48 protein-coding genes (2 of these 48 running past the window's edge) are annotated in these 57,671 nt (G+C 53.9%); 30 read left to right on the forward strand and 18 right to left on the reverse strand.

What is annotated here, in order from left to right:
- Positions 1-1,636, reverse strand: the 5' portion of a protein-coding gene (gene secA / locus NST84_RS09300) for a preprotein translocase subunit SecA (RefSeq protein WP_342565309.1). Its footprint begins 737 nt before the window's first position; the window shows 1,636 of its 2,373 coding nt (coding positions 1-1,636); it begins with the start codon at positions 1,634-1,636; its stop codon lies off the left edge, out of view.
- A gap of 12 nt (positions 1,637-1,648) precedes the next feature.
- Complete coding sequence (secD, locus tag NST84_RS09305) at positions 1,649-3,889, reverse strand: protein translocase subunit SecD (protein WP_342565310.1); 2,241 nt, start codon at positions 3,887-3,889, stop codon at positions 1,649-1,651.
- A gap of 129 nt (positions 3,890-4,018) precedes the next feature.
- Between secD and NST84_RS09310 the strand changes: the two genes are divergently transcribed.
- Positions 4,019-4,726 (forward strand): glycosyltransferase, encoded by a 708-nt coding sequence (locus NST84_RS09310; RefSeq protein ID WP_342565311.1) that lies wholly within the window; start codon positions 4,019-4,021, stop codon positions 4,724-4,726.
- Between the two features lie 78 nt (positions 4,727-4,804).
- Here the strand turns inward: NST84_RS09310 and NST84_RS09315 are convergent, their stop codons facing one another.
- Positions 4,805-6,169 (reverse strand): tetratricopeptide repeat protein, encoded by a 1,365-nt coding sequence (locus tag NST84_RS09315; RefSeq protein WP_342565312.1) that lies wholly within the window; start codon positions 6,167-6,169, stop codon positions 4,805-4,807.
- Between the two features lie 396 nt (positions 6,170-6,565).
- On the opposite strand from NST84_RS09315, the gene NST84_RS09320 reads away from it, so the two are divergent.
- The 4 genes from NST84_RS09320 to NST84_RS09335 all read left to right on the forward strand — a co-directional run bounded on the left by NST84_RS09320 (position 6,566) and on the right by NST84_RS09335 (position 10,395).
- Positions 6,566-7,504, forward strand: a complete 939-nt coding sequence (locus NST84_RS09320; RefSeq protein WP_342565313.1) for an aldo/keto reductase family protein — start codon at positions 6,566-6,568, stop codon at positions 7,502-7,504.
- An 18-nt stretch (positions 7,505-7,522) separates the two neighbouring features.
- Positions 7,523-8,545, forward strand: a complete 1,023-nt coding sequence (locus NST84_RS09325) for an SDR family oxidoreductase (protein ID WP_342565314.1) — start codon at positions 7,523-7,525, stop codon at positions 8,543-8,545.
- Positions 8,546-8,623: 78 nt separating this feature from the next.
- A complete protein-coding gene (locus NST84_RS09330; protein ID WP_342565315.1) occupies positions 8,624-9,283 on the forward strand; it encodes a class I SAM-dependent methyltransferase in 660 nt (219 codons plus the stop codon).
- A 77-nt stretch (positions 9,284-9,360) separates the two neighbouring features.
- A complete protein-coding gene (locus NST84_RS09335; RefSeq protein ID WP_342565316.1) occupies positions 9,361-10,395 on the forward strand; it encodes a CapA family protein in 1,035 nt (344 codons plus the stop codon).
- Between the two features lie 456 nt (positions 10,396-10,851).
- Here NST84_RS09335 and NST84_RS09340 read toward each other — a convergent pair whose 3' ends face one another.
- Together NST84_RS09340 and NST84_RS09345 are read right to left on the reverse strand one after the other, a co-directional pair.
- Positions 10,852-11,685 (reverse strand): carbohydrate ABC transporter permease, encoded by an 834-nt coding sequence (locus tag NST84_RS09340; RefSeq protein ID WP_342565317.1) that lies wholly within the window; start codon positions 11,683-11,685, stop codon positions 10,852-10,854.
- On the reverse strand, positions 11,685-12,575 hold the full coding sequence (locus NST84_RS09345) for a sugar ABC transporter permease (RefSeq protein ID WP_342565318.1): 891 nt from the start codon (positions 12,573-12,575) through the stop codon (positions 11,685-11,687). Before NST84_RS09345 ends, NST84_RS09340 begins: the two co-directional genes overlap by 1 nt.
- Positions 12,576-12,871: 296 nt before the next feature.
- On the opposite strand from NST84_RS09345, the gene NST84_RS09350 reads away from it, so the two are divergent.
- The 9 genes from NST84_RS09350 to NST84_RS09390 all read left to right on the forward strand — a co-directional run bounded on the left by NST84_RS09350 (position 12,872) and on the right by NST84_RS09390 (position 24,993).
- Positions 12,872-14,617 carry a histidine kinase gene (locus tag NST84_RS09350; protein WP_342565319.1) on the forward strand — a complete coding sequence of 582 codons (1,746 nt, stop codon included), beginning with the start codon at positions 12,872-12,874 and terminating at the stop codon, positions 14,615-14,617.
- 4 nt (positions 14,618-14,621) lie between these two features.
- Positions 14,622-16,268, forward strand: coding sequence for a helix-turn-helix domain-containing protein (locus NST84_RS09355; protein ID WP_342565320.1), 1,647 nt, complete (start codon positions 14,622-14,624; stop codon positions 16,266-16,268).
- 123 nt (positions 16,269-16,391) lie between these two features.
- Positions 16,392-17,720 (forward strand): sugar ABC transporter substrate-binding protein, encoded by a 1,329-nt coding sequence (locus tag NST84_RS09360; RefSeq protein ID WP_342565321.1) that lies wholly within the window; start codon positions 16,392-16,394, stop codon positions 17,718-17,720.
- Between the two features lie 144 nt (positions 17,721-17,864).
- Positions 17,865-19,961 carry a glycoside hydrolase family 36 protein gene (locus NST84_RS09365; RefSeq protein WP_342565322.1) on the forward strand — a complete coding sequence of 699 codons (2,097 nt, stop codon included), beginning with the start codon at positions 17,865-17,867 and terminating at the stop codon, positions 19,959-19,961.
- A 353-nt stretch (positions 19,962-20,314) separates the two neighbouring features.
- Complete coding sequence (locus NST84_RS09370; RefSeq protein ID WP_342566383.1) at positions 20,315-20,572, forward strand: AbrB/MazE/SpoVT family DNA-binding domain-containing protein; 258 nt, start codon at positions 20,315-20,317, stop codon at positions 20,570-20,572.
- A 205-nt stretch (positions 20,573-20,777) separates the two neighbouring features.
- Positions 20,778-21,455: an HAD family hydrolase gene (locus NST84_RS09375; protein ID WP_342565323.1), complete on the forward strand. Its 678-nt coding sequence runs from the start codon at positions 20,778-20,780 to the stop codon at positions 21,453-21,455.
- A gap of 332 nt (positions 21,456-21,787) precedes the next feature.
- Positions 21,788-22,501, forward strand: coding sequence for a glycosyltransferase family 2 protein (locus NST84_RS09380; RefSeq protein WP_342565324.1), 714 nt, complete (start codon positions 21,788-21,790; stop codon positions 22,499-22,501).
- Between the two features lie 103 nt (positions 22,502-22,604).
- A complete protein-coding gene (locus NST84_RS09385; protein WP_342565325.1) occupies positions 22,605-24,485 on the forward strand; it encodes an LTA synthase family protein in 1,881 nt (626 codons plus the stop codon).
- Positions 24,486-24,717: 232 nt separating this feature from the next.
- On the forward strand, positions 24,718-24,993 hold the full coding sequence (locus tag NST84_RS09390; RefSeq protein ID WP_342565326.1) for a hypothetical protein: 276 nt from the start codon (positions 24,718-24,720) through the stop codon (positions 24,991-24,993).
- Here NST84_RS09390 and NST84_RS09395 read toward each other — a convergent pair.
- Positions 24,990-25,457, reverse strand: a complete 468-nt coding sequence (locus tag NST84_RS09395; RefSeq protein WP_342565327.1) for a MarR family transcriptional regulator — start codon at positions 25,455-25,457, stop codon at positions 24,990-24,992. The two genes, NST84_RS09390 and NST84_RS09395, sit on opposite strands and share 4 nt — an antisense overlap.
- 212 nt (positions 25,458-25,669) lie before the next feature.
- On the opposite strand from NST84_RS09395, the gene NST84_RS09400 reads away from it, so the two are divergent.
- From NST84_RS09400 to NST84_RS09430, 7 genes are all read left to right on the forward strand, one after another.
- On the forward strand, positions 25,670-26,845 hold the full coding sequence (locus NST84_RS09400) for an ROK family transcriptional regulator (RefSeq protein WP_342565328.1): 1,176 nt from the start codon (positions 25,670-25,672) through the stop codon (positions 26,843-26,845).
- 42 nt (positions 26,846-26,887) lie between these two features.
- The gene (locus NST84_RS09405; protein ID WP_342565329.1) at positions 26,888-27,859 is read left to right on the forward strand and encodes an ROK family protein; all 972 of its coding nucleotides are present in this window, start codon (positions 26,888-26,890) and stop codon (positions 27,857-27,859) included.
- 93 nt (positions 27,860-27,952) lie between these two features.
- The gene (locus tag NST84_RS09410; protein WP_342565330.1) at positions 27,953-30,187 is read left to right on the forward strand and encodes a helix-turn-helix domain-containing protein; all 2,235 of its coding nucleotides are present in this window, start codon (positions 27,953-27,955) and stop codon (positions 30,185-30,187) included.
- A gap of 348 nt (positions 30,188-30,535) precedes the next feature.
- Positions 30,536-32,134: an extracellular solute-binding protein gene (locus tag NST84_RS09415; protein ID WP_342565331.1), complete on the forward strand. Its 1,599-nt coding sequence runs from the start codon at positions 30,536-30,538 to the stop codon at positions 32,132-32,134.
- An 82-nt stretch (positions 32,135-32,216) separates the two neighbouring features.
- A complete protein-coding gene (locus tag NST84_RS09420; RefSeq protein WP_342565332.1) occupies positions 32,217-33,119 on the forward strand; it encodes an ABC transporter permease subunit in 903 nt (300 codons plus the stop codon).
- Between the two features lie 75 nt (positions 33,120-33,194).
- Positions 33,195-34,067, forward strand: coding sequence for a carbohydrate ABC transporter permease (locus tag NST84_RS09425; RefSeq protein ID WP_342566384.1), 873 nt, complete (start codon positions 33,195-33,197; stop codon positions 34,065-34,067).
- Between the two features lie 173 nt (positions 34,068-34,240).
- Positions 34,241-35,974 carry a hypothetical protein gene (locus tag NST84_RS09430; protein WP_342565333.1) on the forward strand — a complete coding sequence of 578 codons (1,734 nt, stop codon included), beginning with the start codon at positions 34,241-34,243 and terminating at the stop codon, positions 35,972-35,974.
- A gap of 265 nt (positions 35,975-36,239) precedes the next feature.
- Here NST84_RS09430 and NST84_RS09435 read toward each other — a convergent pair whose 3' ends face one another.
- From NST84_RS09435 to NST84_RS09465, 7 genes are all read right to left on the reverse strand, one after another.
- On the reverse strand, positions 36,240-36,362 hold the full coding sequence (locus tag NST84_RS09435) for a hypothetical protein (protein ID WP_342565334.1): 123 nt from the start codon (positions 36,360-36,362) through the stop codon (positions 36,240-36,242).
- A gap of 722 nt (positions 36,363-37,084) precedes the next feature.
- A complete protein-coding gene (locus tag NST84_RS09440; RefSeq protein WP_342565335.1) occupies positions 37,085-38,212 on the reverse strand; it encodes a YheC/YheD family protein in 1,128 nt (375 codons plus the stop codon).
- The gene (locus tag NST84_RS09445) at positions 38,194-38,709 is read right to left on the reverse strand and encodes an N-acetyltransferase (protein ID WP_342565336.1); all 516 of its coding nucleotides are present in this window, start codon (positions 38,707-38,709) and stop codon (positions 38,194-38,196) included. The genes NST84_RS09440 and NST84_RS09445 overlap by 19 nt, the downstream gene beginning before the upstream one ends.
- 123 nt (positions 38,710-38,832) lie before the next feature.
- On the reverse strand, positions 38,833-39,945 hold the full coding sequence (locus NST84_RS09450; RefSeq protein WP_342565337.1) for a YheC/YheD family protein: 1,113 nt from the start codon (positions 39,943-39,945) through the stop codon (positions 38,833-38,835).
- Positions 39,942-41,315 (reverse strand): YheC/YheD family protein, encoded by a 1,374-nt coding sequence (locus NST84_RS09455; protein WP_342565338.1) that lies wholly within the window; start codon positions 41,313-41,315, stop codon positions 39,942-39,944. Before NST84_RS09455 ends, NST84_RS09450 begins: the two co-directional genes overlap by 4 nt.
- A 13-nt stretch (positions 41,316-41,328) precedes the next feature.
- A complete protein-coding gene (locus NST84_RS09460) occupies positions 41,329-42,492 on the reverse strand; it encodes a YheC/YheD family protein (RefSeq protein ID WP_342565339.1) in 1,164 nt (387 codons plus the stop codon).
- A gap of 9 nt (positions 42,493-42,501) precedes the next feature.
- Positions 42,502-43,869: a YheC/YheD family protein gene (locus NST84_RS09465; protein ID WP_342565340.1), complete on the reverse strand. Its 1,368-nt coding sequence runs from the start codon at positions 43,867-43,869 to the stop codon at positions 42,502-42,504.
- A 190-nt stretch (positions 43,870-44,059) separates the two neighbouring features.
- Here NST84_RS09465 and NST84_RS09470 point away from each other — a divergent pair, with 190 nt between their 5' ends.
- Positions 44,060-44,401, forward strand: a complete 342-nt coding sequence (locus NST84_RS09470; protein WP_039871742.1) for a YlbF family regulator — start codon at positions 44,060-44,062, stop codon at positions 44,399-44,401.
- A gap of 97 nt (positions 44,402-44,498) precedes the next feature.
- Here the strand turns inward: NST84_RS09470 and NST84_RS09475 are convergent, their stop codons facing one another.
- Positions 44,499-45,074, reverse strand: a complete 576-nt coding sequence (locus tag NST84_RS09475) for a hypothetical protein (RefSeq protein ID WP_342565341.1) — start codon at positions 45,072-45,074, stop codon at positions 44,499-44,501.
- Between the two features lie 162 nt (positions 45,075-45,236).
- On the opposite strand from NST84_RS09475, the gene NST84_RS09480 reads away from it, so the two are divergent.
- A complete protein-coding gene (locus NST84_RS09480; protein ID WP_342565342.1) occupies positions 45,237-45,521 on the forward strand; it encodes a hypothetical protein in 285 nt (94 codons plus the stop codon).
- A 216-nt stretch (positions 45,522-45,737) separates the two neighbouring features.
- Positions 45,738-47,072 (forward strand): DRTGG domain-containing protein, encoded by a 1,335-nt coding sequence (locus NST84_RS09485; RefSeq protein ID WP_342565343.1) that lies wholly within the window; start codon positions 45,738-45,740, stop codon positions 47,070-47,072.
- A 480-nt stretch (positions 47,073-47,552) separates the two neighbouring features.
- Here NST84_RS09485 and NST84_RS09490 read toward each other — a convergent pair whose 3' ends face one another.
- From NST84_RS09490 to NST84_RS09500, 3 genes are all read right to left on the reverse strand, one after another.
- Positions 47,553-47,861 carry a YtpI family protein gene (locus NST84_RS09490; RefSeq protein WP_342565344.1) on the reverse strand — a complete coding sequence of 103 codons (309 nt, stop codon included), beginning with the start codon at positions 47,859-47,861 and terminating at the stop codon, positions 47,553-47,555.
- Positions 47,862-47,988: 127 nt separating this feature from the next.
- Positions 47,989-48,492, reverse strand: a complete 504-nt coding sequence (locus tag NST84_RS09495; protein ID WP_342565345.1) for a hypothetical protein — start codon at positions 48,490-48,492, stop codon at positions 47,989-47,991.
- Positions 48,493-48,499: 7 nt separating this feature from the next.
- The gene (locus NST84_RS09500) at positions 48,500-48,823 is read right to left on the reverse strand and encodes a YtrH family sporulation protein (protein WP_090713685.1); all 324 of its coding nucleotides are present in this window, start codon (positions 48,821-48,823) and stop codon (positions 48,500-48,502) included.
- Positions 48,824-48,955: 132 nt separating this feature from the next.
- Here NST84_RS09500 and NST84_RS09505 point away from each other — a divergent pair, with 132 nt between their 5' ends.
- From NST84_RS09505 to pyk, 6 genes are all read left to right on the forward strand, one after another.
- Complete coding sequence (locus NST84_RS09505; protein ID WP_342565346.1) at positions 48,956-52,588, forward strand: DNA polymerase III subunit alpha; 3,633 nt, start codon at positions 48,956-48,958, stop codon at positions 52,586-52,588.
- A 74-nt stretch (positions 52,589-52,662) separates the two neighbouring features.
- Positions 52,663-53,163, forward strand: coding sequence for a phosphatidylglycerophosphatase A (locus NST84_RS09510; protein ID WP_342565347.1), 501 nt, complete (start codon positions 52,663-52,665; stop codon positions 53,161-53,163).
- 148 nt (positions 53,164-53,311) lie between these two features.
- The gene (locus NST84_RS09515) at positions 53,312-53,500 is read left to right on the forward strand and encodes a glutamate decarboxylase (RefSeq protein WP_342565348.1); all 189 of its coding nucleotides are present in this window, start codon (positions 53,312-53,314) and stop codon (positions 53,498-53,500) included.
- 76 nt (positions 53,501-53,576) lie between these two features.
- Complete coding sequence (accD, locus tag NST84_RS09520) at positions 53,577-54,470, forward strand: acetyl-CoA carboxylase, carboxyltransferase subunit beta (RefSeq protein ID WP_342565349.1); 894 nt, start codon at positions 53,577-53,579, stop codon at positions 54,468-54,470.
- Position 54,471: 1 nt separating this feature from the next.
- Entirely contained in the window at positions 54,472-55,473 is a 1,002-nt protein-coding gene (locus NST84_RS09525; RefSeq protein WP_342565350.1) for an acetyl-CoA carboxylase carboxyltransferase subunit alpha, read from the forward strand.
- Positions 55,474-55,803: 330 nt separating this feature from the next.
- Complete coding sequence (pyk, locus tag NST84_RS09530; protein ID WP_342565351.1) at positions 55,804-57,228, forward strand: pyruvate kinase; 1,425 nt, start codon at positions 55,804-55,806, stop codon at positions 57,226-57,228.
- An 81-nt stretch (positions 57,229-57,309) separates the two neighbouring features.
- Here the strand turns inward: pyk and NST84_RS09535 are convergent, their stop codons facing one another.
- Positions 57,310-57,671, reverse strand: the final stretch of a protein-coding gene (locus NST84_RS09535) for a G1 family glutamic endopeptidase (protein ID WP_342565352.1). It continues 436 nt past the right edge of the window; only the last 362 of its 798 coding nucleotides appear in the window; the start codon falls outside the window, past its right edge; it ends in the stop codon at positions 57,310-57,312.

A 57,671-nucleotide genomic window follows, 5' to 3' on the forward strand; every position in this document is an offset into this window, starting at 1 on the left:
ACAGAGAATCCTCCAGCGACAGGAAGAAACGGCTGGAGCCCGGGTCTCCCTGCCGGCCTGAACGTCCCCGCAGCTGGTAATCGATCCGACGGCTCTCATGCCGCTCTGTTCCGATGACATGTAATCCGCCGGCATCGGCGGAGCCTTCCCCAAGCTGAATATCGGTACCTCTGCCCGCCATATTAGTAGCGATCGTAACCGCACCCTTCCGGCCTGCCCCGGCAATGATTTCGGCTTCCTCAGCATGCCGGCGGGCATTCAGCACCCGGTGCGGAATGCCCGCCTCCTGCAGAAGCGCCGATAATTTTTCCGATCTCTCGATAGAGACGGTTCCGATCAGGACAGGCTGGCCGTTGGCATGCCGTTCAAGTACCTCGGAGAGGATTGCACTGTTCTTGGCAGCTTCGGTCAGATAGACAAAATCCTCCAGGTCAGTGCGGATGCAGGGCAGACGGGTCGGAATCCGGACGACATGCAGCCCGTAGACCTGACGGAATTCATTATGCTCTGTAACGGCAGTTCCGGTCATTCCGGCAAGCCTCGGATATCCGGCAAAATAATGCTGGAGGGTCATCGCTGCCCTGGTAACCATCTCCGTGCCGACATGCAGCCCTTCCTTTTCTTCGATCGCCTGATGGAGACCGTCACTGTATCTGCGGCCGGGCATCAGGCGCCCGGTATTAGGGTCTATAAGCTGAATAGTATTATCCTTGACGATATATTCGATATCACGTCTGATAAGGTGATGGGCTCTGAGTGCCTGAATGAGATGGTGGTGAATCAGGGAATGCTCGGGATCAAACAGGTTATCGATCATGAATTCACGCTCGGTCTTCCGGACGCAGAGTTCGGTCAGGGTAAGGGTTCTAGCCTTCAGGTCAACGCTGAAATCAAAGCCTTCCTTAAGCGGTAGAATAAAGCGGTTCATCCGGTAGTACAGCATAGAAGGACGCTGTCCTCTGCCGGAGATAACCAGCGGGGTCCGGGCTTCATCAATGAGAATGGAGTCTACCTCATCAATCATTGCATAATAGAGCGGGCGCTGGATCAGCTGTTCGCTGTGCAGTGACAAGTGGTCGTGCAGATAATCGAAGCCGAATTCACTTGCAGTGCCGTAAGTGAGATCGCAGGCGTAAGCCCTGCGCTTTTGCTCCCGGCTCATGCCGTTCAGCGTACAGCCGACGGAAAGACCCAGGAACTGGTACACGGCCTGAAGCTGGGTGCTGTCCCGGACGGCCAGATACTCATTGGCTGTAACAATATGAACACCTTTGCCAGTCAGGGCATGAACATAGCCGGCCGGAATACTAGCTAAGGTCTTTCCTTCACCGGTCTTCATCTCCGCAATATCGCCTTCAAACAGAGCTGCACCTGCCAGAAGCTGCACATCATAGAGGGTGAGTTCCAGCACCCGGCAGACTGCTTCGCGCACAACAGCAAAGGCTTCTGGCAAAAGCTCGAACAGCGGCACGCCGTTATTAATCCGTGTGCGGAACACAGCGGTCCGGGCTCTAAGCCCGTCGTCACTAAGCGCCATAATCTCCGGAGCTATTCTATCCATACTTTCAATAATCCGGCTGAGCCTGTTTAACTCCCAATCCTTATGATTAAATATCTGCTGAACTTGTCGCAGCATCGCTGTTCCTCCTTAACGTGCCGGTTCATCGGCATCCTCATATTCCAGTTGCAATGCAGACATCCGGTACGGATCGGTATCATCTACGGCATTCCGTTCTTCCCGGCTAAGCTTGCGCAGCGTCAGGGACAGCCACATTTGGCTGGCTATACATACAGAGGAGTACACGCCTGTAATTAGACCCAGCGTCATTGCCAGGGAAAACAGCCGGATCGACTCACTGCCCCAGAACAGAATGGCCGCAGAGGCAAAGAGTACGCATAAAAATGTATTTACCGAGCGGAGCAATGTCTGGTTAATGCTTGTATTTACGATATGCTCCAGCTGCATACGGTCACGGGGGACACCGCCCTTCAGGTTCTCGCGGATCCGGTCGAAGATGACCACAGTATCATTGATGGAATAGCCGATAATAGTCAGCATTGCTGCGATAAACGGAAGATTGATTTCAAGCTGAAAGATAGAAAATATAGTGATTACAACGAACACATCATGGAGCAGGGCAATAATAGCGCCAAAGGCAAATCTTTTTTCAAAGCGCAGACCGACGTATACCAGTATAGCCAGACAGGAAAGTGCTACTGCCAGGCCGGCCTTCTTGGCGAACTCCCTGGCGATATCCGGATCAACGGTGTTCTCCTCAAGACTGGCTGTACCGCCTATCCGGGCTGTCAGAGCATTACCGATAATCGAGGCGTTTCCGCTGTCAGGCGGAAAGGTCTCATTAAAGCGCAGTGACACCCGGTCTGCAGCTTCTCCGCCGATGGTGACTACTGCAGGCTGAAACCCGGCTTCACGGATGATGCTCTCTGCCTGCGGCTGCGTGATACTTTGCGAGAGCTGAATATCAAGTGAGGTGCCTGCACGGAAATCGACGCCGTAATTCACCTGCTGAATCAGCAGGCTGGCGATGCCAATGACCGACAGCACACCGGAAAAGGCGTAGAACCATTTGCGCGATCCTGTAAAATTAAAGCTCCGGTGAGAGGCTGTAACCTCATGTGCTTCATGCGCACCGAATGTATGGATTTCAGACGGCTTCACACTGTACCATCTGCTGTTTTGCAGCCGGCCGGAGCGGCCAAGCTGGCGGAGCAGCCACTGGGAGAAATACACATTGGTAAGGATGCTCAGCACAATGCTCAGAATCATGGTTACAGCAAATCCTTTAATGGCTCCCGAGCCGAGTGAGAACATACAGATGGCAGAGATCAGTGCCGTTACATTGGAGTCCATAATGGTCCTGAAGGAATGGCGGGAGCCGGCTGTAAGCGCGGACGGGAGGCTTTTGCCGGTACGGAGCTCCTCCTTAATCCGCTCATAGGTAATGATGTTAGCGTCAACGGCCATCCCGACGCCGAGCACAAAGGCGGCTATGCCCGGGAGGGTCATGACCGCCTGGACCAGATTGAAGCAGATCAGCAGCATCCAGCCGTAGGTGATCAGGGTGAAGGAAGCGATCAATCCGGGCAGCCGGTAAAAGATCAGCATAAACAGCAGCACCACAATGGAGCCGATTGCTGCAGCCCGCAGTGTTTGTGTTAAGGCCTCCTGCCCGAGAGAGGCACCGATGGTCTGGTTGAGCTTCTCATTCAGCTTCAGAGGCAGTGCCCCCATATTAATGATGTCTGCAAGCTCAGAAGCTTCTTTCTGTGAGAAAGCGCCGACAATCCGCATTTGTCCGTTCGTCATGACCGCCTGGACGAACGGATCCGTAAGCAGCTCCCCGTCCAGTTCAAACCGGATTTGCCGGTTCAGCAGGCGGGTTGACATTTCCTTGAGCTTATCCGGGTTTTTCAGTGTGACGAGGACACCCGGATGGCCTAATTCATCGCGTACTGCCAGCGTTTCCCCCTCGACAAAGTCATCTCCGCGAAGCTCAAGTGAACCGTCTGGACCAACTACCGTCAGTTCGGCCGGTTTGCCGAGCAGCTCTCTGATATGCTGCTCGTCAGTTACACCCGGAAGGCGGACGCGTATCCGGTTCGTGCCCTCTGTCCAGATTTCAGGCTCGGAGGTACCGAGTGCGTTAACTCTTTTTTCCAGACTGGCGGCTGTCTGCCGGAGACTCTCTGGCGTAATTACACCACCGGGCTTAAGCGGCTGAGCTTCATACAGCACCTCGAACCCGCCCTTCAGGTCAAGCCCGAGCCGGACCTCCTCCAGAACCCGGGGAATGGTTGCTGCTATAATAGTACAAAGAATGATTACCGTTGCTGTAAAAGCAAATATCCGTTTGCGGTTTATCGTCACGCTGCAGGTTCCTCCCGTATAAAGCCATAAAGCCGTTTCCGGCTGCGATCCTTCAAATTTTATTGTTTTGCTGCTATAGTAAAGGCTGTCTGGATGATCATTCATAACAAAAGAAATGAAGGTGGTTTCTTGAGCAGCGCCAAACCGCGTCTTACCCTTTCCATGGTTGTCCGCAATGAACAGGGACGATACCTCAGGCATGCCCTGGAACGCCATAGGCATTATATCAGTGATGCCGTTATTATTGATGACGGCAGTACAGACGGAACCCCGGAGCTATGCCTGGAAATGCTTCAGGGAATAGAAGTCAAACTGATCCGGAATCAGGCCTCACGGTTCAGCAATGAAATTGAACTGCGCCGCCAGCAATGGGAGGAGACCGTTGCCGTTAAGCCGGACTGGATCCTGAATCTGGATGCGGATGAGTGGTTTGAGGATGCCTTTGACGGGCAGGTGGAATCTCTTATATCCAGGGACGGCGTATATCTGTATTCCTTCCGCCTTTATGATTTTTGGACTATGTCAGCCTACAGGGATGATGCGTACTGGCAGGCACACCATTATTACCGTCCGTTCCTGCTCCGTTATGAGCCGGGCTACCAATATACTTGGCGTGAAACCAGTCAGCACTGCGGACGTTTTCCCGAAAATATATATGGGCTTCACAATGAAATATCCGGGCTCCGTCTGAAGCATCTGGGCTGGGCCAGGGCAGAGGACCGTGTCAGCAAGCACCGGCGCTACATGGAGCTTGATCCGGATGGAATGAACGGCAGTCTTGCCCAGTATCACTCCATCCTCGATCCGGAGCCCCGGCTGGTGGAATGGGAAGACTGATTCTTCGTGCTGTCTATAAAAGGCTGTCTCCGGCTTAGAGCCGGAGACAGCCTTTTTGTTCTTTCCGGCCGTTCGGTCCTAGCCGGTTTCTTCGATGGCAGACCGCAGCTCAGCGCGGCCGAGCTTGTCCAGCAAAGCGCTGCGGTTATGAAGTAAAACCGGATGATCCGGATTATAAATAAGCCCTTGCTCGTTGTATTCGTATGCTGTCTGCCAGCTGCCGAGCCTGCTGTAACAGACGCATAGCTGAATGCAGGGCTTCCAGGTCCAGGCATCTTTACCAGTCAAGGTTTCCCAGTGATCCGGACGAGGTGCGGCGAGCGCCTGCTTGAGCCAGCGGATCGCTTCCTCCCAAGCCTGCTGATCCATCCATTTGGCGCCGAGTCTAAAGCTGAGCTCGGCCCGGCTGGAGCTGGCTGCAGCTTGGGTGAGCAGGTCGCGGCCCTTTTCTGTATCTCCGAGTCTGCCGTAACAGGCATCTAGCTCCAGCAGGGCGGTAACCTGTTCATCCTCGGTTCCCTGATTCTCCTTAAAAAACTGCTCAAGCCTCTGAGCTGCAGCCTCATCATACCCGTAGTGAATATATTCCAGGGCTATGTCAAGGTCCGAGGCTGCCGCTGGTGCCGTCTGGTTACAGGCTTCAAGAAACGCAGAACAGCCGGCCAGATCCGAGCTTCGGTAGATATGATAGGCAGGATAGGCCGTTTCAACAAACATCTGCAGCCCGAGTGCAGCAGCACGGACACAGAAATGGCGGTCCTCGCCCCAGTAGCCGAGATTGGGGATTTCCGCGAACCGCACGCCTTGCAGCAGTGCCTGCCGGCTTACGAGCGTGCAGGCTCCGAGGCCGCCGACCTCATACAAACCGGGCCGGCGCAGCTTCGCATAGAATTGCTGTACCTGACTCCGGCACTGCTGGGGCGATGGCTCCTCGCGCCTGATTAGCGGATGCTGGCCGTATTCACTGTGCAGCCATACCTGCGGCATCTCCATTGTATCTGTCTGCCACCGGGTCCAAAATATAGCCGATACAAGCTCCTTGCCGCTGTCCAGCAGTGCTATAAGCGTCTGCGGATGGAACAGCAAATCGGAATCGGCAAGAAAGACATGCGTATACTCTGCGTCGACGGCTGCCTGCAGAATCTGATCCTTCATCGCCGCGACCCTCCAGACAGCGGCCTCCGGCCAGCGGTGGCTGTCATCATCACGAAGGTAGGCAGCGGCTCCTTCCTCCGGGGGTGGAACGATTGTTACAGCTCCGCCCGCCCGTCTGGCGAACTGCCGCAGGAGTCTGGAGGAGGCCGGGTCTGTATTATCATCGACGAACATATAGTCCGCTTCCAGACCGGTTGTATCCAGCCTGCCAAGGGAATGCAGAAACAGGCTGAGAATTTCCGGCTTTTGCCGTACAGGGCTTGCAATTAGCAATCGCGGGCTGCTCATAGTGGTAGTCCTCTCCTGGAAGATGATGATCAATAGTGTGATTTATCATAGATAATATAATGTTTAATGATTATCAAAGATAATTTCTAATAGAGAGGAAGTCTCTTTTTGGACAAATTATACATTATTTAAGCTGTGTGTTTATGCTGTAACTGTTTCTATTATATAAGGGTTCACCTATTTGACACAATCAAAAATGATAGAGGAGGAGGTTTGCGGACAGCCGGAATGTACTTCTGCCGGCCGGGGAAATGTATCGGACAGAGTAAGCGCCATGGTCTATTTTTTCAAACAGATAGATATTCATCCCAAACTGGTCTAGAATAACATGTTGTAAGCACTACTGCTTGTTACATAAGGGCAGGATAAAGAGGATGCTGAGAGGAGAAGTGTGGAATGAAGTACCGCAGATTGGGCGGATCAGGGCTGAAGGTTAGTGAGATCAGTCTGGGAAGCTGGTTGACGTACGGCGGATATGTGGAACGGGAAAACGCTGTTAAAGCGATTGAAACCGCTTACGGTTCGGGTGTGAATTTTTTTGATACAGCCAATGTGTATGAAAAGGGTGCGGCCGAGAAGCTGCTGGGCGAGACCCTGCGCGGATTTCCCCGCGAATCCTATGTCCTGGCCACTAAAGTCTATGGCGTTATGGGAGACGGCCCGAATGACCGGGGACTCTCACGCAAGCATATTACGGAGCAGTGCCATGCCAGCCTGAAGCGGCTGGGCGCGGAGTACGTGGACATTATGTACTGCCACCGTTATGATCCGGAGACGCCTATTGAGGAGACCCTGCGCACACTGGATGATCTGGTCCGTCAGGGCAAGGTGCTCTACGTTGGCGTAAGCGAGTGGACGGCTGCCCAGATGACAGAGGCGCTGGCAGTTGCTGACCGGTATCTGCTGGACCGGATTGTGGTCAATCAGCCTATCTATAATATGTTCGAACGTTATATAGAAAAAGAGGTTATTCCGCTCGGTGAGCGCAAAGGGATCGGACAGGTTGTCTTCTCGCCGCTGGCCCAGGGCCTGCTGACCGGCAAATACAGCTCGGCAGGGGAGATTCCTGAAGGCAGCCGGGCCGCGAAGCTGGAGTGGATGCGTAAAGGGGTTACGGAAGAGAAAATTGCCAAGGTGCAGGAGCTGGGCAAAATCGCAGCAGAGCTGGATATTTCTGTCGGAAATCTGGCCCTCGCCTGGATTCTGCGCCAGTCTAATGTAGCAAGCGCCCTTGTCGGCGCAAGCCGGCCGGAGCAGGTAGAGGAGAATGTGAAGGCTTCAGGTGTCGAACTGGGCGATGAGGTCTTGTCACGTATTGCCGAAATTATGGACTAAAGAGAGGAGCAGATACAGATGAAGGTACTTTTTATCGGAGGCACAGGGTTAATCAGCCAGGCCGTATCGGGGCTTGCAGTCGAACAGGGGATTGAGCTGTATCTGTTTAACCGCGGGGAACGCAGTGAATTCGTGCCTGACGGGGCAGAGGTTATCCGCGGAGATATCCGTGATGCGGCAGGTGCCGCGGAAGCGCTGAAGGGCTATGAATTTGATGCTGTTGTAGACTGGATCGCATTCACACCGGAGCATGTGCAGACAGATATTGAGCTGTTCAACGGCAAGACGAAGCAGTATATCTTCATCAGCTCTGCCTCTGCCTATCAGAAGCCGCAGCGCAGTTACCTCATTACAGAAGAAACGCCGCTGGCCAATCCTTACTGGCAATATTCCCGTGACAAAATAGCCTGCGAAGAGCTGCTGCTGGAAGCACACCGTACCAGCGCCTTCCCGGTGACAATTGTCCGCCCTTCTCATACTTATGGAGTTACGGCGATCCCGGCGGCACTGACCAGCTGGCAGCATCCCTGGTCGCTGGTGGAACGCATCCGCAAAGGCCAGCCGCTGGTCATCCATGGTGACGGGACCTCACTCTGGACGCTGACGCACAATACTGACTTCGCCAAGGGCTTCATCGGTCTGCTGGGGAATTCCGAAGCTATCGGGGAGGCCATCCATATCACCTCCGACGAGTCGCTGAACTGGAACCAGATTTATGCGGCGATCGGTGAGGCGGCGGGAAGAGAACCCAAGGTGGTGCACATTTCCACCGATTTCATCGCCGCCCATACACCGGCGGGCACAGCAGACGGACTGATTGGCGACCAGGCGGTGAGCAGCGTATTCGACAACAGCAAGCTCAAGCGGCTGGTGCCGGAGTTCAGCGCAACGGTTTCTTTTGCCGAGGGGATCAGACAGTCTGTTAAATGGTTCGAAGCCCGGCCGCAGCTCTGCACCGTGGATACGGAATGGTCAAAAATGCTGGACATGCTGATCAGCCGGCATGGCGTTGATGCCAAGCTGCTCTCTTACTACGTGTAACACGGATATGGCATGATTCAGGGAATGGTGAATATACTCTCACTACCTACCGAAACCCGTGAAAAAGGAGTCCTGGTCATGCCGACACATCCTTATGTATCCCGTTTTTTTGTCCATTCCGATGCCCGCCGCGACAAGCTGATTTATGACTTGCCGGAGTCCTGGTGGAGCCGGCCTTATGAATATGAATGGTGTACCAACTTTGTCTCACCCCATGATGTGGTGCTGGATGCCGCCTGCGGTATATCCCATCCGCTCAAGTTCTATCTCGCCGGCTTCAGTGACGAGGTACATGCCTGCGATATTGATGCCCGGATTTTGTCAAAGGAAGCCATCATCCGGGAGATCGCTGACGATATCGGAGTGGAGGCAGCCCGGCAGGTTGTGGCCAGACGGACAGAGAGCCTGCATCTCGCCCAGGCGGATCTCACCTCGCTGCCTTATGCGGATGAGAGCTTTGATACGATTTTTTGCATATCGGTGCTGGAGCATTTGTCGCTGAATGAAGCTGTTCTTGCCGTCCGGGAATTTCACAGAACCCTGAACGGGGAGGGGCTGCTGGTGCTGACCTTCGATTATCCGACCGTTAATCTGCCGGTGATGAACGACGTGCTGCTGCAGGCGGGCTTCCAGTATTGGGGGGAGACGGATTTCAATCTGCCGGAGGATGCACTGCGGACAGAGCAGTGGGGCGGACTGAACTGCTTCCGGGCAGTGCTGAAGAAAGCGCAAAGCTAGCCGGGACTTTTTACTCTTTTAGATAATGGAAGCTATCCGTTATAGTTGATAATATCTTATCAGAAGGAGTAACCGGAGTGCGCAGAGCTGCCATACTTTTCTTATTATTCTTTCTGCTGGTCCCTGCCCCGGCGGTTTTGGGCGGACCGTCCACGGCGCAGCCGGCAGACCGCATTACCCTGACTTTTGCCGGTGACATTCTGCTGGACGGCTTTGTGGGGGAGCAGATCGCCAGGTACGGGGTGAATTTTCCGTTTGCCAAGGTAGCACCTGTCCTGCGCAAGGCCGACCTGGCCTTCGCCAATCTGGAGACACCGGTATCGGTGCGCGGGCAGGCGGCCGAGAAGATGTTTGCCTTCCGCTCAAAGCCCGAGACGCTTGGCGGATTAAGCTATGCCGGCATTGACGGCGTGACGCTGGCCAACAATCATATCCTCGATTACGGGCAGAATGCGATGCTGGATACACTGATTCACCTGGATAAATACAAGATCGGCCACACCGGGGCCGGCAGCAATATCGACCAGGCCTTTAAGCCGTACGTCAAAACAGTCAAAGGCAAGCGGATTGCCGTGCTTGGAGCAAGCCGGGTGCTGTCCGGGCCTTCCTGGTATGCGGGGAAGGCTGCGCCGGGCGCTGCCTCAGCCTACACGGCGCAGCCGCTGCTGAGTGCCATTAAAAAGTCTGCCAAGGACAACGACTACACGGTCGTCTATCTGCACTGGAATGAGGAGTTCGAGGACTATCCCGAGAAGTATGCCCGGACGCTGGCGAAGCAGATGATCGACAGCGGCGCGGACATCATTCTGGGTGCGCACAGCCATTGCCTGATGGGGATCGAGTACTACAAGCACAAGCCGATCTACTACTCGCTGGGTAACTTTGTGTTCAACAAATCCACGCGCGGCGGAGAGAAGACGGTGCATACGATGCTGGCTGACTTCACCATTACGAAGACGGGGATTACGAGCAAGATTACGCCGGTCAAAATCATTGGCGGACAGCCGAATTTTATGGGGGCTGCCTATAATAAGGAAACGATTAAGCGGCTGAACCAGCTGTCGTTCAATGCGAAGATTGCTGCGGACGGCGCGGTTAGTGAGAAGCTGTAAAGGGATGAGGCCCTGTACGTTCCCGGCAACCAGTTGGATTTTCGCTACTTAATTCTCTGAATCTCCTAAATAGGTAGCGATTAGGTGGAAAAATGCAGCTTATTTCGGGTCATAATCCACGTTGGGAGCAGAACCGGCAATAATTAAGTAACGTTTTTCCACTTAGTCTACGCTTAGAGGCGTTCTGCACGGAATTAGGTGACATTTTTCCACTTAGTTTAATCAGCGACTCGCTATGGCGCAGCCTAAGGTACAAAATGCACTCATCAGGATGTTCAGCCATCTGGTTTTCTGCATACAAACACAGCAAGCACAGCAAACACCCCACAGCCATCGCGGCTATGGGGTGTTTTTGTGTCAATCATGCGCTATTGGAGTGTTGTGCTGTATCAATCATGCGGCATAAGGTATTTCACTGTGTCCATTACACTGAACTCTTACAGCCAACCAAACCGGTCAGCCCTTAACCGCTCCGGCAACAACGCCTTTGACGATATACTTTTGCAGGAAGATGAATACGATGATGGACGGCAGTACGGCCATTACCATGGCTGTCATCGCATACTGCCAGTCGGAGGTGTACTGTCCAACGAAGGTGTACGCGGCCAGGGTCAGTGTCTTGGTATCCGGTGAGCCGTTGACCATCAGGAGCGGGAGCAGGAAGTCGTTCCAGATCCACATCACGTCGATGATGACGATGGTAGTTGTTACCGATTTCAACAGCGGGAAGATGACACTGAAGAACAGGCGGAAGCCGGAAGCCCCGTCGATCGTGGCGCTTTCGTCGATTTCCAGCGGAATCCCTTTAACAAAGCCGTGATAGATGAATACGGCCAGCGGTGCGCCGAAGCCCCAGTAGAGCAGGCCAAGTCCCCAGGTGCTTTCGGACAGGTTCAGGTTTTTGGCCGTCTGCAGCACGGTCAGCATGATCGACTGGAACGGAATCAGCATCGGCATAATGCAGAGGAAATAGATGACACCGCTCCATTTTGTTTTGGTCCGGGCCAGCTTGTAGGCGGCAATGGAGGAGACAAACACGATCCCCAGAAGCCCCACCCCTGTGATGATAAAGTTGTTCAGGAACAGCCGCGGGTAGTTGATGAATTCCCATACATAAGAGTAGTTGGCGAACGTCAGCTTTTGCGGCAGGGCGATGACGTCGGTCATGACCTCGCTGAAGCTTTTAAATGAGTTAATAATCGTCAGGAACAGCGGATACAGGAACAGCAGGGAGAGGAGGACGAGCACAATCTCGAGTATGACTTTTCCGGATTTGTTGTTGGTTTTCATTATGCCTCCACCTCTCTCTTCTTGAAGAATGTAAGCTGAATTACGGTAACGATCAGCACTGCAACGAACAGGATAAGCGCTTTCGCCGTACCGTAGCCGTACAGGTTATTCTGGAATGTGTCACGGTAGATGTCATAGGCGATACTGTAGGTGGTTCCGCCGGGACCGCCGCCGGTCAGTGACAGGATCACATCGAACACTTTAATCGAGTTGGTCAGCGCCATAAAGACCGAGATGGTAATGGATGGTGCAAGCAGCGGCAGCGTGATGCTGAAGAAACGTCTGAGCGCTCCGGCACCGTCCACCGTTGCTGCTTCTTTAAGATCCTCAGGCACGGACTGCAGGCCGGCGATGTAAATAACCAGATAGAACCCGATGGATTGCCAGATCGATACCCCTAATATGGATATAAAAGCGAGCCCCGGCGTCCCCAGCCAGCTCAGATCGAAGATTCCCCAGCCGGTGCTTTCACCGAGCGAATTGAAGCCCTGCATAAAGATGAACTTCCAGATGAAGCCGACGATAACCAAGCTGAGGATGTAAGGAATAAAGAAGGCCGCTCTCAGCCAGGAGGTAGACTTCAGCTTCATATCTAACAGCACGGCCAGCAGAATAGCCAGCACATTGACGATAACGATGTAGAGCACGGCATATTTTATCGTAAACCAGGCCGAATCGGAGAAATTCGTATCTCCCGTAAAAATCTGTTTAAAGTTATCCAGTCCGACGAACTTGGGATGCTTGGAGATCCCGTTCCATTTGGTCATGGAATAACGGATGGTCATTATGAACGGGACGTAGAAGGCTACTGCGATACAGATGAGAACGGGGAGGGTGAACAGCCCGAATTCCGTTTTCTCGCGCCATTTTCTGCCGAGTGATTTTAACATGGATGCACCTCTTCTGCTATTTATAGGATGGGAGTAAAGGCCCCCGCTTGCCACACTTAACCATTCCGGTTAGTCTATATTGTGTATTATAGGGCAGCGCCGTATACTCAGAAATGGATTTAAGAAGACAGTTAGGGGTAAAAAAGTGAACTGAAAGCGTACACAAATAACAAGCGGAGGAGGCTGCGTCCATCATAAAAAACACCCTGCAAAAGCTGCTGGAGCCGCTGCTGGAGCGGATTTCTCGCCGTCTGGCCAACAAGCTGATCCTGCTGTTCTCCATTATTATCATCCTCGTGGTCACTTCACTGACGTTCATCTCCTACGGAATGCTGCGCAAGGAATCAGTGAATAACAGCATAGCGAGCACAAGCAACAACCTGCTGCTGGTCGGCCGGAATCTGGAGAGCTATCTTAACGGGATTGAACAGCTGTCCCTGCCGCAAATCTCCTATGATGAGTTCGCTTACGCGATTACGCATGAATCACAGGACTATGCTTCCAAGATGTATGTGGAGGATTATCTGAAAAATCTCTATTTTTCACGCAAGGATCTGGAGTCGATTTACCTGTACATTATTAAGGAGCAGAAATATTATTTTGTCACCAAGGAGAACTATAATATTACGGTCCGGGTGGCCGAGCATCCGCCGATTGATAATCTGACCTGGTACAAGCGCGCGCTGGCTAGCCCCAATAACCGGTCCTACCAGTCCTTTGTCAATGATACGGTGGAGCAGGGCGACTATAGGGTCAATCCGGAAAAAAGCTTCATGGGCTACCACCGGCTGCTGCGCTCGATAGCTTCCCGTGAGCCCCAGGCGGTGCTGTCGCTGTATTTCAATTCCAGTGTGACGGATGAGATTATGAAGGATATTCCCTTTGCGGAAGGGGAGCATCTGATGTATATCAGCCCGGACAACGAGCCGTTCGTCGTGGATAACCGGACATTCTATGCCCGGACGGAGGAGGCGGATCTGCCGGATCAGCTTACACCGGAGCAAGGCGGGCAATTGACCTGGGCGGATGACGGGGAGAAATACCTTGTTATCTACGATATTAGTCAAAAAGAGGGCTGGAAGCTGGTTAAGCCGATTCCTTACAAGCAAATTTATGAAGCGGCGACCACGACACGCAAGATTAGCTATTCGATCGGGCTGCTTTTTCTGATGGCTTCGGTCATTCTGGTCAGTTATTTGTCCAACCGGATCACAAGTCCGCTCAAGAATCTCTCTCTGCAGATGAAGCGTTTCAGCGCCGGCAGCTTTGAAGCGGAAGCCAGGGTCGAGGGCAATGACGAGATCGCCTATCTGTCCCGGCATTTTAACAAGATGGTGGAGCGGACGAATGAGCTGATTAATGAACGCTATAAGATGAAAATCGTCGAGAAAAACGCGGTGCTCAAGGCGCTTGAAGCCGAGATTAATCCGCATTTTCTCTATAACGCCCTGCAGGCGATTTCCACCAAGGCGCTCAAGAACAACAATGATGATATCGTTGAAATGGTCGATAATCTGGCGCTGACCCTCAGATATTGTATCAGCGGGCGGGATGTCGTGCAGGCAAGCGAGGAGCTGCGGCATATTGAGCGTTATCTGGCTCTGCAAAAAGCCCGGTTCGGCAGCCGGATGCAGGTGGTCTTCGATTGGGATGAGAGCCTGATGGAGCTGCGGATTCCCAAGTTGTCCGTGCAGACACTGGTGGAGAACTGCATCAAGCATGCTCTGGAAAAAGTATCGGCTACTGTCACCATCCGGATTGAAGCGCATGTAACGCCGGCCTACAGTGTGATTTCGGTGACGGACGACGGGCCGGGAATGACGGCGGAGCGTCTGGAGGAGGTGCTGGGCTCGCTGCAGATCCAGTGGGATGAGGAGACCCGTGCTGAGACAGCCGGGGAGGAAGGAGGGCAGGAGAGCATCGGGCTCAAAAATCTGAATACCCGGCTTAAGCTGCTGTACGGGGATGAAGCCGGACTGCTTATAACGAGTGAGGGAAACGGAACGACAATGGATATTCTTTTACCGCGGGGAGGCCAATAACAACATGTATAAAGTGCTGATCATTGATGATGAGGAGCCGCTGCGCGAAGCGATTCATATTCTGGGTGACTGGAAGGGGCTGGGGATCGGCGAGGTGCTGGAGGCGACTAACGGCAGGGCCGGACTGGAGATGCTGCGGGAGCATAAAATAGATCTGGCTCTGGTCGATATGAAAATGCCGGAGCTCGGCGGCAGCGAGCTGCTGCAGATTGCGGAGCGCGAGTTTCCCGAGCTGCTGCTGATTGTAATCAGCGGTTACAATGATTTCGAATATACCCGGCAGGCGATCCGCTCCAAGGTGGTCGATTATCTGCTGAAGCCGGTGAACCGCGGTGATCTCAACAGTGCACTGCGTAAGGCTGTAGATATGCTGGAGGCCAGGAAGCGCAAGCAGAGTGAGTTCATCACGCAAAACATTACTTTGAATATGTCCGTACCGAAGCTCAAGGAGAAAATGTACCTGTCTATTCTGGAGCGGGGCTTCAAGAACCAGTCTAATGAGGCTTTTCTGCCCTTGATCGGAGCCGATTCAGCCGGCAGCCAGTTCACGGCCGGCATCCTGCGGCTGCTCAATCTGGAGCAGGTGCGCCGCGCACGGTTTCATGATGACCGGGATCTGATGCATTTTGCCGTGACCAATGTGATTAATGAGAACAGCGGCGGCGGCTTTGAGGCTTTCAGCTTTGTGAACCCGAAGAATGAGCGCGAGCTGATTGCGGTGTTTACGATGAAACAGGGCTATGAAGAGGATGCCGCCTTCCATTCCATACATCAGCTGAAAAAGGCTGCTGCGACGTTGAAGGAGCTGTTCGGTATAGTCTGTGCCGGTGCGGTCGGGGCTACATATGGTGATTATCTGGAGCTCGCCGGCTCCTATGATACAGCAAAAGCGCGGCTGGATGAGATTGACCTGCTGCAATTGAAGGGGCCGCTCGTGGCCGGTGGCGGCGCTGCCGTACAGGAATTCAAGGACAGTCCTTCCCTGACCGGGCGGATGCCGCAGATCCGCAGCATTATGGAGAGCGGAAATGCCGCCCATGCCAAAAGCATTCTGAACGAGTTCACCCAAAAATGGCGCTCCTCCGCCCGTTTCAGCCTGGGCGATGCGGAGCGGACGCTCCGCGAATTTCTGATTCTGCTCGGTGATATTGCCGGGGAGCTGGACGAGCTGCCTCCGCTGCTCCGCAGTGTGAAGAACAAAGGGCTTGCCGCACTGGGTATCAGCGGTGATTACGCTTCGTTCACCCAGTTTGAAGCGCTGCTGAATGAGATTCTCGATGCCTATGCCGGGGAGATCAGCAGATCGCTGGCCGGTAACCGCAGCGGTGTGCTGGAAAATATTAAAGCATACATTGACAACCACTATTTTGAGAATATTAAAATATCGATGTTCACGGATAAGTATTTCCTGAGCAGAGAATACTTGATGAAGCTGTTCAAGGGTAAATACGGCTGCGGTATTCATGAGTATGTACAAAAGGTAAGAATGGACAAAGCCAAGGAGCTGCTGGCCGACCCCGCACTCAAAGTTCAGGATATTTCCGAGATGCTGGGGTATAAGGATAAGAACTATTTTAGCAAGGCGTTCCGTAATTACTACGATTGTTCGCCTTCTGAATTCCGGACAGGGACCTTGGAGGCAGAAAAGTGAAACGGTTACATTAGCCCACTTTTTTACCCTTAGAAGTTCACTTATGTACATTCTTATCCTTTTTCTTTTTATTTAGAATAAACAACAAGAACACAAGATGCATGAGGAAAAGGGGGCAACATCATGTTAAAAAAATTCATGGCAGTTTCTGCGAGCCTGCTGCTCGCCGGAGGATTGCTGGCCGGCTGCGGAGGCAATAACAATAATGCTGCTAACAACACGGCTGGAACAAATGGCGGAGATAATGCAGCTACCGAAACAGACTCCTCCAAGCCCGTAACGATTAATATGTTCACCGCATCTCCGGAGTACACGGACGCATTCAATGCTTATATTGCCGAGTATAAAAAAGTGAAGCCGAACGTGACCATCAACCTGGAAATTATGCAGGCCGACTATAATACCGTGCTGAAATCCAAAATTGCTGCCGGCAGCACACCTGACGTTTTCCAGACTACCGCCGGCGGGGATATTGATACTTTTGCTGAATACAGTGCAGACTTGACCAATGAACCGCTGGCTGCAGCAATGACCGATGCGGTACGCGCCAACATGAGCTCCTCAGACGGTAAGGTGCTGGGTCTTCCGGTAAAAGGCAATCTGTTCGTGCTGATGTATAACAAGAAACTGCTGGCAGATGCGGGCATCACAGAGGTTCCGAAAACGACGGTTGAACTGGACGATGCCATCACTAAATTGGAAGCCAAGGGAATCACACCGTTCGCGAACGCCTACAAAGAGTGGTGGGTATGGAAGCACATCTTCCAGCACTTTGTAGACGCAGCGGCTACGGATGCCGGTATTGAAGCAAAAACACTGGTAGCTAACTTTATCGCCGGCGAAACTACCTTCAAGGATCATCCGGTGCTGTACGATAACTTCTTCAACTTTATTGACACTACGGTTAAACACGGAACAGACAAGCCGCTTGAACGCGACAGCAATGCTGAAGTGAGTGATTTTGCGCTTGGCAAAGCGGCATTCATGACCGGTAAAGGCGCATGGGATGAGGAAGCAATCAAGAAAATCACGCCTGACTTTGACCTCGGCATCGCCGGCTATCCGGTGAGCGACAAAGCTGAGCAGTCGCAGATTATTACCGGTGCCGACCAGGCGCTGCGCATTAACAAGGATTCCGCAGTGGCTGCCGAAACCATCGAGTTCTTCAACTGGCTGTACACTTCCGAGTACGGCAAGAACTGGTTCTCTACTGTAGCCAAAGTCATTCCGCCGATCAAGGATGCTCCAATGCCTGACCTGCAGATGCCCAAGGAAATGGATGAGATCCTCAAAACCGAGAAATCCGGCGACCTGTCCGTCAACTACTCACTGGATACCTTCCACCAGAAATTCGGTGAGCTGATGCAGGCTTATATCGGCGGCAGCAAGACCAAGGATCAGGCGATTGATGAGATTCAAAAAGCATGGATTCAATTCGGTTCGGCTGAATAACGCAGAGTGATAATCCGGGACGGTCTCAATGGTAAGGTTCTTACCGGCGGGGCCGTCTGTTTTTGTGAATGAAATAGAGAAATTTCACTTAATGCCTATATAATCAGGATAGAAAACATCACTTGTCAGGAGGATTCAACACATATGACCAGCAGGCTGCTAGAGATTAATGAAAACGGATTATATCTTACAATTGAGATTACGGAGGAGCTGGATGTCCGGCTGCTGCATTTCGGGGCGGCGCCGCTTGAGCCGGGCGTGATTGCGGACAAGCACAAGCCGGGCTTCCGGCTGCTGGAGCTGCAGCTGTCCGGGGAGGACCGGGATGAGTATCACGGCCGGACGCACCGTGCCTCTTATCCGGGGCTGCGGATGGTATACAGCGGACACAGTGACACAGTGAATGTGCTGGGGCGCAAGCTGGAGCTGATGCTCGCTGATCCGGTGACTGATCTCAAGGCAGTACAGCATTTCCAGTTTTATAACGGAGTACAGATTGTCCGCGCCTGGACGGTGCTGCGGAATGAAGGAGACAGGGAAGCGGCGGTAGAGTATGTTTCTTCTTTTGCTCTTACAGGTGTGGACAAAGAGGGCAGCGGGGAGAGAGGCAGCAAAATCGAAGTTACGCTGGCGCACAGCGGCTGGCAGAGCGAGCTGCAGTGGCGGACCTACAGTCTGCCGGAGCTGGGCATGTACCATCTGGCTGACCGGGGCTCAAAGCGGATCGCCGCCAGCAATACCGGCTCCTGGTCGGCAGCGGAGCTGCTGCCGATGGCGGTGCTGCACAATAAAGAAAGCGGAAGCAGCCTGTTCTGGCAGATTGAGCACAACGGCTCCTGGCACTGGGAGCTAACCGACCAGTATGATCAGCTCACCCTGCTGGTAAGCGGCCCGACAGAGCACGACAACCATTGGTGGCTGAAGCTTGCACCGGGTGAGGAATTCACCTCGGTTCCGGCGGCTGCCGGCTCCGTTCAAGGCGGGATAGAAGCGGCTGCTGCCCAGCTGACTGCGTACCGGCGGATCATCCGCAGACCGAATGAGGACAATGAGCTGCTGCGGATTATTTTTAATGATTATATGAACTGCCTGTGGGGCAGTCCGACGACAGAGAAGCTGCTGCCGCTGATCGACGCTGCGGCGGATGTAGGCTGTGAATATTTCTGTATTGATGCCGGCTGGTATGCCCCGGGCGAATGGTGGGACGGCGTCGGCCAGTGGGAGCCTTCGGCCGAACGTTTCCCGGAAGGCATCAAATATGTGCTGGATTATATCCGCGGCAAAGGAATGATTCCGGGACTGTGGCTGGAGCTGGAGGTTATGGGCATCAACAGTCCGAAGCTGGCTGAAGCCGATGACAGCTGGTTCTTCATGCGGCATGGCAAGCGGGTTAAGGACCGCAGCCGCTACCAGCTGGACTACCGCAATCCTAAGGTCATTGATCATGCCAATGGTGTTATTGCCCGGCTGGTCGAGGAATATGGCGTCGGCTATATCAAAATGGACTATAACATCAATGCAGGCATCGGCACCGAGACGGATGCCGACAGCTTCGGCGACGGACTGCTGCAGCATAACCGGGCCTATCTGGCCTGGCTCGACAGCATCTTTGTACGTTATCCGGAGCTGGTCATCGAGAACTGCTCCAGCGGCGGCATGCGGATGGATTATGCGATGCTCAGCCGCCATAGTATCCAGTCCACCAGTGACCAGGAGGACTATGTGCAGTACGCGGCAATTGCTGCAGGTTCCCCGCTGGCGCTGACTCCGGAGCAATCGGCGGTCTGGTCCTATCCACTGCGTGAAGGCGATGATGAAGAGGTCATTTTCAACATGATTAACGCCCTGCTGCTGCGTGTGCACCAGAGCGGCCATCTGGCGGAGCTTGCGCCCGGCCGCAGGGAGCTGGTGCGTGAAGCGCTGGATTACTATAAGTCGATCCGCGCGCACATTCCGCAGGCAATGCCGTTCTGGCCGCTTGGCCTGCCGGACAGCGGGGGCCGGTGGGTCAGCTACGGCCTGCAGCACGGAAATGTCCGCTATCTGGCTGTCTGGCGGATTGCCGGTGAAGAGCAGGGAATTACGCTTCCGCTGGCAGAGCTGGCCGGCCGGGACGTATGGATCAGCTGTGCCTACCCTAAGCAGCATAGCTCTGAATGGAGCTGGAACAAGGGCGAGGGCAGCCTAAGCGTAACCATTCCGGCCGGCAAAACGGCCAGACTGTTTGAACTGCATGCTTAACAGGTTAAATAAGGTCTAAAGGACCGGATGAATGGGAACACCTTTCGCAATCTGGAGAAGATTATCCAGTTCTTGCGGAGGGTGTTTTTTGCTATTTACACAAAAAACTATTATTATTCAAAGGAATCAAAATGGATTATTATGAGGATTATTTTAATATTTTGTCGAATCATCTCTAAACTTTGTCGAATAATATGTCGATAAATATCAAAAGATGTAGAAATAAATTTGACAGGGAAGATATAGCACTTTACAATGCAAATATGAGCGTAATCATTACTACTATTTAGAAGCCTTGATAGCTTTTAACACAAATGATTATATAAAGTGCTTATTTCAAGGGAGGATGCATAATAATGAAAGCTACAGGTATTGTGAGAAAAGTGGATGAACTGGGACGTATTGTAATTCCGATTGAGCTGCGGAGAACAATGGGAATTGACATAAAAGACCCGCTGGAAATTTTTGTTGACGGTGAAAAGATTATTCTGAGAAAATACGAGCCTACCTGCATCTTCTCCGGAAGCGCAGAAAACTTGATTAATTTCAGAGGCAAAATGATCAGCAAGGACATCCTTGATGAACTGAACGCCAGCTTTGACCGGGTATAATTCTTAAATCTAAAGCTTGTAATTATACAGGACGACAAGACCGGAGTGCAGACACTGTAACAGTGGACGCTCCGGTCTTTTTAGTTTTCGGGGTGCCCTGCTTTGCGGGTTACTTCGTTTTCAGGATAGCCCGTTTCGTAGACAAGGTGTGCTGCAACCTATATCATTAAGACATGCAGAACAACATGAAGGGAAGGGTCACCTGATGACGAAACTGAAGAAACCGGAAGCGATTGTCTTTGACATGGACGGAACACTGTTCCAGACAGAAAGCCTGTTATTGCCTGCTTATCATAAAATGTTCGATATTCTCCGTGCAGAGGGACTGTACACCGGCCCCACGCCGCCGGAGGAGCGTATTCTGGGCAGCCTGGGTATGCTGCTTGCGCAGATCTGGCACAACGTGATGCCGGAAGCGGATGAAGCGGTACACCGCAGAGCGGATGAGCTGCTGCTCCAGCTGGAGATTGAAGGGCTGGAAGCTGGCGGCACGCTGCTGTATCCGAAGGTGGCAGAGACGCTGCGCGCGCTGCGTGAACGGGGCGTAAGGCTGTTCGTCGCCAGTAACGGGCTGGCCGATTATATCCACAGCATTGTTGTAGTACATGAGCTGAAGGATTTGTTCGAAGGACTGTACAGCGCGGGCGGCCAGGGAACGGCGACAAAGACAGAGCTGCTGGGTCTCCTGCTGAAAGACAACGGGGTAAGCAGCGCATGGATGGTCGGTGACCGTTCTTCCGACGTAGAGGCTGGCAAAGGCAACGGGCAGACGGTGATCGGCTGCGGATATGCCGGCTTCGGCCGCCAGGAGGAGCTTAAGGGCTCGGACGTTATTATTTCAGCATTCGATGAGCTGATCGGACTGTACGACCAGGCAGAGTGAATACTCTTGTACCTAATAAATGAGGCCTTCTTTCCGCTGCTTGCGGGAAGAGGGCCTTTTTGACGAATACAACGGGATAAATTCCGTTCACTTCAGCCTGCTGCGGAATGGTGAAAGTGAGTACGGCAAGCCAGCTGAGGGGAAGTCCTGTTTATTTAAAAAATTAGGTTGATAACCTATCTATTTTGTGTTTTAATTCAATATATCTCCGCAGAAACGGAAACCGTTCCCGGGCGTCCCCCGGTGCATGACGGCAAACCGTTTCTTCTTGCTGTCTGTGTAACGCTTTCTCCCGGATGTGAATATAAATACTTGGCATGAGGTGAACCCCTTTGATCAACTTATCTGTAGTTGTTCCTGTTTATAATGAAGAAGATCAGATTATGGAGCTATATTTAAGCATTACAGCTGCGGTAAGGGACAAGGCGGACAGCTATGAAATCGTGCTGGTGGATGACGGCAGCAGGGACCGGAGCGCTGCCATTCTGGATGAGCTGGCTGCAGGCGACGAGACGGTCATCCATTTCGAGCGGCACTGCGGGGAGACGGCAGCAATTTCTGCAGGACTGAAGCAGTCCCGCGGGGAGCTTATTGTACTGATGGACGGCGGGCTGCAGGGCAATCCTCAGGATATTGTCCGGCTGATGCCGTTTATCAACAAGGTGGATTTCATAAACGGCCGGCGGTCGGACGCCGCAGCATCACTGCTCACGAGACTTCCGGCACAGCTCGGTAATCAGCTCCGCAACTGGCTTACCGGAGAACAGATCCGCGATTCGGAATCTCCGCTCAAGCTGATGACACGTGAGGTTGCGGACAGCTTCCATCTATACAACGGGATGCACCGTTACCTGCCGACGCTGGCGCGGATGAACGGTTACTCCGTCATTGAAGTTTCCGTTACATACCGGAAGAAAAAAGGCAGGGGTTTCAAGTTGCGGTTTATTAAACAGCTCATAACCGGACTGCTGGATATTGCTGTTATCTGCATGCTGAAACGCAGAGTCGTCCATTACCGGATCAGATCCTCCCCGAATCTGAAATAGTACATTTTGGCGTATATTGTCGATTGTCGGGAAATAACGAAGAAAGCTGTCAATATTTGAAAATAGATGTTCTTTTTCTGAAAACTAAGGGGTGCAGTTTACTATGAACCAAGATTCCATAATAAAACGTTTATTCAGCAGACCTATTATACTGTTCAGCATTGTGCTGCTGATCAAAAGCGCCGTAGCCTGGTTTGTCGTCTTCAGCGACGGCCCGAGCTGGGGCATGGCGTTCACAGAGATTCCTTTTTTCCTGATCGTGTTCAGCCTGATTGAATGGCTCGCCTCCAAACGGAAAATCCTGTACTACATGATTGCGAACCTGCTGATTACGGTGATCTATTTTGCTGTGCTGATGTACTACAAATATTACGGGGTTATTGCCACCTATCATGCACTGCAGCAGGCAGATAAGGTTACGAAGGTCGGGGAGAGCACGTATTCGCTGATTACGCCGTATTATCTGTTTATTTTTGTCGACATTGTCTTCTTCCTGTTCTTCATGTTCCGTCCTAAATATATAGCCAAGTGGAAGGAAAGAGGGGCGGTCCGGATGAGCCGGCCGGTCCTGCTGGTGCTGTCTGCCGTATCCGTTGGCCTCTGTCTCTTTAACATCTGGCCGAACCATGCAAGCATGAATGAAATTAAAAAAGCCGAAAGTATGGGGATTTTAAACTACGAGCTGTACACGTTATTTGCCGATACTACGGAGGATGAGGAGCTTATTGCCCCGCAGGACATCACGCAGCAGGCGGTGAATGAGGTGAAGGGGATCACTGAGCCGGCAGCGCCGCTCTACTTCGGAGCCGACAAGGGCCGGAATCTGATTGTGGTCCAGATGGAGTCATTCCAAAACTTCCTGATCGGGCTGAAGGTTGACGGGCAGGAGATTACGCCAAACCTCAACAAGCTGGTGCGCGAAAATACGTACTTCAACAACTTTTACACCAATGCGGGTCAGGGTACGACTTCAGATGCCGAGTTTGCGGTGAATACCTCTTTTTATGTACCCAAGAACGAACCGGCGACCTCCTCCGGCTATATGAAAAAAGCGGTCCCGAGCCTTCCGAAGCTGCTGGGCAGCAATGGTTACGCAACAGCGACGTTCCATACGAACAGCGTGGAATTCTGGAACCGTACCGCCCTGTACCAAGCCATCGGCTTTGACAAGTATTATGACCAGACCTTTTACGGGGATGACGATCACATTGCCTTCGGTTCTTCGGATGAGGTGCTGTTCGCAAAGACCGTTCCCGAGCTGGCCAAAATGGATGCCGGAGACCAGCCGTTCTATGCGATGGTGATCTCCATGAGTGCACATCACCCGTACCGGATTCCGGAGGAAAAATACAAAATGACGCTGCCGGACCGTTACCAGGGAACGCTGCTTGGTGACTATATCCAGGCCCAGAATTATGCCGACTATGCGATGGGGCAGTTTCTGGAGGAGCTGAAGGCAAGCGGCCTGTGGGATGACAGCCTTGTTGTCTTCTACGGTGATCACCAGGGTGTGCCGATGTACACGCTGGACAGCAACGAGAAAGATCTGATCGACGGACTGGTTGGCCATGACTACGGCTACACGGATATGTTCAACATTCCGTTCATCGTCCATTCGCCGGGCAGCGCGCTGCCATCGGTCATGAGCGGCACGGGCGGCCAGGTCGATATTCTGCCGACGGTTGCCAATCTGCTTGGTGTGTCAGTTGCGCAGCAGCTGCATTTTGGCGAAGACCTGTTCAACCAGAGCAGCAACCTGCTGCCAGTCCGGCATTTCCTGCCGACGGGTTCCTTCATTAATAACCGGAGCATTTACGTGACCGGTGACGGTTATGCGGACGGTACGAATTATAACCTGCTGGATAACTCCAGTCTGCCGGGCGGCTCGACCGAAGCCCAGTTCACGGCAGTCCAGCGGCTGCTGAACCTGTCGAACAGCTATCTGCTGCAGCTGCCTGACCGGGCGGATCAGACGGAGCAATAGGCTTGGCAAGTGTAAACGGAATTATAAGCTAAAAGTAGAATGAGCACCAAGTGTGGGGGAGATCCTGCACTTGGTGTTTTTTTTGATAATGTAAAGGGGACATCTTTGTGTTGGGCGAAGGTGAAATGGTGAGTTGGATAGGAGCTTAACACGAGAGTAAATAGAGGTTTGATGCGCGGCGAGACAGGCGGGAGGAGTGGGCGGAGCGGATGAATCAAGGGCAAAAATGCCTTTGATTTGGCTGGAAACGGGCGGAGCGGATGAATCAAGGGCAAAAATGCCTTTGATTTGGCTGGAAACGGGCGGAGCGGATGAATCAAGGGCAAAAATGCCTTTGATATGGCTGGAAACGGGCGGAGCGGATGAATCAAGGGCAAAAATGCCTTTGATATGGCTGGAAACGGGCGGAGCGGATGAATCAAGGGCAAAAATGCCTTTGATATGGCGGATAACAGACGGAGCCCTGCAGAGGCACGGCCGGATGCCTAGTCGCGATACACCAAATTAAGAGTAATCTGCCTGTCCGTTCAGCTGCTCGAAATAGGCGTGGACTTCGTTCAGCAGCTCGATGAGCTGGTCGCTTTTGTCTTCACCGAGATGGTCGATCATACCCTTAAAAGTTTCGCGGATCTTTGCGATTGCCTGGCCGGCAATTTGTTCCCCCTGCTCCGTCAATTGGATCGCACTGATCCTGCGGTCCTGGGAGTCACTGGTGCGCACGACCAGCCCCTGGCTGAGCAGGCTGTTCACCATTTGTGTGATGGTGGGTGAGGTCACACGCAGCAGTTTGCTGAGTTCCGAGACGGTTAGCGTATCCTTTCCGGTTCTTTTTTTGGCCATGCGGATGGTAATCAGCACCCTGATTTCACTCGGCTTAAGTCCGAACATCGTCGTCTTCTGCCAGTTCAGCCGGGAGAATTGCTGAAAAGCCCCCATCAGGCCGTCAACTTTGTTATACCTGTCTTCATTCATTTTTACACCCCGTAAGCATATTTACCTATAATTATAGCCCAAGGTAAGGGCGAAAAGGAAACAGTAACTCTCGCCCGCACAGGTAAACGGAAAATTTATCTCTGCCCGCTGATGTAATTGAACCTTACAAAGGGCTGGATAAATTTCACGGCAATCTGTATAGTTAGTTAAGAATCTTTACTAATTGTAATCAAGAGAATAGAGGGCGAATGATGAAAATATCATCTGCGGGGACGCCAAAAGCAATGCGCAACTTGAATGAAATGCTGATTCTGAGCCGGATTGTAGCCGGAGGACCGCAATCCAGAGCAGATCTTAGCCGTGAGACGGGACTAAGCAAGCCTACCATTTCTGCTGCCATTACCCATTTAATTGCACGGGGACTGGTCAGGGAAACAGGACGGGCTGAAAATGCCCAGGGCCGTAAGGCCACTCTGCTTGAATTTAACCAGACCTGCTTTTATGTTATTGGCACGGACCTGGGGGCGACCCGGATCAGGCTGGCTCTGGCGGATATGGGCGGTGAGATTTGCCATTACAGGCAGCTTGCGATGCCGGCAGAGCATCTGACAGATCAGGATTTTCAGAGCTTTCTGGTACAGGGTTTAGAAGAGCTGCTAGCCGAAGCCGGACTGAACTGGGATAACATCCGGGCTGCGGCGTTCGGGATTCCCGGAGTGGTGAATCCCGCAGACGGCGGGGTATCTGAGCTGGTAGCGCCGCTGCGGGGCCTCGAAGCTGTACTGAAGCTGGCGAATCTGGCCCGGCTGTTCCCGGTGCCTGTGGTCACCGAAAATGATGTCAATCTCGCAGCTTTGGCGGAGTACACCTTATCCGGAGCGGAAAAAAGCCGTTCCCTGCTGTACTTCTCGATCGGCGAAGGGACCGGGGGCGGACTGATTATGGGCGGGGAGATTTACCGCGGGCTTGGCGGCGGTGCCGGTGAATTGGCCAATATGGTGCTTAGCGGCGGCAGGCTGGAGGATATTCTGTCCGCAGGCGGACTAATACAGCTTGCCTCCAGCATAGCCGCCGCGCAGCAAACAGCGGCAGCTGCTCCTTTGCTCGCAGAACCCGGAGTATCTGCAGAGCAGATATTCAATGAGGCACGCGGCGGCAATGTTCCCGCAGAATTCGTACTGGATGCTTACTGCCGGCTGCTGGCAGAAGCGCTTGGCAGTATTTGTGCCGTAATCGCCCCCGACCGGATCGTGCTGGGAGGCGGGATCGGCGGAAACGGCGACCTGCTGCTGCACAGGCTGGAAGCGGAGCTGGCGGGGCTGCAACGCAAGCCGCAGTTGTCTGTTTCCGGCTGCGGGGAGAAGGATGTTGTACTAGGAGCCGTTCAAATTGCCATTCAGGCAGCCTTTCGCCGTATTCGCGGATAGTAAGCCGGGATAAAAAAATTCAAAATCACGGAGGAATTCACAGTGAATCTATTTAGCGCAGGAATCGATGTCGGCGGAACCAAAACACTTCTCTGCCTTACAGATGAGCAAGGCAATATTCTGGAGGAGCACAAGCTGGAGACACAGCTGAGCCGTGAACCGGAGACGTTTTTAAACTGGTTATTCGCTGAACTGGAGCACTGCTGCAACCGTAACGGCGGCACACTCTCCTCGCTTAAGGGAGTCGGCATCGGCTTTCCGGGGGTGATGAATGAACGTACAGGAACGCTCACCAGCGCTCCGGCGCTGAATTGGCCTGCTGCGGATATCCGTCCGCTCATTGCTGCCCGATATCCGGGAGCTGTCGTGCTTGATAACGACGTCAATATGGCAGCGCTGGGCGAGCATGCGGCAGGAGCGGCTGCCGGCTCCGGGCACTTCATCATGATCACGGTTGGAACCGGGGTCGGGAGCGCCTTGTTCCTGGACGGGCGGCTGTACCGGGGAGCCGGCTTCGCCGCCGGCGAGATCGGCTATCTCATCGTTAAGCCCGGCGAATACAATAGTGCAGCTGATCCGGAGTACAGCGAGTTCGGCCCACTGGAGATGGAGGCGTCCGGCACGGGAATCGGGGCGAAGGCCGCGGATTACCTGCAGAGCAGCGCCCGCCCGTCTGTAATCCGCGGACTGGCGCAGGGCGGACCGGTCCGGGCCGAGCATGTATTTGCAGCCGCTGAGCGTGGGGATGAGGCAGCTTTGCAGCTTTTGGATCAGGCTTACGAACATATGGCAGCTGCCGTCAAGAATATTGTGATCACACTCGATCTGGAGCTGGTCATTCTCGGCGGCGGAGTAGTGGAGAAGAATCAGCGATATATTGACGAAATTGCCAAGCGTGTCAGCCGGTATACCCCGCATCAGCCGGTGGCAATAAAACAGGCGGTGCTCGGCAACCGGGCAGGAGCAATCGGTGCTGCTGCGGCGGTAAGAAGCAAACTTACATCAAGCGTATAACAAGACTTGTTACCGTCGCCGTAATTGCCGTTAAGGGTTAATTCTGTTTAAGATGTGAGTCCATTTCATTCTTATAAAGAGGGGGGAGGAGCTATGAAACGCAGTTGGTACAGTCGGATGCTATTTTCATACTTCCCTGTCTTTCTTCTTGTTGTGTCTGTCCTGATTTTTCTGGCCTTTATGATCATTACCGAGCTCTCCCGCAGTGAGGCGCAAAAAGCGAATTACATCTCCACCAGCTATATTGTGGATACTGTGGAAAGGACTTTAAGTGATGTACAGCTCAGTGTGCTGGAAGAAATTGAAAATAACTATTCCTACAATGATTTTTTTGACCCGTCCGGTGCTTCTTACCCTGCTCACAGCTCCTACGAAATCGTCCAAAGCATGAACCGTCTGGCCGAACGTATCAGCCTGATTGACTCGATCTATATTTACCGCAGCAAGGACAGGCAGGTTCTCAGCCAAAGCGGTTACGCGGACCTGGAATGGACGCATGAAACGGCATACATTGATGAGATTTCACAGCAGCAAGCGCAGACCGGGTGGAGTCCCGTACGGATGTATCAGCCGAGAAATACCAAAGCCGGATATCCGGTGGTCAGTCTGGCCAGAAAACTTCCGATTCCCCTGGGCTCAGAGGGTTACCTCGTTATCAACATCAGCGTATACCGTCTGGAACGTCTGGTGGATGGCTTAACGAACGGAGAGCTTTCTTTTGTCCGGATAAAAGATTCTGCAGGTACCTTAATGTATGACTCCTCACAGGAATCAGGGGATGCCAATGTCCGCAAGCTATCGACCATTCAGGCGGACAGCCTGGGCTGGACCTTTGAGAGCGGACTGCGGGCAGGCCGGCTGTTCGACTGGATTTCGGTTATTTCGTATATCTGGATTGTAATCGGATTGGTGACGATCTCCCTGGGAGTTCTGTATATCATTTATATCACCCGGCGCAATTACCGGCCGATTCAGCAGCTGATGGTCCGGATTCAGTCCATGCAGCCCCCTGGCAAAAATGAGCCGGCCGCCGCTGCTAACCCGGATGAGCTGGCCTTGATGCACACTGCCCTGGACAGTCTGGTGCAGCTGACAACCAACTACGAGCGGGAACGCTATGAGAATCTGCTGATTCAGCGCAGCCAGCTGTTCCTGGACATGATCAGCGGCGAACGCTTAAAGGATGTGCCGGACAGATTAGCAGAGCTTGACCCCTTTGAGGGGAAAAGGGAGTTTGACGCCTTCGTTGTGTTTGCGGCGGAAATCAATACGGCAGACGAGCTGAAGGTTTTATCCCGGCAGGATCAGAATCTGCTTAAATTCGCCCTGACCAATGTCATCAGTGACCTGGTGGCCGGAAAACAGCTTCAGGCATGGTCGGAGTGGGTGAGCGGACAACGGCTCGCTGTGCTGATCGGTCTCCGGAACGGGCCTGCAGAGGATAACCCGCAGCAGCTGCTTGAGCTGGCCAAAGGCTGCCACAGCTGGATTCTGGAGAACTTGCGCCTCTCTCTTATCTTTGGTGTCGGTCACACTGTTAATCGTCTGCAGGATATCCACCTGTCTTATACAGCTGCTGCCGGCGTGCTGAGCCACAGGCTGGCGCTGGGAACAGAAATGGCGGCAGTTCATATGGACGGGCAGGAGGAGCCCGGGCTGCAGAGCTATAAATATTTCGGTAATTTCACCCGGCTGGTCCGGGAATTCCGGCTATCCGGGGAGAATTGGCGGAACGGGCTAAAAGAGATTTTTGCTTCCTTCCGCAAGGACCGTTTGAAGGATGAAGAGATTTACATGCTGCTGGAGGTCCTGCTGCAGGCACTGGAGCAGGAGCTTAAAGGCATCTCAGAAACACTGGACCGGCAGTTTGCGTTAGCAGGCACCGGCGGTTTGCAGGGACAGATCCGGGGGAGTAAAGATCTGGATGAGATCAGGGAGCTGTTAACCGGATGGCTGAATGAAACTTACCATGTTTATGTATCCGTAAATGAGCTCAAAAGCCACCGCGTCATGATCAAAGAGGTTAAGCATTACATAGAGGACCATTACGCCAATCCGGATCTTTCTTTAAACCATCTGAGTGAGCGGTTCCAGATCTCCGGCAAATATGCCAGCTATCTGTTTAAAGAAGAATTCAATATGAAATTTGTTGATTTTCTGGCGGAGCTGCGGGTAATAAAGGCGAAGGAATTGCTGGGCAGCACGCAGGACAGCATTCAGGATATTGCCCAGCAGGTTGGTTATGCTAACGCTATTACCTTTGGCAGGGTCTTCAAGCGGGTTACCGGAATGACTCCCGGCGATCACCGGAAGCTGAATCATCGATAAGCTGTATATGTACGAAGCAAAAACAAAGCGTAAATCCGGAAGTTATGCGCCGGCATTTGCGCTTTTTTATCGGGAATAAATATCATGATTATATCAATGTGTGTTATTTACATGTTATTTATATAGCTTATTAACTAGATTTTTATCCGATAATCGCGGGAAAATGGTTTAAATGTCATGAAAAGTGACGTAGTATCACTGGATTTTTATGAAAAAGCGCAAAGAATCATGTATATTGTACATTTTTAGAATCGATGTGATAATTCATACCATGCTTACCTTGGAAGCATAGCAGAGACAGAGACGATTGGATCAATACCAGAATTCGAAAGGGTAAGGTGAGGGAATATGGCAAACGGTCACAGCAAAGGGAAAATGGCTTTGGGTCTTTCGGCAGTTCTTGCTTCTTCAGTATTATTATCTGCGTGTTCACAGGATAACAGTACCAGTGCAAATGCAAGTGACGGCGGATCACAACAGGCTGGAAGCTTGAAAATCGAAGTGTTTGACCGCGGCAACGCACCGGCAGGACTTACGGCATCGGATAACTTTTTGACCGACTATGTAAAAGAAAGCTTTGGCCGGCCAAACAACATCGACGTCGAATTTGTTCCTATTCCCCGCTCGGAGGAAGTAACCAAGCTTAATGTATTGATGGCGAGCGGCACAGATGTCCCTGATATTGTGTTCACCTACGATTCCGGTACCTTCAATAAATATGCCGAGCAGGGCGGCCTGACGGATCTGTCTCCGCTGCTGGATGAATACGGGCCGAACCTGAAAGCCTTCCTTGGCGAAGATACGCTGAAATACGGCCAATTTGACGGCGTGCAATATAGTATCCCGGCTAAACGCTCAACCGTAGGGAAATACGCCTCCTTTGTACGCCAGGATTGGCTGGATAAACTGGGGCTGCCGGTTCCAACGACAACAGAGGAGCTGTATGACACGTTGGTAGCCTTCAAAGAACAGGACCCGGGTGAAACCGGAGGCAAGGTTATTCCGCTCGGAATGACGATTGCCCCGGGGCAATATGAGTCGCTGATCTGGTCCTTTATCCAGCCAGTCACCGAGCAGGAGCGCTTTGAGCTGACCCAGACACTGAGCTCCAGAGATTATCCGATTCTGCTGCCCGGCTTCAAGGACGCAGTACAATATATGAACAAGCTGTATAACGAAGGGCTGATCAGCAAGGATTTTGCCCTGGATGAAAATAAAGAAACACTGACGCAGAATATCGGCTCCGGGCTCGTAGGTGCGTTCAGTGAGGACAATGATAATATTTTTTATCCTGACGGCGCTTATGATTTGCTCCTGCAGAACCATCCGGATGCGGTCCTGACCGCAATTGATCCTTATACGAACAGTGAAGGCAAGCACGCCAAGCCGGTGTCTGCCCCGAACGGAATGTATATCATGGTTCCCAAGTCCAGCAAGCATGCGGTTGAAGCGATCAAATACTTAGACTGGATGGCCTCCGGGGATCATCTGATGTACATTCAGAACGGGATTGAAGGTGAGCACTACACCCTGGAGGACGGAGTTCCGGTTGCCATTCCGAATTTGTCTGCCGAGTCCACGAACAAGCTGATGGGCGGCGGGGATATCGGGATTATCGCTAATGGCCGGATTTTCGAGAGCCAGGAGAAGAACAATGAGGCTTTTGTGAAGAGCTTCAAGCCTGAGTACCAGGATATCATTGCCAAGTCGCTTGATATTTCAAACACCGATGTCATCGAGCCTGTGTATACCAGCCGTCCAATTGAGGCCGAAAGTAAATACGGTACCACACTCAGCGAAAAGGCGAAGCAGCTGATTGTAAAATCGGCGATGGTATCCCCTGCGGATTTCGATGCAACCTATGAAAGTATGCTGAAGGACTATATGGCAAGCGGCGGACAGGCGATCCTGGATGAACGCAAAGCAGCTTACAGCGGGCAGCAATAACAGATCTTGATGAAGAGCGGTGCGGCTGGAGGCCGTGCTGCTCTCCTTACCATCAGAAGCAAGAGCAAAGGAGGAGCCGCCCATGGGGTACGCGCGATATTTCCGCAGAAACTGGCAGATGTACGCATTGCTGGTGCTGCCTATAACCTTTTTTATCATCTTTAAATACGGCCCTATGTACGGTGTGCAGATTGCTTTTAAGGATTTTAACTTTTTCAGGGGGATCGGCGGCAGTGAATGGATCGGCCTGGACGGATTCCGCGAGGTTTTTGCCAATCATGATTTCTATTTAACGCTGCGCAATACGCTGATGCTGAATTTCCTCGATCTTATCGTATCGTTCCCTGCACCGCTGATCCTTGCCATTATGCTGTTCGAGCTTAAAGTAGCCTGGTTCAAAAAACTGTCGCAGACCATCCTTTACATTCCGCATTTTATTTCCTGGGTAATCATCGGGGGGATTGTCTATCAGCTGTTCGGCACACAGTCCGGCATGATCAACAATCTGCTGGTGAGCCTCGGCTTCGACGCGGTTCCTTTCCTTTCTGATAAAAATTACTGGCTGATCACCTATCTCCTGACCGGGGTCTGGCAAAGTGCAGGCTGGGGGACGATCCTCTATCTGGCGGCGCTTACCGGCATCAATAAGGAATTGTTCGAGGCGGCTGAGGTGGACGGGGCAGGCAGGATGAAGCGTATTCTGCATATTACTATTCCTGGTATCAAACCGACGATTGTTACACTGCTGATCATCAATTTGGGAAATATGATCTCCATCGGCTTTGAACGTCCTTTTGTGATAGGTAACCTGGCTGTCAGGGAATACTCGGATGTGCTGAGCACCTTCGTGTACCGGATTGGTCTGGAATCGGGGCAATATACGCTGGCTACGGTAGTCGGGCTGTTCCAGGCGGTGGTCGGGCTCATCTTCCTGCTGGCAGCCAATTATATCTCGAAAAAGCTGACAGACGAGAGCATCCTTTAAACAACCTTTTGACAGGGAGTGTACCTTATGAGTGAAAGAGCAGTTAACATAATGAGTGAAAGAGCGACTACCACTATGAGAAAAAAAGCGACTAACAATGCATTTGATACGGTCGTTATCGTCTGTCTGCTCCTTGCGGTGCTGGCATGTCTGATTCCGTTTATTCATATTCTGGCTGTCTCCTTCAGCGGGACCGTACCGATTTCTTCAGGAAAGGTAACCTTATTCCCGCTGGACTTCAACATTGAGGCCTATAAAAAAGTGTTCAGTGATGCTGCGATGATCCGTTCGCTCGGCTTCACAATCTTTCTGACCGTGCTCTTTACGGTGCTCTGCATGATGATGACGGTCGCCGCCGGCTACGCGCTATCCAAGAAGGACCTGAAGGGCCGTAAAATCTTTATGTTCATCATTGTAGTAACGATGTTCTTCAGCGGCGGAATTATTCCTGAATATATTCTTACACGCGAGCTGCATCTGCTGAATACGATCTGGGCGCTTGTTCTTCCAGGGCTGATCAGCCCGTTCTACATGATCATTCTGATCTCTTTTCTCGCCGGTATTCCTGATGCGCTTAAAGAGTCGGCTGAGATTGACGGCAGCAGCCAGTTCGGCACACTGCTCCGGATTATCCTGCCGCTGTCCATGCCGGTGCTTGCTACATTAAGCCTGTTCTATGCAGTCGGCCGGTGGAACGGATTTCAGGATACGCTGATGTATATCACCAAGCCGGAGCTGTACCCGCTGCAGCTTAAGCTGTACCAGATGATCCAGAACAGCCAGGTGTCGGATCTGATGCGGATGGAGGGCAACGCCATCAGTACAGTAGTGCCGGAAAGCCTCAAGGCTGCAACGGTAATGTTCGCGACCGTGCCGATTCTGCTGGTGTATCCTTGGCTGCAGAGATATTTTGTGTCTGGTGTAATGACCGGGGCTGTTAAGGGATAGGCGGTATCAGGAATTTGGTGCAATTTAAAGGAGTCTAAAGAAGGCTGAAGTAGACTAAAGCAGACCAGATCAGACCAGACCAGACCAGACCAGACCAGACCAGACCAGACCAGACCAGACCAAAGCATACCAAGGTAATAGGTTCTTCTGCTAACAATGGAGGGGAGTAGTAAATGTTCAATAAAATAACGGCTATAAATGACAAGTGGACTCAGGAATCACTGGCGATGCAGATTGCTGACCAGGATAGCCGCTACTTCGGAGGGGTGCGTGATCCGCTAAGCGGCGTAGCCTGGCCGAATCATACCGGCACTGCCCAGTATATTGCAGCATGGGCTGCTGCACTTTGTAATCCGCAGTCGCAATATTACCGCAATCCGGGGCTGCTTCAGCAGCTGCAGCAGGCAGTGGATTTCATGCTGCGGTTGCAGCATGAGGACGGCACCATATCGCCCGGCTGGACCAACTATCATTCACCGCCGGATACGGCCTTTGTGGTAGTGGGACTAGCCAATATTTATACACTGCTGGAGCGGGAGGCGTGGGAGCCGGCCGGCACGGTTCAGAGTAAGATCGGTATGTTTCTGCAGCGGACCGTTCCGGCGATGCTGACCGGCGGAGTACATACGCCCAATCACCGCTGGGTGCTGACAGCAGCGCTCGGCTCCCTTTACCGGATTTTCGGGCAGGAGGAGCTGGAGCGGAGAGCGGAAGAGTGGCTGCGGGAGGGGATGGATATCACCCCGGATGGAGAATGGACCGAGCGGAGTAATGGCATCTACAACACTGTTAGTGATATTATGCTCTATTACGCAGCTCAGGATTTGAACCGGCCTGAATTGCTTGAGCCGGTCCGCCAGAATCTGCGGATGATGAAATACCTCGTCCACCCCGACGGGGAGGTGGTGACTGATTATTCCGGACGCCAGGATTTCGGCAGTGTCTTCTCGCTGGCCGACTACTATCTGTGTTATAAGCTGATGGCTGAGCTTGACGGTGACGCTGAGTTCGCTGCCCTGGCCGAGCTGGCCGGCCGCTCGGTGAATCATCCGGGCTCGCTGCCGAATCAGATCATGCTTGGCTTTCTGCTGTACCCGCAGCTGCAAACATCCGCGGTGCAGCCGGGAGAGCTGCCTGAACGGTATCGCAAGGTGATCAACGGCGGATTCAACCGCCGGGAGCTGCTGGACCGGATCGGACAGGGCGGCTACGGCGGTCCTGTGCGACACAGCAAGCAGCATACCGAATTCGGCGCTCCGGTTGCCCGGGTCCGCAGCGGCTCTACCAGCGTTAGTGTGATGACCGAAGCATCCTCGCTGTTCTCGCTGAGGCACGGCAAAGCCCGGCTGCTCGGTGTTCAGCTGGCTTCCAGCTTCGAGCCGGGGCTGATTATGATGGATTCTCTGGAGGAGAACGAAGCAGGATTCCTGCTGGAATCCACAGGTGAAAAGGGCTACTACGGCACGATTTCCTCAGACAAGTTGCCGCCGCTTTCAGGGCTGTCCGCCAGTCCATGGTATCTGCTTCCGCATGGCGAAAGGCCGCTTACCCATTCCCAGGCCAGTGAAGTCTCTGTCCTGGTGAGCGAGCACAGCCAAGGCTGGGATCTGCGTTTCACTGCGCCGTCACCGGCGGATGTGCTGACCCAGATCATCCTGCTCTTAGGCAGTGAAGGGACGCTTGCGGGAGAGGGGCTTGCGCCGGTCCCGGGAATGAAGGATGCCTCCTTTTGGAAATCCGGCACACTTCGCTACAGCTCCGGCGGGGACTGGATGGAGCTCACGTTTGGCAGCCACGAGCATCATTTGGCCGAAATCCGGGGCATGAGCTACCCGGACGGCTGCCAGAAGGTTGTTGTAACACTTATAACGCCGCTGGATTATACGCTGCGCATCAGTCTCTCCTGACGGAGGGGCTGTTTGGTTTATTATGGGGAGGGGGGGCGACGACTGTCAATCACAACCAGTAGCCTGTGATCTGCCGATAATCAACCAAACGCCGTCCCTCACTCCGACGACTATCAATTACAACCAGCAACCTGCGATCTGCCGCCAACCAACCCAAGCGTCGCTCCGCGCTCTGTCCCGCATCCCGCCGACAGCCAATTACGACCAGCAATCTGCAGATAGCCAACCCCAACGCGTCCCGCGCTCCGCGAACTGTCAACCATATTCAGCAACCTGTGATCTGCCGATAACCAACCCAAGCACTGTCCTGCAGCCCGCCAACTATAATCACAAACGCCGCCAGCACCCTGCCGACAACCAGCCGCAAACCGTTTTTGCTAATTGCCAAATTCCAAACACTACCTATTAACTTTTAACGGACCAGAGCGACCTTATTTCGTCTATAGGAGACACTCAGCCAGGCTAACGGACCGTAGCGCCGTTATTTGGTCTATAATAGCTCGGTGGAGGGGAATTGTATGCAAATAAAGCCCCTGGGGTCCGTTAGCACCTCGAAAACCGGGTTTCGGCCGAAATAAGGTCATCTGAGTCCGTTACAGAAAATTTGCCGGGTTTCTGTCAGGAGGAGAAGCAGCATTTGGCAGGGGAAAGCTACACTTCAAAGCGTGCTCGCAGCAAACTAAGTGGGAAATCGTCAACTATTTCTTCGTCAAACAACGTTATTTCAATATTAGTAGGAAAAAGGACACTTAATTCCGCCGGATTCGCACCAAAGAGGAGTTTTCGTCTGAAATAGGTGTCATTTTTCCAACTAGTGGCGGCAATCCGCGGAAAAGTGTGGAATTAAGTGCCGAAAATCCAACTAAATTAGAAATAAGCTGCTGATACAGAGAACCGGGCAGCTGATCAGCTCAGCAGTCGAGAAGCCGAGTAGCGTGGCAGCGAGTAGCCCGGCAGCCAGCAGCCGAATAGCACATCAGCACTAAGCACAGTAGCCATGCAGCACATGCACACTGCACTACAGCACAGCAGCCACACACCGCGCACGCATGTGAATGAAAAAGAAACCACCCTGTGCATTGTACAGGGTGGCAATCCATCCGCCGGCGGCTATTCCTCCGCCTTAGCCGGCGCCGGCGCGTTTTTGTTCTTGTGTACCCACAGCGCGTACTCCAGCGGGCGAATCAGCGCTGTGCGGTAGGTGGCGTTGTCGCCGGTGCGGGCGAATACCTCGCGGGCCGGCTTGGGGTTGACCTCCAGCACGAAGATCCGGCCCTGGCGGTCGATCGCAAGGTCCAGCGCCAGCTCGCATAACGAGCTGAAGCTCTCCTCCAGGAAGGCGGCGGCTTCCAGGCCGAGCTTCTCGGCCGACTTCATCGCCTTGTCGGCCTTCTCCGTGCTGCCGAGCCACTCCTTCAGCAGCACCTCTGCACGGACGGCATGGCCGCCGCCGTGCAGGTTCGAGGTGACGCTGCGGGCGGCGCCGACGCGGCCGGCGATGCCGGTCAGCTCCCATATGCCCTGCCCGTTCTTTTGCACCAGCATGCGGTAGTCATGGAAGCGCCCGCCCGGCAGGCGCAGCGGGATACCCTGCTGGACGAGGAAACGCCCGCCGGCGCACCATTGGCGGACAATGGACTCCAGCTTCGACAGCGTCACCTTGCGCGGCGAGATGATCTGCCGGTTCTGGCGGCGGCCCTGAATATCGTAGAGACTCTGCCCCTCTTTGAGCCGTTCGATCCGCAAAATGCCGCGTCCGCCCGTACCGTTAATCGGCTTCACATAGACGACCGGGCTCGTTTTAAGCATCCGCAGCAGGTCGGACGAAGACTGGTAGAGCAGCGTCTCGGGCATATGCTGGCGGAAGCGGGTCCTTTGTGAAAAGGTCTGGTGGATCGTCCATTTGTTGCGCAGCGGACGGTTCAGAAAGGTCAGATGGTTATAGCGTGTACGGAAGCGCAGCAGCTGCTCGAAGCGGGAGCTGCGCTGAATCCGGCAGCGGTCATAGATCATATTGGGGAAAGGCCGCCATTTGCGCGACCATTTGCCGCTCGCCGGGTCATAGATCATGGCATGGATCAGCTCTTTACCGGCATTGACATCCATGGGAGTAAACACAAAGACATCCAGGCCGAGCTTGCGGCCTTCAATAATCATTCTCCGGTAGATGCTTCTTTCTTCAAGCTGCTTGGCGTCGTTCAAATAAAGCGTCAGGATGCCTAAGACGGGTTCTGGCACAAAGGTTCACCTTCTTGTGGGAGAATAGCCGTGCTGCGGTCCGGCCGGAACCGGAGCAGCAGCGTGGGCTTGCCTGTCGGTCCGTTAGTCAGGTCTACAGCGGCAAGCCCGCTGTTGAAGCACATCTTGAGGCTGGCCGGATTGTCACAGGCCACCTGGCATTCCAGGCGGCCCAGACGCTGCAGCTGTGCTGACAGCAGCGCCGTACCGGTATGGCGGCCCCTGTATAAGGGATGGACGGCGACCAGGCAGGCCTCCTTGCCGTAGCCGGAGACAAAGCTGACCCCTGCCAGCTGCCGGCCGTATTGCCCGCGGACCGTAGCGACGAGCAGGGAGACGCCGGGCACCGCCAGCTGCTCCGGGGACAGCCGGGCCAGCTGGCGGCAGCCGCGCAGCGTCAGGCGCTGCTCTCCGTACTCCCGCAGGAAATCCAGCAGTCCGGCAATCCTTGCCTGCCAGCGGTCAGGCTGGCTGTCATAAATAGAAGAGATCTGCATGGGCTTCACTTCCTTGGAAGGATTCTATTTAAAAGATAAGAAAGGATATGTTTCACGCTATGCTTTATCCTTATCTTTCTCGCAGAAACGGATACCGTCCTGTTTAGGGCGGCGTAGCCGTTTCTACTTACCCTGCCGGGCCAGATGCTGGCTGTATTGGAAGATCCGCTCCAGCGACAGCTTGCGGATCGCCGGTTCATCGAATTTCATCGGCCGGGAGTTGGCCTCGAAGAACCAGAGGCCGCCTTCCTCGTCGACGCCCAGGTCCATCGACATTTCGCCGAGCATAGCTCCGGAAGCCCGCTCAATCTGGCGGGCAATCAGCAGGGCGGTGGTCGGGACATTTTTCAGAATCAAGGCTGCCCGTTCCGTGCCGAAGGTTCCCTCCAGCATGCTCGCCGGTTCTTCAATGCTGCCGCCGCGGGGCACATGGGTGGTAATGCTGCGCACACCGGCCAGTCTTGCGCCGATTCCGGTCACCGCCCAGGCGCCGCGGCCGTTCTTCTGCAGCAGCACCCGCAGATCAAAGGGGCGGCCGCGGTGGGTAGCCAGCCCGATGGCCTGCTGCGCGATATATTGGGAGATGCCCTTTTCTCTTCTGATCCGGGCCCACAGGCGGTCGATGGAGGCGGCTTTGTAAGTAATATTCTTTTTGCCGCCCTGAATCTGCAGCCGGAAGGGCAGGCTCGCTTCAGGTACGTATTTGATCCGCATGATGCCTTTGCCGGCCTTGCCGTTTTCCGGCTTGAGGTAGAGGCTGTCATGATTTTTCAGCATGGCCACCAGCGTGGCCGCACTGCGCAGGCGTCGTGTTTTGGGCACATGCTTGACGGTGGCCTTTGATTCCTTCAGCCATTCAAACAGATTCCATTTGTTGAAAAAGCTCGGATTATACATCTGAATGGATTCATGCTCCAGACACTCGGCGACTTTTCTGGCGACCGGGGCTTTTTCTTCCTCATTGCGGTTCGGAATCCGGTTGTAGATCACTTGCGGCAGGGGCATGGGGACACTGTACCAGAGCTTTCCGCTGGGAGACGGGATGAAGCCGTTCACCGTCTGCTCCTCAAACTTCAGGTCGCGGACGGTGACGACGTAGACAAGATAACCCATTTCCTTACCGGTGCGGATAATGTCACGGAAGTTATGCCGGTTGCCGCGGAACTGCTTCAGCCTGTCACTGGTTGTCAATATGGCAATTACCGGTTTGCCGGAGTCAGGGGAACGGGTATTCACAGGTCATCCCTCCTGCGGAATTTGCTGAGATACAGGCAGTGCTCCAGAATATGCTCAACGGAAGCTTTGCCCTCAGCACGCAGGGAAGGATGGCGGAAGATGGAGCGTCCGGGTTTGGCATTCGCCTCAAACATCCAGATATCTTCATCCTGGTCAATACCAAGGTCAAAGCCGATTTCACCCAGCAGGTGGCGGTGCTGGATTTCCAGCGCCTCGGCGAGTTTAACGGCAGTCGTTTTGGCCCGCTGCAGCACTTCATCCGATCTTGCGCCAAACACCCGGCCCAGTGCCTGTTGAGGCGTAAGCAGAGCCCCGCCGTTCTTCAGGTGGGTAGTGACACTGCCCCGGCCGGCTTTTTTGGCCCCGATGCCTACAACCACCCATTGATTGCTGCCGTTCTTATGCATGTGGAAGCGGAAGTCGATCGGGCAGGCGTCGATTTCGATCAGACGGATGCCCTGCTGCACCACATAGTTCTGCAGATGCTGGCCATGGCGGGAACGCAGCATGCGCATCAGGCTGTCGAAGCTGGTGAACCGCAGCAGCACATTTTTGCCGCCCTTACGGTACCTGGCGAAGTATCCTTTCTTGGGCAGGTAAGTCAGCCGGTAGATTCCGTGTCCCAGGCTCCCGGCAGACGGCTTGTAATAGACGAAATGATGACGGTCCAGCATTTCCCGCATTTTTTCCGAGCTGGGATTGGTAACGGTCTCGGGCACGTAGCGGTAGGCCGCATTATCATTTTCCAGCAGCCGGTACACATCCGACTTGTTGAAAAAGCTCCAGTTGAAGTAAGGGATCCGTTTGCGTCCGAACCGTTCGCGGAGCTGGTTGATATAAGGGGAGGTTTCAGCCCGGCGGCTGGGCAGCCTGTTGTATACGACATCCGGCAGCGGAACGAGCTTGCGCTCGAACTTGTCGCTGGCATTCAGGAAAAAGCCGTTGACCTGCTCCTTCTGCCAGTCGATGTCACGCGGTGTAAAGGCGAAAATATAGCATTTATTGCTGCCTTCACGCAGCAGCTGCTTGATAAAGCCCGTGCGGGAGCCAAAAGGGTTGCTTGACGAGGTAGGCCCGTCGGACAGAATGCCGACCAGCGGCCCGAGCTGTACCTCATCATTCTGCAGATTGCGCAGATAGACCCCGCCCGTTTTGGGGACCTTAATTGCGCTCTTTACGCCTGAAGCGAGGAACAGATGCTTTCCTGCCCGCTTGATAGGCTTGATCATGGCCGGAATGGCATCCTTGCCGAGCCGAAGGCGGATATTTTTTTTGCCGGATAATTTCAGGCTTTTCATCAATTCACCCGAGACATAGACAACTCTTTGGGGCTGCTTGGTGAAATGGACATTGCAAAAAGTGAGACCCATTGATGAATCCTCCTTAGGAACCATTGATTTCATTCTCCTGTCTGTAGCGGAGCATATTGGCAGGTTTTCTTCGGCCGGCCGGCGAGTGCTGCAGCAGATGCCGTGCATAGCGCAGCGGGTTCTCGGCTGCGAGTCTGGCAGCCTGGCTGTCACCCGTCAGCCGGAATACCGAACGTCCCGGCTTGGAATTAGCTTCCAGCAGATAGATCCGCCCTCCGGGGTCAAGGCCGAAGTCGAGACCCAGCTCCCCGAGTCTGCCGCAGGATTTCTCCAGCAGGGGAGGGAGGACTGCTGCGGCGGCAGCAAGCTCATCCAGCAGCTCTGCCCCGGCTGGCCCGTATTCAGCGAGCAGAAAAGGAAGCGCAGCGGCTGCTGTTCCCCCGCCGTGCAGATTGGAGGTGAAGCTCCCGTGCCCGCCGAGCCGCACAGCCATACCGGTCAGTGTCCAGGCGCCGCGGCCGTTCTTTTGCATCAGCACCCGCACATCAAACGGCCGGCCCTGGCTGCCGGTTAAATGCAGGTAGGGCTGGATAATGCAGCGGCGTGTGCCGGTGAAACGGTCAATCCAGCGGAGTCCTTCATCCACTGTGCTGAAGTGACGGCGGAAGGGCTCGTTGGCTCCGCTCCGGCCGCGGATGCTCATTCCGCCGCCTTCTCTTGCGCTGAGCAGTCTGGCATGCAGCGTGCTTTTGCCGTGAGAGCCTGCCCGGGGCTTCAGAAATACGCCGTATTCCCGCTCGGCAAGCATGGAGCCGAGCGCGGCCGGACCGGTATAGAGCCTGGTCTCCGGCAGCAGGGGGGCAGCAGGACTGCGCCGGAGGATTTCATATACCCTCCACTTGTCGGGCAGTCCCCGTGACCAGGGAACTGCGCGGGACAGCGCAGCGAGCGCGGCCGCCGCCGCTTTTTTCTCCTGGCGGCTTGAATAGAGGCAGCGGTTATACAGGATATCGGGTGCCGGAGCTACAGTCTGCTGCCACCGGCCTTCCTTCCATGCGTAACCGGTTATGGATTCACCGTCCGCCGCGACATCTTCGGGATGGAACACCAGCACCTTCAGATCAAACAGCGGGGCTGCTGCGCTGAGCTGGCTGCAGAACTCCGGCTCGGCAATTGGAGGATGTCCCTGGCGCCGGCCAGTCATTATTCCGAGGAATCCCTGGGCTGTATCTGTCATAGTGCCTCCTTATAACCCGGCCAGATAGCGGCAATATAGAATCATTTGCTTTACGGACGGTCTGATTTTCTGGTCGTTAAGCGGCGTGTTGTCATTCTTGGACGGCTTGGAGTTGACCTCCAGCAGCCAGATCCGCCCCGACTGGTCCAGCGCCAGATCGATGCCCAGCTCCCCGAAGTGTGCGGGGATAAAGGTTTCAATTCCTCTGGCAATGGCCAGTGCCGCCCGGGGCAGCTGAACCTGCGAGCTTTCCTTCATTCCCGCAGGAAGGCTGCTTTTACTGATGGCCTCTTTCACCGTACTGAGCGTGCCGCCCCGGGCCAGATTGGAGACAAAATGATTGCTCCCGGCGGTGCGGGCGACAATGGAAGTCACTCCCCATTTGCCGGTGCCGTTCTTCTGCACAAGTGCGCGGAAATCGACCGGCCGTTTGCCGAGCTCCATCAGGCTCAGCCCCTGCTGGATCTGGAAGCGGGTCGTTTTCATCTTCGGTGAAATGGACTGGAACAGCTTTGCCAGCGTAGGATAGCTTTGCTTGCGCGTGCCCATCGGCGTTGTGGACAGCAGCCGGTACCCTCCGCCTTCTTCCCGGGAAATCCGCAGGATGCCTTTACCAAGGCTGCCGCGTACCGGCTTCAGAAAGACGCTGGAGTAGCTGTTACACATTTTTTTGAGGATGGCAAAGCCGTTAAAGGCGTGAGATTCGGGCAAATACCGCTGCAGGGCGGCATCCTGGCCCAGCGCCTCAAACACCTCGGTTTTGTCTAGGAACTTTTCATTGAAGAAATGGGTTCCGTAGCGGGATTTTACATCCGCCAGAAAATGCTGTACGCTAGGTTTGTTCTCTACCTTGCGCGTAGTAACCCGATTGTTGATTACATCGGCGACAGGAAGACTCAGCTTCCGCCAGCCCTCGTCGTATACCCAGCCCTGAATGGAGGAGCTGCGTGTTTCCAGCGCTTCCGGGGTAAAGAAATATACATAGGCACCTTGTGCTTGGCAGGCGTTGGTTAGTTCCCGGCAGAACATCGTGATCTGTCCGAACACTCTGTCCGGCTGGTCGGGATGGTCCCGGCTCACCAGCACGCCGATCAGCGGCCCGAGCCGCAGAATGCGGCTGCCGGTACTGTAGGTTGCATTCAGCACAGGCCGGCCTCTCCAGCCGAGCCGCCGGGCCAGCCCTTCACTGACGCGCAGGCTGTCGGCTTTGGGGACCGGAATGACGGTAACCTCCTGCCTGAATGAGCCGAAGCTCAGCTGGATAATGCCGTGAGCCGGTATTTTGAGCCTTTTCATGGATTTGTCGCCAAGCATGATCGCATTTTCCTGCAGGATGCCCGAGTGGACCGTTTGGACCGGGATCTTGAACTTAGACATCGTGGATCTCCTTCCGGTAGGCAGCATGATGCCGGCAATTATGAATCTAAGGGTTACATATCATTCATCATATGGAGACATCTGACCCTTGGTGATTGACCTATTCTGTAAAAAGCCGTGCCGGGCGTAAATCACTATTGCAGCAGGCGGCAGACCACTGACACAACAACAAATTTCAGGAGGTAACACAATGAACGTAATCGACAAGGCACACGAACTGGCCAGAGCCATTAAAGAAAGCACTGAATTTTCTGACATCAGCAGTGCCATGAAGGTGATTGAAGCAGATCCGGAGAGCAAACAGATGCTGGACAATTTCCGCCAGAACCAGATTGAGCTGCAGCAGCGGATGATGAACGGGGAGATGCCTCCACAGGAGGAAATGGAAAAAATGGAGAAGCTGTTCGAGGTGCTGAACCTGAATCTCGGCATCCGCCGGCTGTTCGACGCAGAACGCCGCCTCAGTGTGGTCATTGAGGACGTGAACAAAATCATTACGGACAGCCTGTCGCAAATGTACGGCGGACAATAATATTTCCGCTCCGCCTGGAGCAGGGTTAACACAAAGGGGACTCCCCGGCCGGTCGGCTGGAGAATCCCCTTTTGTTGTATATATAATGGGCAGGATGTTAATCCTGCTTGCCCTCTACGGCGCAGAGCAGAATTCCGGCAGCGAGCCCCAGGCGGCGGTCAAGCTGGCCGGTGCGGTCACCGGAGAAATCGGCGGTGATTTTGGTAACGAACGGGTTGATGTTCTGGCTGTAGGTGGGAATCGGGTCCCCCTGCAGCTCGATGCTGTATTTTTGCGGAATAAAGGAGATCACCCGGCGCAGCAGCGCCATAAAGGTACTGTCTTCCTTAATCAGCCCGATCTCCTGGTCATGTCTGTCCAGAATGATCCACTCATCCTTCAGAATCGATTTGAGCCCCTTGCGGCGCAGCGCCCCCACATGCTCACCCGTCTCGGAGTCAACCACGTCAAAGGTGACGCTGAAGTCGATGATATTCCGTGCCTTGATCCGCAAAAGCTCCCTTTCCATCGATTCGTCCGTGTACAGCGCAATGTCCTCTTTTAGCTTAAACGCCTTCATCTGTGAATAAAGCACCAGCTCCTCGGAGCTGTTATAAATGTGCAGCTTGGTGCTCATAATCGAAAAAACCTTTTTGCGGATCGTATACTCCGTATAGCCGTACGCCTGATTCAAGTACCATCGCCTCCTAATAATTGTATTCATCATCTCATATGACTGCGGGCTGTGCTATATCATTTTAGTTGGGCAGGTTCAAAATTTTGCAGACTTGTCTCATAAATCCCGGGGGCAGCTCATAGAGTAGAGATATAGATTCAGTTGAAGGAGCTGTTTGTGATGAAAAAAAGAAACAAGTTCAAGCACGTCATGTATCTGCTGATTGCACTCGCCATGCTGCTCTACGCGCTGCCGCAGCTGTCGTTCCAGAACGGGCCGAGCTGGGTGCTGGGCTTCGGCGTTGTCTGGTGCGTGTTTGCTTTTCTGATCATTGCCGCCCATCTGCATTTTATCATCGGGGTGGATGAGGAGAAGCAGAAGCGGCTGGAGGCGGTCCGCAAGCATAAGCTGGAGCAGTGGCAGGGCAAGTGGAATGAGGAGACCAGAATGTCGCAGCGTTTGTAATGGCCCGGGCAGAAATGTTGTGGGAAAAATACATCTCAAAGCCTGATTTCCGCAGCGGCGGGGCAGGCTTTTTTTTGTTAGCTCCTGTTTCCCCGCAAGGGTATAAATCATTCACTTAGTTAACTTATTTGGCCCTGTGCAGACGGTTGTACTCTGTAATTTCCGGCTGTATAATGAGTACAGAATAGTACAGATTGGGGTACGGGGGTGTAACAGTTGGAAGGACAAGGCGACAACATTACAAAGCATGAACAACTGCTGCAGCATATCGAAGGTCTCAAGGTAGGCACCAAAATTTCTGTACGCAAGCTGGCGAAGGAAATGGTAGTGAGTGAAGGGACGGCTTACCGTGCGGTGAAGGAGGCGGAAAACCTCGGCATCGTGATTACGAAGGAGCGGATCGGGACCGTCCGTGTCGAAAAGAAGCCGCGGAACATTTCCGATCAGCTCACCTTCGCGGATGTTGTAGATATTGTTGAGGGGCATGTGCTTGGCGGGGCTGACGGGCTGAATAAGCACCTGCATAAATATATAATCGGCGCGATGAAGGTCGATGCTATGATCCGTTATATTGATGCCGACAGCCTGCTGATTGTCGGGAACCGCGACGATGTGCATTCACTGGCCCTGGAGCAGGGGGCGGGGGTACTGGTGACGGGCGGCTTCGGCACCAGCCGTGAGGTCAAAGCGCTGGCGGACGAGCTGGATCTGCCGGTGATTTCCTCCAGGCACGATACGTTTACCGTGGCCTCGATGATTAACCGGGCAATCTTTGACCGGCTGATCAAGAAAAAGATCATGCTGGTCGAGGATATTCTGGAGAGCAAGCCGAAGCTGAACACGCTGAAAGTTTCCAGCACGGTCGGTGAGCTGCGGCAGCTGGCGCTTTCCAGCGGGGAGCAGCGTTTTGCCGTAACGGATGAATGGAACCGGGTCGTCGGGATTGTCGGCCGGCGGGATGTCGAGGAGCTGCAGGAAGGGCAGAGCATAGAAAAAGCGATGGTCCGCAGTCCGGTAACAGCGGCACTGCAGACCTCACTGGCTTCGGCGGCGCAGATTATGATGTGGGAAGGAATTGACTTCCTGCCGATCGTGGACCGCAACCGCAAGCTGGTCGGCTCGCTGACCCGGCGTGAGGTGCTGCAGAGCCTGCGCGATGTCAGCAACCAGCCCCAGATGGGCGAAACCTTTGACCATCTGATCTGGAACGGGTTTGCCGAGGAGCGGGATGAGGAAGGGAAGCTGTTCTTCCACGGCTTCATCACTCCGCAGATGGCGACGGATCTGGGGACCATCTCCGAGGGCGTCCTGTCCACGCTGATGACCCTGTCTGCGTTTAAGGCAGCCAAGGATATTACCGGCAACGATTATGTACTGGACAATATGTCTACCTATTTTATCCGCCCGGTGCAGATTGAGCACTCAATTATCGTGATGCCCAAGCTGCTGGAAATCAGCCGCAGAACCTGCAAGCTGGAGATTGAAATCAGCCACAATGACACGATGGTCGCGAAGGCTGTGCTGATGCTGCAGTCAATTGATCACGGGTAAGGTGACCGGATAAGGCAGGCACTAACCTGCAGTATGCAGCCGGGCTCAGGGCAGTTAGGCCGGGCCGCCCGCCACAGGTTGCGCTATATGAAGAGAGACCGCTCTATACTCTATAGGGCAGTCTCTTTTTTACTATTATATTAAAGTAGAGTTGGAAAAAAACGGTCTGATCCGCCATCACACTGCTGCCTTTTTACCGGGACTATGTGCATTAAGCATTCAGTTGGATTTTTGACACTTAAATTGGCCAGAATCCTACTCTGATAAAAAATAGATGGAAAATCATCACTTATTTCAATCTGAAAACGCCAGCAGGGGCAGATATCCCGGAATGAAGTGTCGTTTTTACAACTAGTATCCCGTTTTCGGCCATGATCCAGGAATTAGGTGACTATTTTCCACTTAGCTGTCTTCACAGAAGTACCGGGCGGCGGAGGGGGCGGCTGCAAATTGGGCAATCAGGCTGTAAAATCAACCGCGTTAAGCCTTCCGGCCGCTCCCGCTCCGGCTGTAATACCCGTAGCTGCGCAGCCCGGAGAAAATATTAAACGCCCCGATGACGAGAAACAGCGCCTCCACAATAACGCTGGGCGTCGATCCGCGGAACAAAAACATCGACATTAACGACAGCGTGACCAGCATGGCTCCGAGCAGCACGTTCATGATGGAGCGCCGGCGGCCTTTTTCCAGCGGATCGGGGGTCCGGCGTGAGGTGAGGCTGTATACGGCGGCACCTATCATAAAAATAACAAGCAGGATGAACAGCAGATACTTGATGAGCATAATCATGGACAGGCAGCTCCTTTATCAGGCGGTAATAAAAGAAAGATTAGTCCTCTGCGCGGCTTCCGCTAGCTTATATACCTGTCCATTATTGTAGCACGGCTGCCGCCGGTACGCCCTATTAATCTGCGGCTCAGCTGCGTTTATAGGGATTGACCTCCACCCAGATCTGCAGCACACCCTCCATGACCAGCATGGTTCGAATGCGTACAGAGTACTCTTTTTCCCGGACAAGGTAGACCTTGCCGTCCAGCAGCAGCCGCGCCAGCTTGCCGTCCGTATCAATATCGAACATGCTGCGGCCCCGCATCGGCTCCAGGTCTTTGCTCATCTGTCTGATGATTTCCTTCACAGTTACCTGATCCAGCGCGGCATCTCCCTCTTTTGTCTTGCTCTCCTCTGTGCGCAGCTTGATTTCCCGGATCACGGTGGAGGTGTTGTTGTATTTTTTCAGGGTTTTAATATCATTCCGGTACTGCTCAATCTCCACCCTCATTTCCTGATTGTTAAGCCAGAGCACATTATAGCCCATATGAAAAATGGCATTGTACATGACGGCTCCTGTCACCATTCCAAGCACAAAAACGGCGGAAATCTGCGAAAAACGGCGGTAGCGCTGAAAAGGCGGAATTCTCATGGCCTGCTCACCCCTTGCCGCACACCCATTTGACCAGCTCGCTGCCCATATGGGCGCCTAAAAAGGCGAATACCAGATAAAGGATCTGCTTGATGGCCGGAGACAGATTGCCCCCGATCATATTGCTCTCAATGACCCGCATGGGGTCGATGGTGCCTCCGACTGCGGCGGCGAGCGCCCAGATCTTGATCCGGTCGGCAATATCCAGCATCGTCTCTGTCGGCGGCTGCAGCGAAACGACCGCACCGATGCCTCCAAGCATGGCGCCGCCCAGCACGATGCCGAAGGCGATGAAGAAATCAAGCACGGCTTTGCTCATGAAAATAGTCATACAAGGCCCCTTTCCGGACAAGTCTGCCTGTCCCTGTGCACTTAATCCATTCTATGGGCGGTTCCCCCGGTAATATGATAAAATAGTTTCATCTTATGTTTTGATTTGAGTAGTGGAAGGGAAGTGGGGAATATGAGCCCATTCGTGCATTTGCATGTGCACAGCGAATACAGTTTACTGGACGGCGCGGCGCGCATTACGGATCTCGTGCGCCGGGCCGGCGAATACGGCATGAAGTCGCTGGCGCTGACGGATCATGGAGTAATGTATGGGGCAATCCCCTTTTATAAAGCTTGCACAGCCGCCGGCATCAAGCCGATTATCGGCTGTGAAGCCTATCTGACAGCAGGCTCCCGCCGTGAGCGGGGCAGCCGCAAGGATCAGCCGATTTATCATCTGATCCTGCTCGCGAAGAATGAAACCGGCTACAGAAACCTGATGAAGCTCGTCTCCATCGGCCATCTGGAAGGCCAGCACTATAAGCCGCGCATTGATACGGAGGCGCTGGCAGCCCATGCTGAGGGCATCATCTGCCTAAGCGCCTGTCTGGGCGGGGAAGTGCCGCAGCATCTGCTGCACGGGCGCGACGATGAGGCGCGTAAGGCGGCACTGCGGTACAAGGAGATTTTTGGCGATGACTTCTATCTGGAGCTGCAGGATCACGGCATTCCCGAGCAGAAGCGGGTCAATCCGCAGCTGATTGCCCTGGCGGCAGAGCTTGATATCCAGCTCGCCGCGACCAATGACGTACACTATCTGGCCAAGGAGGATGCCGAGGTTCAGGATGTGCTGATCTGCATCGGCACCGGCAAGACAGTGGATGACGAGGACCGGCTGAAGATCGGTACGGATCAGCTGTTCATGAAGAGCGGAGAGCAGATGGCGGCGCTGTTTCCGCATGTGCCCCAGGCGATCACCAATACACAGGAAATTGCCGATAAATGCAATCTTGAACTGACGTTCGGACAGCATATTCTGCCTGAATATTCACCTCTGCCCGAAGGGCTGGATGCCGCGTCTTACCTGCGCGGGCTCTGCCGCAGCGGGCTGGAAACGCGTTATGCGGATACACCGCTCTGGGCTTCGCCTGAGCAGAAGGCAACTGCCGAGCAGCGGCTGGACTACGAGCTGGGTGTCATTGAGAGCATGGGCTTCAGCGATTATTTCCTGATCGTCTGGGATTTCATTGCCTATTGCCACCGTCATGGCATCGTAACCGGTCCGGGCCGCGGCTCCTCAGCCGGCAGCCTTACCGCATATACGCTGCGGATTACCGATGTGGACCCGCTGAAGTACAACCTGCTGTTTGAGCGTTTCCTGAATCCCGAGCGGATTACGATGCCGGATATCGATATCGACTTCAGCGATGAGCGGCGCGATGAGGTTATCGCCTATGTGGTCGAAAAGTACGGCAAGGAGCATGTGGCCCAGATCATCACCTTCGGAACAATGGCTGCGCGGGCGGCGGTCCGCGATGTCGGCCGCGTGCTGAACCTGCCGTACAACGAGGTGGACAAGGCTGCGAAGCTGATTCCCGGACAGCTCGGAATCAGCATTGCCCGGGCGCTGGAGGGCAGTCCGGATCTGAAGGCTTTGTATGAAACAAACCGCAAGACACGGGAGCTGCTGGATATGGCGATGAAGGTGGAAGGCATGCCGCGCCATGCTTCCACACACGCCGCCGGTGTTGTGATCTCCAAAGGCCCGCTGACCGATGCAGTTCCGCTGCAGGCCGGCAATGAGAGCACAGCTTTGACCCAGTATTCCATGGAGCATCTGGAGAGCGTCGGGCTGCTCAAGATGGACTTTCTGGGCCTGCGCACCTTATCGATTATTGAACGCTGCATGAACTGGATCAGGGAGATGGAGGGGGCGGCTCCTGATTTCCGAACGATCTCCGATAATGATCCGCTGACCTATGAAATGCTTGGAGCGGGCGAGACGACCGGCGTCTTTCAGCTGGAGTCTGCAGGGGTCCGGCGCGTGCTGAAGGACCTGAAACCATCCGGCTTCGAGGATGTCATCTCGGTGCTGGCGCTGTACCGTCCGGGCCCGATGGAGTTTATTCCCAAATTTATTGCCGGCAAGCATGGCGAAATTGCTGTCGATTATCCGCATGAAGACCTGACGCCGATTCTGGCGGACACGTATGGCATTATCGTATACCAGGAGCAAATCATGCAGATTGCCTCTCTAATGGCCGGTTTCTCGCTTGGTGAAGCCGATCTGCTGCGCCGCGCGGTGTCGAAGAAGAAGCGTGAGACGCTTGATAAGGAGCGCAGCCACTTTGTACAGGGCAGCCTGCAGCAGGGCTATCAGGAGAAGGATGCAAATGCGGTCTATGACATGATTGTCCGGTTCGCTGATTACGGCTTCCCGCGGGCCCATGCCGCCGCTTATGGCGTGCTGGCCTTCCAGACAGCCTATCTCAAGGCGCATTATCCGGTGCAGTTCATGGCATCGATGCTGACGGCGGTCATGGGCACGCACCGCAAGGTGGCGGAATATGTGCTGGAATGCCGCCGCACCGGCATCGGAGTGCTGCCGCCGGATGTTAACGAGAGCAGCGTGCTGTTCACCCCGGTTCCCGGCGGGGACGGGAGCAGCGGGCATATCCGCTTCGGGCTGGCAGCCGTGAAAAATGTCGGAACACTGGCGGTGGAGAACATTATTGCTGTCCGCAAGGAGCGTCCGTTCGACAGCCTGCTCGATTTTTGCCGCCGTGTCGATTTGCGCGTCTGTAATAAGCGGGTCATTGAATCTTTGCTCCAGGCCGGCGCTTTTGACCGGCTGCCCGGCCACCGGGCCCAGCTGCTGGCCATGCTCGACGAGACCGTTGATGCCGCCGCCAAATGGCGCAAGGAGCGGGACGAGCTGCAGATCCAGCTGTTCGAAGATCTGATCGAAACCCCGAACTGGGAAATCCGCTATCCGGATATCCCGAAATTCAGTGTAACGCAGCAGCTGGAGCTGGAGCGCGAGCTGCTGGGGCTGTACCTGTCCGGCCATCCGCTGGATGACAGCGCGGCGCTGCTTGAGGAGCCGGGCATCCAGCGGCTGATGGACCTTGGCGAGGCCGCGGATGAGAGCCAGACGGTTACGGCGGGGATGGTCGTCTCCATCAAGGAGATTACGACCAAGGCCGGCAAGGCGATGGCTTTCATCCAGTGGGAGGACCAGATCGAGCGCTGCGAGGTCGTGCTGTTCCCTGAGGTGTGGAAACGCAGCCGCGGCCTGGTCGAGAAGGGCGCACTGCTGGCCCTGCGTGCCAAGGTGCAGCAGGAGGACGAGGGCTTCAAGCTGCTGGCCGAGGAGGTCGCGCCGCTTGGCGCGGACGCTCTCCATGGCCTGCTGCAGCGCCGCAGCGCAGCTGCCTCCCGTCCGTCCGCAGCGGGACGGACGGCCTCTGCAGGAGCGCAGCGCAGCGCTCCTGCACCCCGGGGCGGCGCCGGGGGCACCGGCGCGCCGCGTACTGCCGCAGGCGGCGCAGCAGCGCCTGCGGCCCAGCCCGCCGCACCTGCGGGAGCGGCGGGGAGCGGCCAGCGTGTCTTTATCAAGATCACGCCGGCCGCAGAGAACCCGGCGCTGCTCTCGCGCCTGCAGGCACTGCTGCAGACCCATCCCGGGCCTGCAGCCACCCTGCTGTTCTACGAACGCGAGCAGCGGGTGCTGGCGCTCAGCGACAGCTACCGGATCGAGCCTTCGCCGGAGCTGTTCGCAGCGGTTGAAGAGATGCTGGGAGCCGGTACAGTAAGAATAAAATAAGAACATTTCCGCCCTTTTCCGCATACATTAGGAAACCACTGGGAAGTGTCCCGTGCGGAAAGGGGAATGACAACATGTCCTATCAAATGGCAACAGAGCTGCTGGAACGAAGGGGCGTTACGCTGAAGGCTATCGCTGAGATCGTATATATTTTACAGTCCAAGTATTATCAGGATTTAACAGAGGAAGAGTGCCTGTCCAGCGTGAAATCGGTGCTTGGCAAAAGAGAGGTACAGTACACGCTCATGACAGGCGTTGCCCTGGATGAGCTGGCGGAGAAAGGGGCGCTTCCCCAGCCGCTGCAGGCGGTAATGGAGGCGGATGAATCGCTCTACGGCGCGGATGAGACGCTGGCGCTGGGAATTACGGGCGTGTACGGTATGATCGGGCTGACCAGCTTCGGCTATCTGGACAAAGTCAAGCTTGGCGTGATCGGCAAGCTGAATGATGAGCCCGGCAGCATTCATGTATTCCTGGATGACCTGGTTGCCGGGATTGCCGCAGCCGCTTCTGCCCGGATCGCCCACCGCCATGAAGGGGCAAAGGTGTATCCGCACGTCACCGGTACGCCATAAGGGATCACCTTTTAGCTGATGAATGCGGCCTCCTGGTCCAGCCTCCTCCGTTTTGCTCCTGTTGCGGGAAAAAAGAAAACTGTGTTATCATGATTCCATTATACGCGGGATACGGCTGGGAATTGAGATCAGGGAGGCCTTGCAGGACATGTGGACGGTAATTTATATAGCTCCAACCGCCAAAGTGGCGGATATGATTCAGAGCAAGCTTACGGAAGAAGGATTTCTGATAAAGTGCCGTCCGATCAATATGTCCAAGCAGCAGTTTGAAATTCTGGTTCCTTCAGGGGAGCTTGAGGAAGTGCAGGAAGCCCTGAATCTGATTTTACATCCCTGATTAAATATGTATAAGTGCGGTAGTGACAGCGGCAAGCTGCTGAATGCGCAAATAAACGGCTGAAGAGGTGCGACCCTTGTTCAAAGATTTATTTCAGAAAAAACGGAAGTACGCGACTATTCCTTCAGAACGTCTGGAGCGGAGCGGCGGACCGGCGGAAGGCGAACGCCCGAAACGGGAAATTCCCGAAGGGCTCATGAGTAAGTGCAGCAAATGCGGTACGATCCAGTACAGCAAGGAGCTGGAGAAGAATCTGAAGGTATGTCCGGCCTGCGGCCATCATATGCGGCTGAACGCGCTGGAGCGGATCGCCATGACTCTTGATCCGGAAGGATTTATTGAGTTTGACAGCGAGATTTCCTCGGTAGACCCGCTGAAGTTTCCGGGTTATGCCTCGAAGCTTGAGCAGCAGCGCTCCAAAAGCGGACAAGTTGAGGCAGTTGTGACCGGACAGGGCGCCATCGGCGGCCATCCCGTCATTGTTGCAGTGATGAATTTTGAATTTTTCTCAGGCAGCATGGGCTCCGCAGTAGGGGAGAAGATTACCCGTGCAGTGGAAGAAGCAACGGAGAGGAGACTCCCGCTGCTGATTTTCTCTACCTCAGGCGGAGCACGGATGCAGGAAAGTATCCTCAGCCTGATGCAGATGGCCAAGACAAGTGCGGCTCTGGCCCGTTTTGGCGAGTCCGGGGGATTATATATTTCGGTCATTACTGACCCTACCACAGGCGGCGTATCCGCCAGCTTTGCGAGCCTCGGCGACATAATTATTGCCGAGCCCGGCGCCGTATTCGGCTTCGCCGGCAGAATCGTCATTGAACAGACGATCCGCCAGAAGCTGCCGGATGATTTCCAGACGGCTGAATTCAACCTTCAGCACGGCCAGCTTGATCTGGTGGTGCACCGTAAGGAATTACGGTCTACGCTGACCAGGCTGCTCGATTTGCATGATGTGAAAGGGGGATTTTAGGTTGGCAGGAGAGTTGCCTTTTGAAATGCCTCTGGTAGAAATGCGCAAGAAGATTGCCGAGCTGAAGCAGTTCGGTGAAGAAAAGGGCATTGATTTTACGGATGAAGTCATCCGGCTTGAAGAACGTTACCGCGTGCTTGCGGATGAAATTTACAGCAATATTTCGGCTTCCCAGAAGATGCATCTGGCCAGGCATCACAGCCGTCCGACCTCGCTTGATCTGATCGGCCTTATCTTTACGGATTTCGTGGAGCTGCACGGTGACCGCCAGTTCGGTGATGATCTCGCTGTTGTCGGCGGGATTGCGAAGCTTAACGGACGGCCGGTAACGGTAATCGGACAGCAGCGCGGCAAGGATACGAAGGACAATATCCAGCGCTTTTTCGGCAGCGCGCATCCGGAAGGATTCCGCAAAGCGATGCGGCTGATGAAGCAGGCGGAGAAATTCCGCCGCCCGATCGTAACCTTCATCGATACCAAGGGAGCATATCCGGGGAATACGGCAGAGGAACGCGGACAGTCTGAGGCTATTGCACGCAACCTGTATGAGATGTCCCAGCTGGCTGTACCGGTCATCTGTGTCGTCATTGGTGAAGGCGGAAGCGGCGGAGCCCTGGCGCTGGCTGTGGGCAACCGTGTGCTGATGCTGGAGCATGCCATCTACTCGGCGATCTCGCCGAACGGTGCAGCCTCCATCCTGTGGAAGGATGCCTCCAAAGCCGAGCAGGCAGCCGAAGCGATGAAGATTACGGCAGCGGATTTGCTTGGAATGGAAGTTATTGAAGAGATTGTCCCTGAACCGCGGGGCGGTGCGCATCATGACTATGAGACAGCTGCAGCCAACATCAAGGAAGCCGTGTGGCGCCATTTGCAGGAACTGTCCAGTCTGGATGCTACAGAGCTCAAGGAGGACCGTTACCGCAAATTCCGCAAAATCGGTGAGTTTGCGGAAGGCGCCCAAGAGTCTCCGGTACCCGAGGAAGAAGTCCAAAACGTGGAGTAGAAAGACAGATTCATTTGCACTTTCACACATATGGAAGACTTTTCCGGTCTGAAGCTTCAGAAGTCCGGTTTATACATTTATTTCCACGTTAATCATCCCGCGGCAGTCGCGGGATGATTTTTATTTTGGTGACAGATTGCGTAAATTCGACGTAAATTTACACAGTAAACACGCCGGAACATTGATTTTGTGTCCAAGTTGCAGTAATATTCATTAGGGCGCAGTAAAAGGTACATGTGACATAGTTCCTATACAAACATTAAGCCTTATAGTAGATTTTGTAGTTGGAAAAAGTGAGACAGAGAGAACGAAAAAACGGAGGAAAACCTAATGCGGAAAAGTAAAATTGTATGTACGATCGGACCTGCTAGTGAATCGTTGGAGAATATCAAAAAATTGATTTTGGCTGGTATGAATGTAGCCCGTCTGAACTTCTCCCACGGCGACTTTGAAGAGCACGGCAACCGGATCAAAACGATTCGTCAGGCTTCCCAGGAACTGGGCAAGACCGTTGCTATCCTGCTTGACACCAAAGGACCAGAGATTCGCACAGGCAAGCTGGAAGTAGAACCGATTGAACTGGTACAGGATGAGTATCTGACACTGACTACGGAAGAAATCCTGGGCGACCAGAACCGTATCTCTATCACTTACAGCGACCTGCCTAACGATGTTTCGGTTGGATCGACGATCCTGATCGACGACGGCCTTATCGGACTTACAGTAGTCGACATTCAAGGCACAGAAATCAAGACCCGTATTGTTAACGGCGGTACGATCAAGAGCAAAAAAGGCGTTAACGTACCGGGAGTTTCCATCTCCCTGCCGGGTATTACGGAAAAAGACACCAACGATATCGTTTTCGGGATCGGACAGGACATCGATTTTATCGCCGCTTCCTTCGTTCGCAAAGCCAGCGACGTTCAGGAAATCCGTGCACTGCTTGAGAAGCACAATGCTTCCCACATCCAAATCATCTCCAAGATCGAAAACCAAGAAGGTGTCGATAACCTTGATGAAATCCTGGCAGTTTCTGACGGCCTGATGGTTGCCCGCGGTGACCTCGGCGTAGAAATTCCGGCTGAAGATGTGCCTCTGGCTCAGAAGCTGATGATTCAAAAGTGTAACGTTGCCGGCAAACCGGTAATCACAGCTACCCAAATGCTGGATTCCATGCAGCGCAACCCGCGTCCTACCCGCGCTGAAGCAAGTGACGTAGCGAACGCTATCTTCGACGGAACAGATGCAATCATGCTGTCCGGTGAAACAGCTGCCGGTAAATATCCGGTAGAATCCGTACTCACAATGTCCCGCATTGCCGAGAAAGCGGAATCCGCGCTGAACCACCGCGAAATCTTCATGAAGCAGCAGATCGCACAAGAAACAACTGTTACTGAAGCAATCAGCCAATCCGTAGCGATCTCCGCTCTGGACCTGAACGCTAAAGCTATTATTTCTTCAACTGTAACCGGCCACACAGCACGCGTGGTTTCCAAATACCGTCCTAAATCCCAGATCATCGCAGTAACGACTCAGGAAAGAACAATGCGTCAACTGGCACTGGTATGGGGCGTAACTCCAGTATTCGGCAAAGAAGCTACTACAACTGACGAACTGCTGGCTACTGCACTGCAAGGCGGTAAAGCTTCCGGTCTGGTTAAAGCAGGCGATCTCGTTGTGATCACTGCCGGTATCCCGCTGGGACGTTCCGGATCCACTAACCTTGTAAAAGTGGACACGATTCCTGCCGACTAAGACAGCTTCATTTCCATAACGGATATATGATATAAGCCAAAAAAGCAATGGTGTAATCCGCCATTGCTTTTTTGCTTGATATCAGGGCTTTGAATGATTATATTTGATTGAGGGTTTTTTGAGAACGCCGGTTGCTTTATTGCGTATGAAAACAGGGCTTTTCAGGTAAGCCTGTGACAGGCCTTTAGGATATAGACGTTTGACTGTAAATGCATCACCCTGGGCATTCGGGCTTGAAGGCACAGCAACGGTAACCTTGTCCTGGATCATGATGCCGCCGTTTGCCGGCTTAAGTTTAGGGCTTTTACCGTTTACCCGGCAGCAGCGGAAGCGTACCGGTGAAGTTTTGGCGAGATCAGCAACGGTTCCGCCAACCTGCGGCGCTTCCATAATCCACTCGGCAGAGGATTGCGGGCCGTTATAGCGCTGAATGGTACGGAAGG

This window comes from Paenibacillus sp. FSL R7-0345 (genome assembly GCF_038595055.1).
In the GTDB taxonomy this organism is placed as follows: domain Bacteria; phylum Bacillota; class Bacilli; order Paenibacillales; family Paenibacillaceae; genus Paenibacillus_AQ.

Bases quoted from the DNA above. Each gene is read 5' to 3' on its own strand.
- NST84_RS09315 (WP_342565312.1), bottom strand. From the start codon at position 6,169: ATGAGCAGCCCGCGATTGCTAATTGCAAGCCCTGTACGGCAAAAGCCG.
- NST84_RS09320 (WP_342565313.1), top strand. From the start codon at position 6,566: ATGAAGTACCGCAGATTGGGCGGATCAGGGCTGAAGGTTAGTGAGATC.
- NST84_RS09325 (WP_342565314.1), top strand. From the start codon at position 7,523: ATGAAGGTACTTTTTATCGGAGGCACAGGGTTAATCAGCCAGGCCGTA.
- NST84_RS09330 (WP_342565315.1), top strand. From the start codon at position 8,624: ATGCCGACACATCCTTATGTATCCCGTTTTTTTGTCCATTCCGATGCC.
- NST84_RS09340 (WP_342565317.1), bottom strand. From the start codon at position 11,685: ATGAAAACCAACAACAAATCCGGAAAAGTCATACTCGAGATTGTGCTC.
- NST84_RS09345 (WP_342565318.1), bottom strand. From the start codon at position 12,575: ATGTTAAAATCACTCGGCAGAAAATGGCGCGAGAAAACGGAATTCGGG.
- NST84_RS09355 (WP_342565320.1), top strand. From the start codon at position 14,622: ATGTATAAAGTGCTGATCATTGATGATGAGGAGCCGCTGCGCGAAGCG.
- NST84_RS09360 (WP_342565321.1), top strand. From the start codon at position 16,392: ATGTTAAAAAAATTCATGGCAGTTTCTGCGAGCCTGCTGCTCGCCGGA.
- NST84_RS09365 (WP_342565322.1), top strand. From the start codon at position 17,865: ATGACCAGCAGGCTGCTAGAGATTAATGAAAACGGATTATATCTTACA.
- NST84_RS09375 (WP_342565323.1), top strand. From the start codon at position 20,778: ATGACGAAACTGAAGAAACCGGAAGCGATTGTCTTTGACATGGACGGA.
- NST84_RS09385 (WP_342565325.1), top strand. From the start codon at position 22,605: ATGAACCAAGATTCCATAATAAAACGTTTATTCAGCAGACCTATTATA.
- NST84_RS09395 (WP_342565327.1), bottom strand. From the start codon at position 25,457: ATGAATGAAGACAGGTATAACAAAGTTGACGGCCTGATGGGGGCTTTT.
- NST84_RS09400 (WP_342565328.1), top strand. From the start codon at position 25,670: ATGAAAATATCATCTGCGGGGACGCCAAAAGCAATGCGCAACTTGAAT.
- NST84_RS09410 (WP_342565330.1), top strand. From the start codon at position 27,953: ATGAAACGCAGTTGGTACAGTCGGATGCTATTTTCATACTTCCCTGTC.
- NST84_RS09415 (WP_342565331.1), top strand. From the start codon at position 30,536: ATGGCAAACGGTCACAGCAAAGGGAAAATGGCTTTGGGTCTTTCGGCA.
- NST84_RS09420 (WP_342565332.1), top strand. From the start codon at position 32,217: ATGGGGTACGCGCGATATTTCCGCAGAAACTGGCAGATGTACGCATTG.
- NST84_RS09425 (WP_342566384.1), top strand. From the start codon at position 33,195: ATGAGAAAAAAAGCGACTAACAATGCATTTGATACGGTCGTTATCGTC.
- NST84_RS09430 (WP_342565333.1), top strand. From the start codon at position 34,241: ATGTTCAATAAAATAACGGCTATAAATGACAAGTGGACTCAGGAATCA.
- NST84_RS09445 (WP_342565336.1), bottom strand. From the start codon at position 38,709: ATGCAGATCTCTTCTATTTATGACAGCCAGCCTGACCGCTGGCAGGCA.
- NST84_RS09455 (WP_342565338.1), bottom strand. From the start codon at position 41,315: ATGGGTCTCACTTTTTGCAATGTCCATTTCACCAAGCAGCCCCAAAGA.
- NST84_RS09460 (WP_342565339.1), bottom strand. From the start codon at position 42,492: ATGACAGATACAGCCCAGGGATTCCTCGGAATAATGACTGGCCGGCGC.
- NST84_RS09465 (WP_342565340.1), bottom strand. From the start codon at position 43,869: ATGTCTAAGTTCAAGATCCCGGTCCAAACGGTCCACTCGGGCATCCTG.
- NST84_RS09470 (WP_039871742.1), top strand. From the start codon at position 44,060: ATGAACGTAATCGACAAGGCACACGAACTGGCCAGAGCCATTAAAGAA.
- NST84_RS09480 (WP_342565342.1), top strand. From the start codon at position 45,237: ATGAAAAAAAGAAACAAGTTCAAGCACGTCATGTATCTGCTGATTGCA.
- NST84_RS09490 (WP_342565344.1), bottom strand. From the start codon at position 47,861: ATGATTATGCTCATCAAGTATCTGCTGTTCATCCTGCTTGTTATTTTT.
- NST84_RS09495 (WP_342565345.1), bottom strand. From the start codon at position 48,492: ATGAGAATTCCGCCTTTTCAGCGCTACCGCCGTTTTTCGCAGATTTCC.
- NST84_RS09500 (WP_090713685.1), bottom strand. From the start codon at position 48,823: ATGACTATTTTCATGAGCAAAGCCGTGCTTGATTTCTTCATCGCCTTC.
- NST84_RS09505 (WP_342565346.1), top strand. From the start codon at position 48,956: ATGAGCCCATTCGTGCATTTGCATGTGCACAGCGAATACAGTTTACTG.
- NST84_RS09510 (WP_342565347.1), top strand. From the start codon at position 52,663: ATGTCCTATCAAATGGCAACAGAGCTGCTGGAACGAAGGGGCGTTACG.
- NST84_RS09515 (WP_342565348.1), top strand. From the start codon at position 53,312: ATGTGGACGGTAATTTATATAGCTCCAACCGCCAAAGTGGCGGATATG.
- pyk (WP_342565351.1), top strand. From the start codon at position 55,804: ATGCGGAAAAGTAAAATTGTATGTACGATCGGACCTGCTAGTGAATCG.